Below are 57671 nucleotides of genomic sequence, written 5' to 3'. Positions count from 1 at the left end.
CTAGTTAACTTTAGGTCTTTTTTGCATACTATATAAATACTATATGTAGTGAATTGAAATATCCATTTGACTCATTGTAAATTTCCATTACGGATGACATTTCTGACACGCTTCATATCCCTGGTCTAACAAATCCTGTCTATTTCCGGTATATTTCTTACGATTTTCCGGATTCATTTGTTTTACACTTGGACAGTCCTGCGTATGAAATTTCATTGTATTTTCATTTAAAATGTAAGTCGTTTCATTTGAGGCAGAAGTATTATTAGATGTACTGTCTGTAGATAAATAACTATCTCCCGTGGCATAATCAATAGTAATATCCGGTTGTACATTATAACAATAGACATTAAATAAAATGCCATCACCATTATCTTCAACGGACATAGCTTCCATTTCTACTCCAGATGCAACCAAATTGTTACCCTCGAAAATAGGAGTAACACGGTATAACACATGATAGTCAGTTTCTTTTACATAATCCGCAATCATATTTTCAAATGGGAGCATCCCATCAACGTTCATATATCTGGTACCGGTAATCAAATTCTTTTCATTTGCATTTTCACCAGCTAACTGCCAGCCAATCAAATGACAACGGTTATATAAAGATTTCCCATCTACATTATCATATCTTACAGAGTGCCATCCGGTTGGCTTGACCTGACTGATAGAACCACGTTCCTCGGTTGGCATTAAATCAATACAGATATTTGCATAAGCAACTCCGCATCTTCCTAACTCATCTAAATCACTATAATTTTCAAATGGTTCTTCGGTTAAATCTGCATCTGTAAAAAATGGCTGATTATCATTAATTACAACATAAGGTTTACCGGAATATTCCGGTATAGAATCCAATTGAATATTTTTTTCATCTGAGCTAACACTGATATCTGAAGGACTGCTTTGTACAGTTGTCTGACTGCTTTCAGAAGTAATTCCTAAGTTTCCCTCAACGTCACAACCTGTCATTAAAAACATCAGGCAGAGTAGAAGAGTAAGCCATTTTAATTGTTTTTTCATAGTTTTCCCTCGATTTCTATTCTTCTGCCAGTTCTTCAGCAAGAGATTTCTTAATTTTCTTTCTGGTTACCTCTACAATGTTTAATTTTGTAATATCTACCACATTTCCCTTTACTGGGTCTTCATTTAAATAACGCTGAAGTACATGCATCAGTTCTTTTTTATCTTCTTCTCTTTTTAAATTAATAAAATCAATCAAAATCATGCCGGAAAGATTACGCATACGAAGCTGTCTTGCAATTTCGCCTGCTGCCTCAAGATTAATTTTTCGATAAGTTTCCTGTACTTCTTTCTTTCCGGTATATTTTCCGGTATTTACATCAATCGAAACAAAAGCTTCTGTCTGTTGAATTACCAGAAATCCACCGGATTTTAACCAGACTTTTTCAGAAAGTGCCTCTTTTAATGCTTTTTCAATCGAATAAACTTTACAAAGCGGCAGTAAGTCATCTTGATAAAAACGCAGTTTCTTTGCTTCTGTTCCATAATACTCTAAATAAACCTGGATGGTTTCAAACAGTTCTTTATCATCCGTTACAATCTCTTCCAGCTCATCCACATACAAATTTTGAAGGACCTGAAGGTAGGAGGGCATGGAAACAAAAAGCTTTGAAAAGCAGGTTCTCATTCCTGCTTTTTTTTGAATTTCTTTTAACTGACCATAAAGCTGGTCTAATTCTTCCAAAATTTTAGTATCTTCTGCATGCATACTATTTGTGCGAAGAATGACTCCAGCATCTTCTGGAAGATGAGCTTGTAAAAGTTCTCTTAATTCCTGTTTTCTCTGTGCTTTTAATTTTCCGGAAAAGCCAAGCGGTTCAAATTTTGAAGTCAAAACAACATAACGCCCTGCCAGATTTAAATCACAGGTTACGCAAGGGAGTTTGCCGCGAATCGGCTCTCTGCACACCTGTACTAAAAGTTCGTCTCCAATGCAAACTCGATTGTTTTTTTTCTGATTTACGAAGAATGGCTCTGCTTTTTCCTCTAAGGAATAATAACATACAGTTCCATTTTCAATTTCAATAAAAGCCGCACGAATGTTTTCGGCAATATTTTTTACTTTTCCAATATAAATATTTCCAAGAATAGATGCTTCCTCTTTTTTGTAAAGGTCAAGCTGACAGATTTTATAGCCGATATCAAGTGCTGCGACAATTTTTTCTTTTCCTTTGACATGCATAGGAGTGATAATTAATTTACTCAATTTCTTCTCCTAAATCCTCTAAGGAAACCAGATTTCTTGCTTCGTCACTACCAGTATCTGCATAAAGCTCACAACGATGAATCATAAATTTTAGATTCTCATAAGGAATCTCCATAAATGCCGCAAATGCTTCCATCACAAGTTCTGGTTTTGTATTATTGGAGCTGCCTGCTGCAAGCTGCATAAAAATTTCATCCTTTTCTTCTAAAGAAAGTTTATAAATAAATGGACGAATATCTAATTCTTTTTCACTTTTTTTCGTTTTCTTTAAAATAACAATTTCTTTTTGTGCTTTAAATTCTTCTAATTTTTCTTTCCAGTTCTCTGGAAGTTTTGCAGTTTCACGGAATGTCAGACGATAATCTGCTGCTGCAACCAGCGACATGGCTTTGGAAGCTTTACCATCCTCTACCTGACGGATGCTTAAAATCTTCATCCCTTCTGCCATTGCATCATTTAAGCGTTTTACCATATCAGAAGAAGTCGTTGCACTTTTTAATTCCATATCGAAGTATTCACCGGTACTTGTAATTCCAACTCCGAGAGGTGAGGCAAATGACATAATCATATGTGGACTGAATCCTTCTGAAAATGCGACATCTAAATTGGCACGTTTGACTGCCTTTTGAAAATAGCGCATAATATCCAGATGACCGATAAATTTCATAGCCCCTTCTTTTGCAAATTTTACCCTAACCTTCAACGCATACCCCTCCTTTGTATTTTCCTGCACCACAGCCGGAACATTTCATACGGCAGTTTGGCGTTACTGTTTCTTCCATTGCTGTTTTCCATTCTTTTTGTAAAAATTTCTTTGTTACGCCGGCATTGATGAAGTCCCATGGCAGAAGTTCATCAAGCGGACGCTGTCTTAGAGTATAAAATTCAGGGTCAATATTTAATTCTTCAAATGCTTCCATCCATAAATCATAGCGGAAATATTCGGACCATGCATCAAAGAGAGCACCCTTTCTATAAGCAAGCTCTAACACATCGGCAACTTTACGGTCACCTCTTGCTAAAATTCCTTCTAATACCGTAACATCTGCTTCGTGATAGTTATATTTAATACTCTTTTGATTTAACTGGGCACGAATTTCTGATTTTACGATTTTAGCACGTTCAAGATATTCTTCTTTTTTACACATCGGAGCCCACTGAAATGGGGTAAATGGTTTTGGAACAAAGAAAGACGTACTTACCACAATCTGACATCTTCCATGACGTTGGTCTTTTGGAATTTCATAATATTTTTTTGCAACTTCTTCTGCCAGATGCGCAATTCCTTTCATATCTTCTTCCGTTTCTGTTGGAAGTCCTAACATAAAATAGAGTTTTACACGAGACCAGCCACCCTGAAAGGCTTTAAAAGAGCCATTTAAAATATCTTCCTGAGTCAGACCTTTATTAATTACATTACGCATTCTCTGTGTTCCTGCTTCCGGTGCAAAGGTCAGACTGCTCTTTTTGATATCCTGTACTTTACTCATAACATCCAAAGAAAAAGCGTCAATACGAAGCGATGGAAGCGAAATATTTACATTACGCTCGGAACACTCTTCAATTAAAAAGTCAATTAGCTCTGGAAGCTTGGAATAATCACTGGAGCTTAAAGAACTAAGAGAAATTTCCTCATGTCCCGTACTTTCCAGCATTTCTTTTGCGGTTTCCTTTAAAAATGCTACGTTTTTCTCACGGGTCGGACGATAAATCATACCTGCCTGACAAAAACGGCATCCCCGGATACAACCCCTCTGGATTTCCAGTGTAACACGGTCCTGAGTTGCCTTAATAAATGGCACAACAGGTTTCTTTGGATAACAGACATTGTCAAAATCCATAACGACCTGTTTATCAATCGTTTCTTTTGCATGTTCATTATTTGGATGAAATGCTGCAAGTGTTCCATCCTCGTTGTATTCGGCATCATAAAATGCCGGAACATACAACCCTGGAATTTCTGCTGCCTTTTCCAAAAATTCTTTTCTGCTCTTTCCGGAGTTTTTCCATATTTTATATTCATCTAACAGTTCATCAAATACCGTTTCCCCTTCTCCGATATAGAAAATATCAAAGAATTTTGCCAGCGGTTCTGGATTGTACGCACAAGGTCCGCCACCCATCACGATTGGGTCATCTTCACTTCGCTCGGAAGCATGAAGTGGAATCTGGCTTAAATCTAAAATCTGAAGTATATTAGTATAGCACATCTCATACTGTATAGTAATACCAAGAAAATCAAAATCTTTAATGTTATCTTGAGACTCTAATGCGAAGAGGGGAATATTTTCTTTTCGCATAATGGCATCTAAGTCCGGCCACGGGGAATAAACGCGCTCGCACCAGGTATCCTCGCGTCTATTGAACATATCATATAAAATCTGAATTCCGAGATGGGACATTCCGATTTCGTAGACATCCGGGAAGCACATCGCAAATCGAATGTCTACCTCATTTTTGTTTTTCATTACTGAATTGATTTCATTCCCGATATAGCGGGCTGGCTTCTCGATTTCTAGTAATATTTCATCACTTAATGCTAGTTTTCTCAATTTTTACCTCTTTCTTTTTGTGCAAAGCGTATAAGCTTTAACCCACTCACAATGCGTTGCACGTTTTCTTACCTCTTTTTGTTTTTACTTAAATTTTGAGCATTTTTATAAATTTCTTACACTTTTTTTGAATCCATTTACACTCCTATCTAGTGCCGAAACAAATAGATAACAGGAGTGGTATGTACATCTTTAGTGTAATTTTCCTTACAAGTATATAGTAATACTTGAATTTGTTCAACCAAATAAATTGGAAACTCTCTTTTTTTGCCGGTTTTATGTTCTTTTTTGCCATTTCAAGTCTTTTTATTCTTTATTTTTAAGTAGTGTCATCATTCCCAGAACCGCCGGAATTATCAGAAGCAGGGTTATCCACACACTCTGGAACAATAACCAGGAAAGAATTGAAAAGATAACGAAAATAATTAGTTTCATCCATGCATCTACCTGCAGTTTTCTTTTTTGGAACAGGAGGCAGGAACTAACCAGGGTAACCAGGCAGACTAAGAATAAAATAAAAATCCCTGCTGCTAGAAGAAATGCAATTACTCCAGTCAGACCGCCAAGCATAGTAGTGAAAACTCCCGAAAGGACTAAATGACCGCCGATGTAATCAGACATGGTTTCTGATTCAGAAATTATATGTGCTCCAGCCGTTGTTATATTTTTCGCATAAAACAGAAATATAGCAATTCTTGCTTCTACGATTGCAAGGAATAGGGTATATATTCCAATAAGTAATGTTGAAAGCCAGGCTGTTGGTGGCAGTTTTTCTTTTTCCTGCATAGTGAATCATCCTGTCTGCTTTATATAATCTTATAGCGTTTTAAATACTTTTCATTTTGAACTTGAATGTCTTTGTATTCTGTCAGCAAATTGTAGAAGGTTGCTTTTTTAAGTCCTGACTTTTCAATAAATTGTTTTGATGAGATTTCCCCATTCCTCCATTTTTCATATAGTTCATCCCAGTTATCTGGGAACGGCAATTTATTTCTTCCTGAATTTGCTCTTTTAAAAGAAACAGTAACTACATTTTTATTATCACTTAATATTGATTCCAATATCGTATTTAAAACAGCTTGATTCATTGGCTGTGTTACTCCAAATTCATAAGTAGATGTAACATCACAGATAACAAGTTTTACAGAATTATCAATAAACCATGAAAGCTGGGCAGCAATATCGGCATCATTTAGTCCAAGAGAATTTAGGGAAGAAACAACAAAGATGGTATGGTCGTCAATCTTTTTTATCTCATTGAATGATATAAAAGACCTTTTATTTTCACTTGTAACCAGCAATTCATCCTGCTCTTTTTTGATTGCTTTTATTACATTATCAAAAATAGATAAGGGTTCATGTAATTTTACATATAAATGTATCGTCAATAAAATCATTCCTTTCCAAATAGTGAAAATTTACTAAGTTTATGTCCACATTTTTTTTCAAATACTTTTCTATCGATTGAAATTTTGCAGTATTCACGGGTAAACAATATTTCCGCTTTCATTTCAGCCGGAAGTAAATTTTTCCATGAATTAATTTTTCTCTGACTATCTTTATCTATCCCACATTCAATCAATAATCTGTCTTTTGTAAGTTTATAAGCTTTCTTGTTATTTTTACAAAAAGAAGCAATCTCGTGTACAATTTCACCCGCATTAGAATCCATAGAATAATCATCATTCCAGGTTAACTTTCTTATATATGAAGGCAACGTATAACCATAATCCTCAAAAATAGAAATGATTACTTCAGATGATAGAGCCAAAAGTTTTGGGTAATAATCGTCTGGAAATTCTTTTGAGTAAATAATAAAATCCAATTCCTCTTTTGCCTTATCCATCATCTTGCTTAAATATTCTCGGTAAAACCCAGTGCCTAGTTTTCTTATAATCGATTTTCCTCTGCTTGCATAAGCTGTTTTATCTATTGTACTTGGCAATGCTCCATCCATCGCAAAAAATATCATTCGTTTTCTAAGAGGCTCATCTGGTTTCAGAACATCATTACTTGCAAATAAAATCATAGGCATATCTTCGAGTTGATTTTCTTCACATTTTTCGGGGTTCTTAATAATATCTTTGATTCGAGAGATGTATAGGTTATCTATTTCATCAATAAAAAAAGGGACTCCCTTCACTGCAAGTTGTGTCTCTCTGATATTATCTTTCGAATAGTCACAAGCTTTTGTTCCTTCTAATTCTTTGCCAGTCATTAATTTTAATGCAGCTTTTATCATAAATGTCTTTCCACTATTAGATGTTTCTGATGATATAAGTGCAAACAAAGGCAAGGAGTCTGTCGACACTCCTTTTATTTTGGAGGCACATCTAAATTTTGCATGAAACGGTGAGCAAAAAATTGCATTCATTAATTTATTGTGTATATTTAAGTTTTTCTATGTCAGATGAAACAAACTGTTCAAAATTATGAAATATCCCAATTATTTCATTGATATCGTGCTTTACTTCTTCATCTGTAGGATTCAAATGAAGTTGTTTACCATTAAGAAAAGCTTCTCCATGATATAAATCCAAAGTCAAAGAAGGATATCGCTCTGTTATATTACGTGTTTTCATTTTCTTTTGCAATAATTTCTTTTGATTATATTCCATTTTTTCAAGTGTTTTCGGCACAATTTCAAACAGCCCTGTTTTCGATTTTGGTTTTACATCCCCTAAAAGGGCTTGATATTTTTCTTTGATTGCTCCGTGGTCTATGGTATATTTAATATTGTCGAATGATATGTCACCTTCTGGCTGTTGTAATACAATTGCATGACCTGTTTCTTTAATGCCTTTTAAAATAACATTCTCTTCAACCAAGTTATCTGTTTTCTTTGATGAAATCACATCCATTGTAATTGCTTGTGATATATCCCAAGCTGTTTCAAAATCCTTTACATACGCTTCGTAACATTCTTTCGAATCATCGTATTCATAATGTTCTATATGGTCATTATTCCATGCTTTTTTCGAAAGATTTGCAGATGCTTTAATGACTCGTGTTCTGCCATTATCTGATTTTAATAAATAAATTTTTCTATGGTCTAATACAAAAGATGGAGTTTTAAATTCAATATCACCGTCTGTAAGCATGTTTGCTAATTTATCATACTTCTGGATGGCTTTGCCTGCTTCATAAGCATTTGTTAAAACTTCTGCTAATAAATCATTTAATTTCCCATCTTTTTGAACAAGAAAATTACCACCTAGAATTACTTCTCCATAATCGAAATGTTCCATCAACTCATTGATGAAACTGATATCATAAGAAAACGTAATTGCCTTAATCATATTAAATCCTGAAAATAAATCTTTCAAGGTCATATATTCTACGGATTGTAATTCTGATTTAAAACATTTTAAGAGCTCATCATCTTTCGTACTGATTCCCTCAATTACTGAAAAGGCATCATTTGCAAACAAGTTCATTTGTCCATCCATAATAGGTTCTCCTTGTCTAAAAATAAATTGTATTTTTTAGACTATTATATCTTGCGTCTAAAATTAAATCAATATTTTTGGACAAAAAAATTTCATTTCTTTTATAAGAATAACTTTTCCATGTATAAGCATGTATAAATTTATACTTTTCCCATTCGATTCTTAATTTTTTCTTATAATTTTTCGGAGTATAATATAAAAAACGGGGTATTTTATGTTAGATGTTCTTTGGTAATAATGTGTAAAAATTGACGGTTTTAGGATTGTTTGATATACTATTTACTGTGTCGGTTTATGTGTCTATTTTTATAATAAATTTGACACACATTTTTAAATAATTGAATTTTTATGTTTGTATGTACTTGCTAAAATAAAAATAATAGGAGGATTGGTATGGCAAAAATTCTTTTCCTTATGGATGATACAACGCACATTGATAAAACAGAATTGCTAAACAAGAAATATAACACAAATGGAATTTCAGATTTTCTTAATAAAGAATTTGAAAGGCAAAAAGCAGAGAATAACAGCCTGGTAGAAGTTATAGATGCTGATTTTTTAGAGGTATTACACAACAATTATGAAGCAGACTGTTTCTATTCAGAAAGACTTCCAGAGGGAGTCATTGGTTCTTATGCTGATTTTGCCAAAGATTTTGATGATTTTCATGACTGGCAGAATCAACTTTTGTATGATTTTGCAAAAGCGGATACAGATGTAGTTTTAGCGGGAAATTTTATTTTCTTCCGTTTTTCAAAGGAGCAGAAAGAGAAATGGTTTTCCAATAAATATGAGGAATTTTCTAAAATTGTTGCAACAGTAACTGCTGAGAATTTTCATGAATTTGCGACCATCAACAAATTGCAGGAAACCATTTCTTCCAGTGACTCTATTGTGTCTTATGTCATGGATGGAATGAGTGATATTCATCGATTTGATGATATGATTCGTATGATTGACTCTAATGAGTGGTATGTCATTGAAAATGCAATCAAGCTTTCTTTTGACGAAGAAAAATAAACTATCATTTACAGTTATTATTCAATTACAGAACCCCATCTTTCTATATAAAACAGACAGACGGGGTTCTTATATTTGTTTTATTATTTAGCTATTGTTTTATTCGTTAATTACATCAATCTGACACATTTTCATTGTTTCCAGTGCTGATTTATGAGTTTGTGGTGTGACACCAGCGCAGCAGGATGCATCTACTGTAATCTTTAATTCTGGAAAAACAGCCTTTAAAATCAATGCATTGGATACTACACAGATGTCAGTACAAAGTCCGATTAATTCAATCTCATTGTCAAATTTCTGCTCTTCCCAGTGAGACCAGCCAAATGTTGGCTTATCAATGTATGTAGCTCCTTCTACTTCTAATTCTTTCGCTATCTGCCATCCATGCGTACCATAAATACAATGTTCCACTGGCAATTTCTTACCTTCTGGAGTATTCAGATAGTCGGTTTGGTGGGTATCCCTCGTAAAAATAATGTTATCTCCACGTTTTTGATATTCTTTAATTTTTTCTTTTACTGTCGGAACAATTGTCTGTGCTTCTTTTGTACCGAGGCTTCCATCGATAAAATCATTCTGCATATCTATTACAATTAATACTTTGTTCATTTTTTTATTCCTTTTCTAAATTTTTTTAACATTTATTTAAGTATACAATTCTTTAATAGATTTGACAAGTTACTGCTTTCTATGCAAAAATAAAAAAAACAGAAGGGGGTATTTATTATAGAAGTTATTCTTACTTTAGAAAATAGGAATGGGATGCTTTTTAATCATCGTAGATTAAGTCGTGATAGGAGAGTTTGCGAAAAAATTTTAGATTATTCAAACGAGAAAGAATTATGGATGAATGCTTATTCACGAAAATTATTTACAGATTTAACAGATATCAATAGTATTCAAGTTGACGAAGAATTTTTAGACAAATCACAATCTATTTGTTTTGTAGAAAATCAAGATATTACGCCTTATCTGCCTAAAATCGATACGCTTGTTCTTTTTCAATGGAATCGTGACTATCCGGCGGATTTCTTTTTTACAGTAGATTTATCACAATGGAATTTAATTTCTACAGAAGACTTTGAGGGAACATCTCATGAGAAGATTACAATGGAGGTATACAAAAAAGATTTATGAAATCCATGCTTACAACGCTTTGCTATATTGAAAAAGAAGACCGTTATCTTATGCTTCACCGCATATCCAAGAAAAATGACGTCAATAAAGAAAAATGGATAGGTGTCGGAGGACATTTTGAAAAAGATGAGAGTCCGGAGGACTGTCTGTTAAGGGAAGTAAAAGAAGAAACAGGTCTTGCTCTGACTTCTTATCATTTCCGCGGAATTGTAACATTTATATTAAAGGATAAGGGTTCTGAATTAACGGAATACATGTGCCTGTATACCGCAGATGACTATGAAGGAACACTTTGTGACTGCAATGAGGGAGTCTTAAAATGGGTCGATAAGAACGAAATCTTTAACTTAAATCTTTGGGAAGGAGACCGGATTTTTTTGAGATTATTACAGGAGAATCATCCATTTTTTTCATTAAAGCTGGTTTATGAAGGGAACTGTTTAAAAGAGGCAGTACTTGACGGAAAAAGAATTTAGAAAAAAATGTATTTTTTCAGCAAAAGATATTGACGAATTTAAAAAAGCGTGCTAAGATATTCGAGTATGCCGCACAGAGAGGTTTTAAGCACTGTGAAAAAGTCAGTCACCATATTCTGGCGAGTAATGATAATAGGAGGTGCCATATGTACGCAATTATTGCAACAGGTGGTAAACAGTACAAAGTAGCCGAAGGCGATGTTATCAGAGTAGAAAAACTTGGAGCAGAAGCTGGCGAAACTGTTACATTTGACCAGGTTCTTGCTGTAAACAACGATGGTTTAAAAGTTGGCGAAGATGTTGCTAATGCATCTGTAACTGCATCTGTAGTTGAAAACGGTAAAGCAAAAAAAGTTATCGTTTACAAATATAAGAGAAAAACCGGATACCACAAGAAAAACGGTCATAGACAGCAGTTTACCAAAGTTAAAATCGAAAAAATCAACGCTTAATTATGACAAAAGTTACATTTTATCAAAAAAATGGTGTTGTAATTGGATTTGACGCATGGGATCATGCGGGATATGCAAATGCAGGTGAAGACATTATCTGTGCAGCGGTATCCGCCCTTGTCTTAAATGCAATCAATTCCATCGAAGCTTTTACCTCGGATGCATTTACAGCAGATGTAAAAGAAGAGGATGGACGGATTGAATTTCGACTGGAGCAGGATAACCCCTCTGATGATACAACCCTGCTGCTGAAGTCTCTAATCTTAGGACTTCAGGGAATAGAGAATGAAGAAGAAAATATGCAATATATTGATGTTATATTCGAGGAGGTGTAAGGCATGTTAAGAATGAACCTTCAGTTTTTCGCTCATAAAAAAGGTGTTGGTTCTACTAAGAATGGTAGAGATTCCGAATCCAAGAGACTGGGCGCTAAAAGAGCAGACGGACAGTTTGTAAAAGCCGGAAACATTCTTTACAGACAGCGTGGAACAAAAATTCATCCAGGTGTGAATGTTGGACGCGGTGGAGACGATACATTATTTGCATTAGTAGATGGTGTTGTTCGTTTTGAAAGAAAAGGCAGAGATAAAAAACAGGTTTCTGTTGTTCCAGTAACTGCAGAATAAGTTTTAAAAAAGAGGCTTCAAATCGTTCAGGTTTGAAGCCACTTTTTATATATTGGTAAACGTAGGAAAAGTGGACTTGTCCACTTTATTTTATATAGATTATAAAGAAAGATAGAGGTTATTATGTTTGCAGATAGAGCAAAGATTATTATCCGCTCAGGAAAAGGCGGAGATGGTCATGTAAGCTTCCGTAGAGAACTCTATGTCCCAAATGGCGGACCAGACGGCGGTGACGGAGGACGAGGCGGAGATGTCATTTTTGAAGTGGATAAAGGCCTCAATGCCCTTACGGACTATCGACATAAAAGAAAATATGCCGCAGAAAACGGACAGGAAGGTGGAAAAAAACGCTGTCACGGTGCGGATGGAAAAGATATTGTTTTAAAAGTTCCAGAAGGAACGGTAATCAAAGAAGCAACTTCCGGTAAAGTCATTGCAGATATGTCTGGCGAAAATCAGCGTCAGATTGTATTAAAAGGCGGACGTGGCGGAAAAGGAAATATGCATTATGCGACAGCTACCATGCAGGTTCCGAAATATGCCCAGCCAGGACAGCCGGCACAGGAATTAGAAGTTCAGTTAGAATTAAAAGTAATTGCTGATGTCGGACTTTTAGGATTTCCAAATGTAGGCAAATCTACCTTCCTTTCAAGAGTCAGCAATGCAAGACCACAGATTGCCAATTATCATTTTACGACTTTAAATCCGCACCTTGGAGTGGTTGATTTAGACGATTGCAATGGATTTGTTATCGCAGATATTCCAGGACTGATTGAAGGAGCTTCCGAAGGAGTCGGACTTGGTCATCAGTTTTTACGTCACATTGAACGTTGTCGTGTCTTGATTCATTTAGTAGATGCAGCTTCTACAGAAGGACGTGACCCAATAGACGATATTTACAAAATCAACAAAGAATTAGAAGCTTATGACCAAAAATTAAAAGAAGTTCCACAGGTCATTGCAGCAAATAAAATTGATGCAATTTATTCGGAGGACGAAGACCCTGTAGAAAAAATCCGTCAGGAATTTGAACCACAGGGAATCAAAGTATTTGCAATTTCCGCCGTATCCGGAAAAGGAGTAAAAGAGCTGTTATATTATGTAAAAGGACTGCTTGATACCATTGAGAAAGAGCCGGTTGTCTTTGAACAGGAATTCTTCCCGGAAGATATGTTAATCACAGAAAATCTTCCTTATACTGTTTATCAGGATGAAGAGGACGAGCATTTATTCCATATGGAAGGACCGAAGATTGAAAAAATGCTGGGTTATACCAACTTAGATTCCGAAAAAGGTTTCTCTTTCTTCCAACGTTTCTTAAAAGACAGTGGTATCTTAGAAGACTTAGAAAAAGCCGGAATCCAGGAAGGCGATACCGTCCGTATGTATGGATTTGATTTTGATTATTATAAATAAAAACCAGAAAGGGGAAGATAATATGACAAGTAAACAGCGTGCTTATTTAAAAAGTCTGGCTATGACGATGGACCCGATTTTACAGATTGGGAAAGCAAGCCTGACTCCTGAAAATACAGCATCCGTTGCAGAAGCACTTGAAGCCAGAGAACTGATTAAAATCAATGTTCTTCAAAACTGCATGGATGACCCGAAAGAAATCGCTCAGGTATTAGCAGAACGTACGAAATCACAGGTTGTTCAGGTAATCGGAAAGAAAATTGTCCTTTATAAAGAAGGCAAAAAAGAAAAGAAAAAAATCGTACTTCCAAAATAATTAAAACAGAACACGGTTTTGGTTTTGTATCTGCCAGAATTAGATTAGATAAGAGGCAAATTATGGATAAACGAAAAAAACGAATCGGCATTATGGGTGGAACATTTGACCCGATTCATATCGGTCATCTGATATTAGGAGAGACCGCTTATGAGCAGTTTCAATTAGATGAAGTGCTGTTTATGCCATCTGGAAATCCACCTCATAAACGAAACCGAGCACACCGTGCAACGGATGACCAAAGATGCGAAATGGTAAAACGTGCGATTGCTTCCAATCCTCATTTTTCTCTTTCTTTAGAGGAAATGAACGAAGATGGTTTTACTTATACCTATCGTACTTTGGAACGCTTAAATAAAAAACATCCGAATACGGAATATTATTTTATTTTAGGTGCAGATTCTCTTTTTGATTTTGATGAATGGAAAGAACCTGCACGAATCTGTCAGGCCGGCATTATTGTAGTTGCAACCAGAAATCATACCAAAGAGGAAGCGTTAGATGAGACGATTTCTTATCTGACAAAAAAATACAATGGTAGTTTTAAAAAACTGAAAACCTTAAATATTGACATTTCTTCCGCTTTACTGCGTTCCTGGGTCGCAGGTAAAAGAAATATCCGCTATTATATTCCTGACAGCGTAATTGAGTACATCAAACAAAACCATATCTACGAGGAATGTGATGAACATGCAATATGATTTAAAAGCATTTGCAAAAAAAGTGAAAAAGCATCAAGAAAAAGAGCGTTATGAACATACAAAAGGAGTTATGTATACAGCAGCCGCACTGGCAATGGCTTATGGCTGTGATTTAGAAAAAGCCAGAGTTGCAGGACTGCTACATGACTGTGCAAAGTGTATACCGGACGAAAAAAAAATAAAACTTTGCGAGAAAAATAAGATAGAAATTTCAGAAATTGAAGCTCAGGCTCCTTTTCTTTTACATGCTAAATTAGGAGCGTTTCTTGCAAAAGAAAAATATCAGGTAGAAGAGGAAGAGATTCTTTCTTCTATTCGCTGGCATACAACCGGAAAAGCAGATATGACGATGCTGGAAAAAATTATTTACATTGCGGATTATATTGAGCCAAACAGAGAGAAAGCTCCAAATCTTGCCAAAATCCGCCAAACTGCTTTTTATGATATTGATGAATGTATGTATGAGATTTTGCGGGATACCTTAGAGTATCTTGGAAAAAATCCTAAAACACTCGATCCTGAAACGAAAGATGCATTTGAATTTTATAGACAGTTACATGAAACAAAGCAACAAGAAAAAAAGGAGAGCGCTTTATGACAAGCAAAGAACTTGCAAAATTAGCCTGTGATGCATTAGACGATAAAAAAGCACTTGAAATTAAAGTTATCAACATTGAAAACGTATCTACCCTTGCAGATTATTTCATTATCGCAAGCGGAACAAACCATAATCAGGTTCAGGCGATGGCCGACAACGTGGATGAAACACTCGGAAGAGCCGGATATGAACCGAAACAAATTGAAGGATATCAGAATGCAAACTGGATTCTGATGGATTACAGAGACATCGTGATTCATATCTTCGATGAAGAAAACCGTTTATTTTATGATTTAGAAAGAATCTGGAGAGATGGTACTGTTGTTGAAGTAGAAGATTTAAAATAAAAATTAATCAAAAGCCCTGAGAAATCTATTTTACTTTCTCAAGGCTTTTTTGTTATACTTTATCTAGTTAGCAGCTACTTAATTTACGCTGTACTAGTAGAGTTACATCTCTTAAAAAATAAAAGCCAAAGTATAAGAACAAAGGAGAAACAACGCTATGGAATTTGATAAAAATCTGATTCTGTATGGTCCTCCAGGAACAGGAAAAACATACTATACCATCCTTTATGCCGTTGCAATCTGCGATGAAAAAAATTTAGATGAAATAGAAGCACTTCCTTACGAACAGGTACTAAAACGCTATCAGGAATTAAAGGCGAAAGAAAAAAGGATTGCCTTTACTACCTTTCATCAATCGTATGGTTATGAAGAATTTATCGAAGGAATCCGTCCGAATCTAAATCACGATTCCAATGATGTGGAATATACGATAAAAGATGGGATATTTAAAGCATTTTGTGGGAGGGCAGAACAAAAAAAGGCAGAGACAAAGAAAATAAAAATTAGAAATGAAGCTCGTGTCTGGAATGTCATTCTCGGTGGAACGGAATATCCAGAGTTAAAGAAAAAATGTTTTGAGGAGGGAACGATTCGAATCGGCTGGGATGGAAGTCCGGAAATCATCACCGAAGATACCGGAAATTTAAATGATAAAGAACGTCGAATCTTACTTAATTTTCATCAGGAAATGGAAATCGGTGATATTGTAGTGGCACGTTCCACAGCAAGTGCGGTAGATGGAATTGGTGTGATAACCAGCAATGCAGAATTTGATACTTCTATTGAGAGATATCCAAGAAAACGTATGGTAAACTGGATTTGTAAAGGTAAAGATATCGAAATCATTGATTTAAATGGTGGTGTCAGACTCGACAGAAAATCAGTATACGAGTTAGTAAGGATTCATGTGGGAGATTTATTAAGCAAAATTCCAGCAGATTCTGACATTGAGTTAAAAGAAGAAACACGACCTTATGTATTTATTATGGATGAAATTAATCGTGGAAATATCTCCAAAATTTTTGGTGAACTGATTACTTTGATTGAACCGGTAAAACGAAAAGGAGCAAAAGAAGCAATGGAAGTTATTCTGCCATATTCCAACAAGTCATTTGGCGTGCCCAATAATGTGTATCTGATTGGAACAATGAATACTGCCGACCGTTCGATTGCACTTATGGATACTGCACTTCGCCGCCGATTTCAGTTTATTGAGAGGATGCCTGATGTTACAGTCCTTAGAAAAATGGGCGCAGATAAAATTCGTGTAGAAGGAGTAGAACTTGATGTAGCACTTATGCTGGAATGTATGAACAAACGTATTGAATTTCTATTTGACCGAGAACATACATTTGGACATGCTTTTTTTCTTGGCTTAAAAGACGAACCAACCATAGAAAATCTGGCTGGTATTTTTAAAAAATCAATCATTCCTCTACTCCAGGAATATTTTTACGAAGATTACAGTAAGATTATGCTTGTACTTGGAGACAATGGAAAAACGCAGGATGCACACAAATTTATTCTTGAAACAAGAACAACTGCAACTACTATTTTTAGAGGCGATACAGCCGATTTTGATATTCCTGAATATTCTTATCAGATTCAAGATTCTGCGTTTTTTAATATTAACAGTTATATTGAAATTATGGGTGATAAGAAATTGGAGAATGTATGATGCAGGTTCTAGAAGTACGAGAATTTGAAAAAATCATTGAAGCAAATGAGAAAAATCAAAACTTAAAAAGGTTTGATAAGCAATACCAATGCCTTGATAAAAAGACATTTCATGAGTTTCTTGAATTTATTCATGAGTTTGAGCAAAAAGAAGAAAACTCAGACATTTTAAACTTCATAACCATTGGATATAAGAAAGTACTCGGTCAGACAATCACATTCAAAAACTACGTTGGGCTGATTCAGCTAAAAAAGAATGTTCAGATACAGATTCTTCCTAAAATTGCATTTTTAAAAGAAGAAAAAGATGAAACAAAGAAAGTATTCTTAAAAATGCTTCGCAGTATGAAGGATTTTTCTGGTAAAACAGCTGCAAATGCCAATTTAAATCCAGAAAACATGAATTTATATGAAATATTTATCAACTTATATATTCAAGAAGTCCGAAGGCTTGTGAAAAACGGAATAAAATCATCATATCTCAATCAAGAAGAAAATCTTAATGTTTATAAGGGAAAACTTTTGGTAAATGAACATCTCAAACAAAACATTGTTCATAAAGAACGGTTTTACGTTGTATTTGATGAATATCAGGCAAATTGTCCCCAAAACAGGCTGATAAAGTCAACTCTATTAAAATTGCAACAACTCACAGGCAGTGCACAAAATTCAAAAGAGATACGTCAGTTATTGGTATCATTTGAACTTGTAGAACCGTCAAAAAATTATGAAAAAGATTTTTCAAAAGTCGTGATAGATAGAACAACCAAATGTTATGAAGTGCTTTTGAAATGGTCAAAGGTCTTTCTAAAAAATAAAAGTTTTAGTATGTTTTCCGGAACGGAATCGGCTCGTGCGTTATTATTTCCAATGGAAAAAGTATTTGAAGCTTATGTTGCAAAGAATTTAAAGAAACGATTGAATCAAGCCGGATGGGATGTATCTATTCAAGATAAAGGCTATTATTTATTTGATACATTGAATGGGGAAAAATATCAAAAATTTGCTCTTAGACCCGATTTAGTTATCACAAGACCTGACGAATCAATTATCATTTTAGATACAAAATGGAAAAGTCTGATAAACAATAAAAAAGCGAATTATGGTATTTCTCAGGCTGATATGTATCAGATGTACGCCTATGCAAAGAAATATCAAGCATCAGAAGTATGGCTGTTATATCCAATGAATGAAGAAATGAGAAATACTGAGCCCATTTTATTTGATAGTGGGGATGGTGTCAGAGTTTCTGTGTTTTTAGTTGACGTCGCACAGATAGAGGAGAGTTTAGAAAAGCTTTTTCTGGCATTCGCATCAAAATAAAATGAGAAGAATTCCAAAATATACATTACATCAAAAGCTGTCAGAATGAAGCAACATGCTCGCCCCAAAAAAGCTGACAACTTTTGATGTCGTAAAAAATGAAAATGCCTGCCCAATAAGATAAGAATAACACAAATAGGGCAGCAGGAGTTTCTTTATTTCATAAAACGAAATACTCCTATCACTTTTCCCAGAATCTGAAAAGTCTCTTTGTCTGGATTTACCAGAATCGGATCCATATAATCATTTTCTGGTTGAAGACGAATATGCTCTTCTTCTTTATAAAACGTTTTTACAGTTGCAGAATCTTCAATTAAAGCAACTACTTTTTCTCCATTTTCAACGGTATCCTGCTGCGCAACCATAACATAATCTCCGTCAAAAATTCCGGCATTTACCATACTGTTCCCCTGAACAACAAGCATAAAAGTTGGCTGATTCGGTAAAAACTCTGCTGGTACTGGAAAATATCCTTCTGTATTTTCTACAGCTAAAAGAGGCTGACCTGCTGCAACTTTTCCAATCACAGGAACGTTAATCGTTTCTTTTCGTACCTGATTAAAATTATTATCTAAAATCTCAATTGCACGAGGCTTCGTTGCATCACGCTTTATGTACCCATTCTTTTCAAGCGTTTCTAAATGTGCATGAACCGAAGATGTTGATTTCAAATGAACTGCCTGACAAATTTCACGTACAGACGGTGGGAATCCTCTGTTTAAAATTTCTTTTTTCATATATTCTAAAATCTCAGATTGTTTTTTGCTTATTTTACCATACGTCATCTATTTAAATCCTCCCGAAACTCTGCTTAAAATAAAGGTTCTTTTCCTTCTCATCTTAGTATTATCATATCATATTCATAGTTATAATGCAAACAAATATTCGGAATATGTGTTCGCTTACAAATGAGATTTTTACTTAAAAGTTAAGATAAACAGTATACAACAGTTGACAACAGTATTTATCTGTTATATACTGTTTATTGTAAAGGAGAGATTTTATAAATATGCATATTATACTGAATCATTCATCCATGGTACCGATTTATGAACAGTTGATGGAACAGATTAAATCAGAAATTATTCAGTCAAACCTTATAGAAGGTGAGGGACTTCCATCTGTAAGAAAACTTGCCGGAGAACTCCGTATCAGCGCATTAACTGTAAAAAAAGCTTACGATAAGTTGGAAGAAGAAGGATTTGTAACAACAATTCATGGAAAAGGCACTTTTGTTACAGCCTCTGATAAACAGTTAGCAGTTGAAGCAAGAAAACGTGCAGTCGAAGAAGAATTTGACAAAGCAATTGATAAAGCAGTTTCGGTTGGAATGAATCAAAATGAAATTTTAGAACTTGTTCAGCTGTTGTTAGATGAAAAATAAGAAGAAGGGAGAGTGGCTTATGATAGAGATGCAGGAAGTGGATAAGAATTATAATGATTTTCATTTTCACTTATCTATGAAAATACCCAAAGGACAAATTACAGGATTAATTGGAAAAAATGGAGCTGGAAAAAGTACAGCAATTAAACTGATTTTGGGACTTATAAAACCGGACTCCGGTACGGTTAAAGTTTTTGGAACTCCAATAAAAAAATTAGAACCGGATAAAAAACAAGCTATCGGTGTATCTTTGGCTGAATCTGGATTTAGTACACAACTTACAATATCGGATATTGAACAAATTTTAGAGAAGACCTATATTCATTTTGAAAAAGAAAAATTTGAACAAAAATGTAAACTTTTAAATTTACCAAAAAAGAAAAAACTCCAAGAATTTTCAACAGGCATGAAAGCAAAATTAAAAGTGTTAACTGCGATTACCCACAAAGCACGTCTTTTGATATTGGATGTAAAATGAGGTATAGATGGTAGGCGTGTATAGAGTGTATCCAGTTTACTTTTAGAGGAAAATATGTACATGATACACAGATAATGGAAAAGAATGTGTATCTAGTTGAATATAGAAGCAGATAGTAGGTATGAAAGAATAGGATTCTTCCATGCCGTTTTTTATTATAGAGAAAGAACAGATTGCACAGTATTGACCAGGTCATTTCAGTAGATCTGCTGAATAGCTTTCTTCCAGAAGTGTGGTATAGTCTTGTGCTTGAAACAGGAGAACTACACAGAAGGGAGATACCGATATGACAGCACAGCCAGATATTATCTGGAATGAGCAGTGCTTGGGGATTCGGATAAGCGAACAGATATGCAATTATCTGAAAAAGCATGATGCGGAATACCAGAGACTGCAAAAGGAAATACTGGAACTTATAGAGAAGTATCCAGTGATAGAAACATTTATGGAAGCGGCTCAGTCAATCAGTCTGACAGCAGACGAACATCAGGCACTGCACCAATATTTCCAACTGGAGAACGGAAAGGAAATGATAGAAGAAGAATATCATTTCTATATGGGACAGGCACAGATGATTTCGTATGGTGCCATGCTTGGAAAAATCAAAAAAGCAGTGTCAGGAAAGGACGAAAGTGATACAAAGAAATTACTGGAACTGCTAATGGATACCTGGATTGATGAGGTAGAAAATGAACTGAAAGAAAATGCAGTGTACCAGAAAATGCTCGAAAAAATATCAAAATATGAAGATCAGGTTCAGGCAATGGGACTTGAAAAAGAAAAACGAAAAATGATAGATGCATACGTTACGAAAGTAAATGAGAGATGGATTCTATATGCGGAATCCTTGTATCAGGCTGGTATGCAGAAAATCCTGGAATTACTGAATCTGTAAAAGAGACGGATAAAATGGGGAAGCACGAAAGACACTTCCCCATTTGTCACTTCTATTCATCTTTGCCATCAATGAGAAATATGTATGAAACCTGAAAGATTTCAGCAATGGCTTTTAATTCAAGATCAGTGACATAACGCTTGTTTGTTTCGATTCTGGTGATTACATTTTTATCCATATCGTAACCAGCTAACTGGAGTTTATAGGCAAGATCACGCTGAGACATATTGTGGGTCTTGCGAAGTTCAATCAATCGCTGGCTAATCAGATTCTTCTCACCAGACTGTGTCCTTGGCTTTGGCATCTTAAATCTCTTCCTCTCTGGTAAAAAGATGGTTTGTCTCACTTTTTGCACCATCTGTATTGATTTTAACGATTGGACAAGGTAGAATCGGTTGTAAAAGTGAGACAAGGACAGAAGAGAAGGGAGAAATATATGGAGCAGGCAAAAATAGAACAGCTTGCATTTTTATATTTATGCAGCGAGCATGATAAAAGGCTATTACTTAAGAAAGAAAAAATGCAGTTAGCTGATTTCGACAGGTTGACTTATTTGATTTATCATTTGGGTTTTAAGGAATATCATATAAAAGTCTGGATGGAATTTACAGGAGATTTCAAAAAAGAATGGGAGTGTTTGAATGCACTCAGGGAAACAGGTGGGAGTGTTGGAAATATAGGCAGTACAAAATCAGAAATCAGACTTCATGAAATATGGATTCAAGATTTTTGCAAAAATGTGTCAACAGAAGTCCGAAGATGGATTCAAGATCTAGATTATAAATAAAAAATATACAGTAGAGCATTTTTATGGTATTATTGTCAATAGAAATGAGTTTGTAAAGTAGATTAACAAGTGAAATTGAAAAGGATTACTCCCAGTAGATTTAATAGTTAATTTAGCAACGGTTCTAGTAGATATTGTGCCTGCGTTCCTTAGAAAATTTATATATAAGTTCAGAGGACGCAGTATTTAAAAAATCAGGAGTGGAATAATGAATCTTTTATCGAAACTTAGTTCTAGTGCAAAAGCCAAAACAATAGAGCCTAGAGAAATTTTTATGACATTACCTTCAAAAGCACCAGGTTATGGATATCCTAGAGATGTTCAAAGCGAAGTATGGAAAAAGTGGTTTGATATAAGAAATGAGAAAAATGTAATTTTAAAAATGAATACTGGTAGCGGTAAAACAGTAGTTGGGTTGATTATGCTTCAGAGCTGCTTAAATGAAGAAAAAGGACCAGCTATATATGTTGTGCCTGATAATTATTTGGTTAAGCAGGTTATTGATGAGGCTAAGAGATTGGGAATTTCTGCAACGGAAGATAAAGATGATTATAGCTATTCAAATTCAAAAGCAATTCTTGTTACTTCTATTCAGACTATTGTAAATGGTTATAGTTATTTCGGGATGAGAGAAGGTGGCAATTACCCTATAGGAAGTATTATTATTGATGATGTACATGCGTGTATGGATAAAATCATTAGTCAGTTTATGATAAAAATTGATGCTGAATCAGATGCCTATAAGGAATTAATTGCTATATTTAGTTCTTCGTTAAAAGACTACAATCCAAAAAACTATATTGACATTGTTGAAATGAAAGATTGTCGAAAAAAAATGCTTGTGCCTTATTGGGAATGGCAGAGACAGCAAGATAACATTTATAGAATATTAACGAAATATGATAATAGTAAGAATTCTGCAATATATTTTGGGTTGCCGTTGATAGAGCGAAGCTTGGAAACATGTGATTGTATAATTACTGCTTCTGCAATTGAAATATCACCTAAAGGAATTGATTTAGATAAGATATCGAGTCTTGAAGAAGCAAGTAGACGCATATATATGAGTGCAACATTAGCTGATGACAGTGTGTTTGTTTCTGCGTTAGGATTAAATACAGAAGATATGAAGAACATTATTACGCCAGAGAATGCTAATGATATTGGCGATAGACTCATTATTTTTCCAAAGTACGTAAATAGTGATATATCAGAAATTGAGATAAAGGAAAAAATTGAGGAAATAGCTGAAAAGTATAATGTTGTAATACTTGTCCCTTCTTTTTCCAGAGCAAAATTTTGGGATGAACGTGGAATACGAACAGCGACAAAAGATAACATAGATAAAATAGTTGCAGCATTAAAAAGCGGTAAACATGTAGGAAAAATAATTTTTGTTAATAGATATGACGGAATTGATTTGCCGGGTGATGCTTGTAGAATGTTGGTTATTGACGGGCTTCCTCCTTTAAATAGCATTAAGGATAGATATATTCAAAGTGTAGCTCCTCAGAGCACTGTTTTATTAAGGGAACAAGTCCAAAGAATTGAGCAAGGCATGGGGCGTGGAATTCGTTCTAATGACGATGAGTGTTGTATTGTTCTTATGGGTGATGAGCTTACAGATGTGTTATCACGAAATAGAGGAATAGATTATTTTAGTGTAGCGACAAGATGCCAATATGATCTTTCAAAACAATTATGGGATTTATTGGTTAGTGAAACTGGTTCAAAGCCAACAATTGATCAAATATTTGAACTTGCAAATTATTCATTAGAGAAAAATGCAGAATGGGTTGCAACCTGTAAGGAAAATTTGGCTGCTGTCAAATACTCAAATGAGGCAAAGGTAGATGAAAAAATAGTTGCTCAGAGAAAAGCTTTTGAAAATGCTATAAATATGCAGTGGTCTGATGCTGCAAATACTATTAAGAGTGTTAAAGATAAAGAGAAAGACAAAAAAACTAAGGGATATTTATACCAGATTCAGGCTGAATATATCAATAAAATAGATCCGGCACTTTCTCAAGAAGTGCTAAAAGCGGGCAAAAAATTAAATGCAGCTATTCTGTCGCCTATTGCGGGAATACAATATCAAAGAACAATTAATACAATTCCGCAGGCACAAGCCATCAGTACAAATCTAGATGCTGAAAAACTTGGGTTAAATGAACTGTTAGTATATGTAGATGGAATTTTGGCAAATTTATGTATGGGAAGCGAATACGAAAAGTTTGAGGAGGCATTAAGTCAAATAGGAACAATTCTTGGCTTTGTATGTTCAAGACCTGATAAAGAAACAGGAGGATACGGACCTGATAATTTGTGGGCAATTGACACTGGCAAATATTTGGTTATTGAATGTAAAACAGAGGCCACTACTCAAACAATAAAGAAAGATTATTGTAATCAATTATCGGGATCAGTTAATTGGTTTAAGGAGAATTATGTATACCCAAATGAATGTGTACCAATAATGATTCATCCATCTAAAGTTGTTGATGAGGTTGCATCTCCTGATGAAAATATGAGAGTGATGACCGAGAAAGAACTAACATGTTTTAGAAAAAATCTTCGAGATTTCTATAGTACTCTTTGCCAGAACGGAAATCTTAGTGATGTAAATAAAATTAATGAATTGCTGCGTATATATAAACTTAGAAAAGATGATATTGTCAATAGGTATACAGTTAAGTTTGAACGGAAGGATTAAAAGGAGAAATTATAAAAATAAACAGCAATGGAATTAGTGCAAAGTTATATTATTTTACAGCAATGATTGACAAATAAAAAATGATGGAATACAGCTATGCGTGTTTATTTGCAAATATACATAGCGGTATTTTTTATTACGGGCAGGGCTCTTCGGGGTTCTGCCCTTTTTCTCTTTTTCCAGACCAAAAGACCACCTGCTGGAAAAGAACAAGAAAAACCAGAAAGGATGTGGTGACTTATCATTATAGGAATTGACCATGGATATTATGCCATAAAAACTCCCCATGTATGTTTCCCGACCGGACTGACCGGATACGATTACGAGCCGTATACCATGCAGAATGTCCTGCAGTACAATGGGAAATTTTATGTGTGTGGAACCGGGCGGCAGACGCTGGTGAGAAGTAAGACTTCCAATAACAATTATTATCTTTTGACAATGGCAGCCATTGCCCAGGAAATCCGCTATCGCCGGGGAGAGCGGAAAACAGATGTAGTTCTGGCAGCCGGCCTTCCACTGGCAAGTTTTGGCAGGGAGAAAAAAGGCTTCCGGGAATATCTGTTTCGGAAAGAGCAGCCTCTGCGTTTCCGGTACGAGGATGAGAGCTATGAGATCCGGATTCAGGATGTAAAACTGTTCCCACAGGGATACTCAGCCCTGGCTCTCCACCCGGAATGTGTTCGGGACGAGCCTTCTGTTCTTCTCGCAGATATCGGTGGCTGGACCGTAGACCTGATGCGGCTGGACAACAGTGTTCCAAATGCCGCTACCTGCCGCAGCCTGGAACTTGGTGTGATCCGGTGTGTGGATGAGATCACCGAGCAGGTACGCAGAAATACCGGACTGTCTGTAACGGATATTCAGATCGAACGTGTTCTGAACAGCCAGAGCTGCAGCATGGACCCGGCCGCAAAAGAAATCATTGTCCGGCAGGGAAGGCTCTACACGGAGAAAATACTGTCTGCAATTATGGAAGCTGGGTTCGATCTGAAGGCAATTCCGTCCGTGATCATGGGCGGCGGAGCCAGCATTCTGAAACGGCACGTGACACCGCAGGACGGGCTGTGTCGGCAGATTTACCTGACAGACGTACACGCCAACGCTTCCGGCTATGAGCGGATTGTGGGGCAGATGTGCGCGAAGTAAAGAGACCCGTTTTCTCGTTCCGCCTGAACCTTGATAACCCAGATCACAAAAAGGCATGGGAGATCCTGCAAAGTGTTCCAGATGGACAGAAGAGCAGCTATCTGGTTCAGGTGATCTTAAAAGATCAGGAAAATAACCAGCTGGAGAAAAGCATCCGGCAGGCAATCCGGGAAGAACTGGCAGGTGTTTCCATTTCAGACTCCGGGGAGAGTGTCTCAAAGAAGGAAGAAATCCCGTCCCAGATGCTGGATTTTCTCTCCGGGCTTGAGGATGCATTCTGAAAAAGTCAAGTCTTTCCCGGTGATAAAATAGCCAAATTTCAGGCAGTCAAATTAGTATAAATCACAGATTTTTGAAAGGGGTGATGCCTATTGAATGTTATTAGATCTGCATCCTTTGGGAGCTTTTGAGAGCCTCATATTCGTTGGGTATTGTGAATAGCTTTCTGTCACGTTTTAGGGTATGTTGTGTGTAGAAAAAAGAAAGGAGAACAAACGCAATGGAGATGAAAAACATATGCGGAAAGATCCCGGTAGAGCTGCATGAAAAGCTAAAACTGGAAGTCGAAGAGTTAGGAATCAGCATACCCAAATACCTTGAAATGGTAATCGAAGAACACATGACAAGAAAAGGAGAAAAAACGGACATGGCAAATTCAAGAACAGTAGCAGTACAGGTAACCGAGGATTTATTTTCCAGACTGAAAGCAGTCCTCGCCAAAAACGGCATGAAACAGAAAGATTTCCTGATCGGACTGATCGAAGCGGCACTCGAAAAAGAGGAAGCCAAATGGAAAGCAGAGTCAGAGGAAGCCGAAGAAACAGAAGGAGAACCAGCAGAATCAGAAATGGAAGATCCTGAGACTGCGGAATCAGAACCGGATGAAGAGTCAGCAGAACCTGAAGCAGATGAAGAGCCGACAGAGCCAGAAAACGAAGAGCCAGCGGAAGCAGAGCCAACAGAACTGGAAACCGAAGAAGCAGAAGAATCTGAGCCAGAGGAAGCGGAATCAGAAGAATAGACATCACAAAACAGAAACCAAGAGACGGAAACGGTGCAGAGAAATCTGCACTGTTTTTTTCGCAGCGAAGGGAGGCTGATAGCCGGAACAATTCGATTTTTTGACCTGTTCAGTGGAATCGGAGGATTCCGAGAAGGGCTGCACAGGGCAGGGGGCTTCACCTGTGTCGGACACTGTGAAGCAGATGCATATGCAGACCACAACTACCGGGTGCTGTTTGATACGGAAGGAGAGTGGTTCTGCAATGACGCAAGAAATATTGAAACAGAACGAATGCCGGACTTTGATCTTTTATGTGCGGGATTTCCTTGCCAGGCATTCTCAATCGCTGGACGAAGGGAAGGATTTGCCGATGCAAGAGGAACCCTTTTCTTTGAAGTTGCCAGACTGGTTGCAGACAAACGACCTGCGTATTTTCTCCTTGAAAACGTACCCGGTCTGCTTTCGCATGACAAAGGGCGGACGTTTCACACCATCCTCAGTACGCTATCTGAACTGGGGTATCATGTCGAATGGAAAGTGTTTAACAGCAAGGATTTCGGAGTCCCCCAGTCAAGGAAGCGGGTGTATATTGTCGGATATCTTGATGGAAGATGTGCCGGAAAAATATTACCTTTCCCAAAAGCAAATGGAACAGCTCTTATACAAGTCCATGCTGGCAAACAGGGAGAAAGAGTCTACGCAGAAGAAGGACTGAGCTGCACGCTGACCAGCGGGGCTGGTGGGATGGGCGGCAAGACCGGATTATACGAAGTCGGTATCCCAATCAAGGAAAACACCCGAAAAGGATACAAGATGGCCTACGAGGGGGACAGCATTGATCTCGGATATCCGGGAATCAACAGCCGCAGGGGAAGAGTCGGGCATGAGATCGCCCATACCCTGACGACCGGAAACCAGCAGGGAACACTACATTTTGTAGACATCTCCCCTCCGCCGCTGGTGACAGACGTTGCAAGATGTCTGAATACCAGACAGGATTCCAGCATCCATAACCACAGGGGCGAAAGTTCCGGGGTGCTGGTGGAAGAACCGCCAAGGGCAGTGCTGACACCGGCCAGGGAAAAAGTCCGCCAGAATGGAAGAAGGATGAAAGAACCGGAAGAGCCAATGTTCACCATTACGGCAACTGACCGTCATGGAGTGATTTACCACGGCAGAATCCGCAGGCTGACGCCAAGGGAGTGTCTGCGGCTGCAGGGATACCGGGATGGTCAGATTTCCAAGATGGAAAAAGAAACATCGGATAACCAGCTTTACAAGCAGGCCGGTAATGGTGTCACTGTCAATGTCATTGAAGCAATAGGCAGAAATTTGAAAGCAGTAGATGAAGAGATCCAAAGCGGCTCACCTGTTCCAGAAGCGAAGGGTGGGTGAAGCAGATCGACCTAAAAGACCAGTATTTTGGTACAGAGATTGAGATGACAGGTATCAGCCGCTATGATGCGGCTGTTGCGATTGGAAGAATGTTCGGAACAGAGCCATATCATATCCGTTCTTACGATTCCTGGTGTGTAAAAGATTCAGATGGAAAAACGTGGAAATTTTCAAGGGACAGCAGTATCGACTGTGAAAGGCTGGCAAATGGTACTGTAATAGATGCCGATGGAGATTATTCGACAGAAATGGTATCCCCGAAATTGGAATATTCGGAAATGGGGAAACTCCAGGAAGTGGTGCGGTGTGTCAAAAATGCAGGTGCTTTTGTCAATTCATCCTGTGGCATGCATGTCCATGTGGACGCATCCAATCATACACCAAGGAGTCTGAAAAATGCACTGACGATCATGTACTGCAAAGAGGATATTCTGTTCAAAGCCTTAAATGTACAGACGAGAAGGGAAGATGAGTATTGCCAGAAAGTCCGTCCTATGGTATTGGAGAAGATCCGCCGGATGCCAAACAGCACCATCACGATGGAAAAATTCAAAAGGGCATGGTATGAGGGAAATGACGGAAGCTCCGAGCATTACAACTGGACAAGGTATTATGCCTTAAACCTACATGCTGTTTTTTCCAAGGGAACACTGGAATGGCGTTGTTTTGAAAGCACCCTCCATGCAGGAAAAGTCCGGTCAAACATTACGCTGGCACTTGCCATATCCGCACAGGCGGTCAACCAGTCCTGTACCCATGCCAAAAAGACGGAGATCGGGGATAACCCGGCATTTACGTTCCGTACCTTTTTGCTCCGCCTCGGACTAATCGGGGACGAATACAAAAATGTGCGGAAGCATCTGCTTGCTAACCTGGACGGCGATAAAGCATGGCGGTATGACAAAAGCACCTATGCCTGTCTGCAGAAGCCAGGACGGACAGAGGACGCAAGATAACAGAATAACGAGAACAGACAGGCCGGGTGGGAACATCCGGCTGTTCTTATGAGAAATGAAGAAAAATAAGAAAGAGGTAGAAAACATGAAGAGCAAATATCGATTCAGGCGGATCCTTTCAGGGGTGATGGCGGCAGTCACCATCTTATCCACGGTCATTTCACCGTTGACCGTTTATGCTTCGGAAGAGCCGAAAACGGCAGAACCGCCAGCTTATGAATCCGTAAAGGATCTGCTGGATGAAGAGGAAGTGGTAAAAGCCAACGATCTGGAGCTGGAAGTCGGACAGGAGTTTGATGTTTCCAGTGACCGCACGAATCTGGAAATCAAGGACGAAAGCAAAGTCAAAGTGACATTCCAGAAAGCAGAGAGCGACGCCGGGGAGAGTTTCAGCACCAGCCATGCAGACACTTACCATGCCGTTTATTATGTGGAGCCAGTCAACCAGAACCACCCGGTTTATCAGATTGGGAGAAACCTGATCGTAAAAGAGCCTGTGGCAGCGTCTCAGAGTGAACCACAGACAGAACAGGCAGTTACAGAAGAGGATACAGGTTCTGATGATGAGGAAGCTGCCTCGCAGGAAGAAACTGAGACAGAGCCTGTAGAGACAGAAATTGTTGAGCCGGAGACAGCTGAATCTGAAACAGAAGAACCGGAAGAAACAGAACCCGAATTTCAGGACGGACTTTCCGAATCCGAGTTTGATGCTGCATTAGAGGAATCCGAAACGGAAAATACAACCGATGAAGAATCCGGGCTGACACTCAGCGATGTTCTGGAGCAGGCAGGGGAACAGGATATTGACCTGATGGCAATGGAAGATGGGGAAACCGTTTCATTCACCGCAGTCAATACCAGTACAAGAGCAACACAGGACGTAGATGTGACAAGAGGGGCTGCATACTATTATGCAGACTACGGTCTGGGTTCCTACGTAACTTATAAATATACCGTAAAATTTGGAAACGTGTCTGCAACTGCCTACTGTGTGCAGCCGTCCAAGGCAGGACCTGGGGATGGTGTCTATAAGATCACCAAACTGGGTGACAGCAAAGCACTGGCAAAAGTATGCTACTACGGCACAAAAGCATCCGGCGAAAATGGATTTTTCTCAGAGAAACATCCTGATTTTTCCGCTGGAAAACAGTTTATCATTGTCCATCTGGCTGCGTCTTATGCCAATAACAGTAGTGACGCTTTTTCCGGTACGAATGCAACCGGACAGGCTCTGGCAATGGAACTCTACAATTATTGCATGAGCCAGCCGGAGATACCGGAAGTGGACATGAGTTTCTCCAATGCAGATGTTACCGCATATATCAGCGGCAACAGCCAGAGAACAGAAGAGATCACCTTTAAGGCATCCGAACTGCAGACCATCACCATGAAACTGCCGTCCGGTGTCAAACTGCATAATGTGACAACGGGAAAAACAAGCAGTGCAGGTGCATCCGTGGAGATCTGCGGCGGTACCAAATTCTACTTATCTGCACCGCTGACACAGGCTGTGGATGTCAAAGGGGAATGGTCTTCCACCATGAAAGGAAGCATCATCAAAGACTACTCCGCTTATAAGATCACCACCGGAAGCGAGACACAGGACCTTGCCCTGGTATTTGGCGAGGGCGTGACCGATGAGAAATATGTGGATTTTAAAGTTTCATGGGTAAAACAGGCAACTCTAGAAATCGTAAAAAAGGACCGCAAGAGCAACAAAGCCATCGCAGGTGCAGTCTATGGCGTTTACAGTGACAAGGACGGAAAGAACCTGATCACGAAGATGCCGGCCACAGATGACAACGGAGCTTCCAGCGTTACGATCACAAAAACACAGGATACCGTATACCTGAAAGAGATCTCCGTACCAAACGGATACCTGCTGGACACTAAGGCTTACGATGTGAACCTGGTCATCGGTGGCACTGTAAAACAGACCGTTACTGATGCTGAACAGATGGCAAGCCTGACTGTTTATAAATTAGGAGAAGTTCTGACTGGGGCAAAGGTAACTGATGATGGTGTTTCCTTTGTTTATACCGAGCAGAAACAGAAAGGTGCGGTTTATAACGTTTATGCCGCGTCGGACATTGTATCCGCAGACGGAACAGTAGTCTACAAAAAAGACGCATTAGTCAAAGCCGGACTTACCACCGGAGATGACGGAAGTGCCACACTGGATAATCTATATTTGGGGAAATATGTAGTAAAAGAAATGCAGGCACCACAAAATCTGGTATGCACAGGCGAAAGCCAGGAGATCACCCTTTCCTATGCTGGAAGCAACGTAGAAAAGGTCATGGGAAGCGTGACATTCAAAAATGACCGCCAGAAAGCAAGCGTAAGTGTATACAAGCAGGATAAGGAAACCAGGAAATACCTTCCGGGCGGCACTTATGGTCTGTATGCCGGAAATGACATCAAAGCAGCGGACGGAACCATTGTGGTCAAGAAAGATACTCTCATTGAGAAAGCAGTGACCGGAACAGACGGAAAAGCCGTATATCAGGCAGACCTGCCGATAGCCAACAGCTACTACATGAAAGAGCTGGGTGCACCAGCTGGATATGTGAGAAACGGCGAGGATGTGTACTCCTTTACCTTCCAGTACACAACAGACAAAGAGGCAACGGTTTCTTTCAACCATACGTTCCAGAATGAGCGGATCAATGCGAAGATCAAACTGGTAAAAGAGGATTCCGAAACCGGAAAGACCGCACAGGGAGATGCAACCCTTGAGGGTGCTGTTTACGGATTGTATGCCCGTGAAGATATCGTACATCCAGATGGACAGACAGGTGTTCTTTACCCGGCAGGAACACAGATTGCAACCCTGACTACGGATACAGAGGGAAATGCAGAAGTCGCAGACCTCTATCTCGGAAAGTATTACGTTAAAGAACTGACTCCGCCTGTCGGATATCTGGCAGACCCGGGAGAACATGATCTGGAGTGTAATGACGAGGGAGATCTGGTTCAGACGGTAGAACGTACCGTAACTTCTCTGGAAGATGTGATCAAACAGCCGTTCCAGGTCATCAAAGCCGCCAACAACGGAAAGACCGATGCCGATCTGTTAAAAGGTGTGGGATTCAGTGCATATCTGGAGAGCAGCCTGAAGAAAAATAAGGACGGTTCCTATGATTTTACATCCGCTACTCCGGTCGTGCTGACTGCAGACGGACAGACAGAAATGTTCACGGATGAGCGTGGATATGCATGCTCCATTCCGCTTGCATACGGGACTTACATTGTAAGAGAAACCACCACACCGCACAACTTCAAACCAGTTGATGATTTCAAAGTTGTGATTTCAGAGAACAATCCAGAGAAACCGCAGGTATGGCGTGTGCTTCTGGACGAAGAGTTTGAAGCAAAATTAAAAATCGTCAAAAAAGATGACGAGACAAAGAAATCTGTTCTGGTTCCGAATACTGAATTTAAGGTATACGATCTGGATAACAAGAAATATGTAGAACAAGTGACTACTTATCCATCCACTACGGTACATAAATCCTATTTTACGGATGAAAACGGATACCTGATCCTGCCACAGAATCTGGCTTGTGGAAATTACCGCATCGAAGAAGTGACTGCACCAGATGGATATACCCACAGCACCAATACCGTGGAAATCAAGGTAGACAGTGATACCGCATACCAGAAAGATCCGGTCAGCGGTGACCTGATCATCGAGGTGGATTTTGAGAACCACCCAGCTAAGGGCAGACTGACCATCCGCAAAGAAGGCGAAGTAGTCAAAGGTTTTGATAAAGACTTTACTTATGAGGAAGCCAGCCTTGCAGGAGCCGTGTTTGAAGTTTACGCCTCCGAGGATATCTATACCGCAGACCATCAGACAGATGAGAACGGCAACCGTTATCTGGAATATGCCAAGGACACACTGGTGGCAACGGTAACGACCGATGAAACCGGAAGTGCCGTAATCGAGAATCTTCCGCTCGGAAAATACCGTGTAGAAGAGAAAAAAGCACCGGAAGGATACACCTGGAATGCCAAAGGAGAAGAGGTAACCTTTACCTATGCCGGACAGGATACCCCGGTTGTAGACGAAGAAGTGACATTTACCAATGAACGCCAGAAGGTAAGCATCACCGTGGAAAAACAGGATGCAGAAACCGGAAGCGTAGTAGCTGGAGCCGTCTTTGGTCTTTATAATAAGAATGAGATCAAATCCGGTGACAATGTAATCGTGAAAGCGGACACCTTATTACAGGAGATTACAAGCGATGAAAAGGGACAGACACACTTCACCCTGAACCTGCCGCTTGGAACTTATTATGTAAAAGAAATTTCTGCACCGGACGGTTTTGTATCCTCTGATGAGGTACTGGAATTTGATGCCACCTATCAGGGACAAGACATCCAGACCATTAAACTGAAATCGATTAAGAAGAACCAGCCGACGACCATCGAGGTGACAAAATCCGATCTGACCACAGGCGTGGAGTTGAACGGAGCATCCCTTTCTGTTCTGGATGAGGATGGAAACGTGATCGACAGCTGGACTTCCGTAAAGGATGAGCCTCATGTGATCAAATATCTGACTGTTGGAAAAACCTATATCCTCCGTGAATCCCTTGCACCGCATGGTTATTTAAAGACTACGGATGTGAAATTCACCATCGAGGATACCGCAGAAATACAGAAAGTGGAAATGCAGGACCATGTACCGAAAGCACTGCTGATCGTAAACAAGAAGGGCGAATTCCTCGATAAGATCACCCTGCTGGATAACGTCAAAGGTGTTGTGGAACATTTCTTTGAGTACATTACAGGAAGCCTGACAGACGTTACCTTCGAAATCCGTGCTGCCGAAGATATCAAAGCAGCTGATGGCGTAAGCCCGGACTATTATTCCAAGGACGAACTGGTAGCAACTGTAACTACCGATGCAAACGGTGTTGCAGAAGTATCTGACCTTCCGGTTGGAAAATATTATGTCAAAGAGGTAGGCACAGCATATGGTTATATCCTGGATGAAGAACCACGATATGTAGATCTTTCCTACCGCGATCAGGATACCCCGGTTGTCGTATACGATGAGGACTGGCAGAACAACCGCCAGAAGGTGAAAGTGAACGTCCTGAAGAAAGAAAAGGATACCGACCGTGTATTAAAAGGCGGCATCTTTGGATTGTACACTAGGAACGACATCCTGTCCGCATCTGGAAAGGTGCTGATGGAAGCAGATACCCTGATCGAGTTAAAAACAACAGATGTAGATGGAAAGATTTCCTTTATTGCAGACCTGCCGATTGACGGAACCTATTATGTGAAGGAGCTGTATGCACCGGATGGATTTGTCACCACCGGAGAAGAACAGGAATTTGTTTTTGAGTACCAGGGAAACAAAGAAGCAGAAGTGTCCTATGAGTTCGTATTTGAAGATGAGCCGACAACCGTGGAACTTTCCAAAACCGATCTGACCACAGGCGAGGAACTGCCGGGAGCCAGATTACAGCTGACGGATGAAAACGGGGCTGTTGTTGAGGAATGGACATCCACCAAGGAGCCGCACATCATCAAAGAACTGGTTGTAGGAAAATCGTACACCCTGACAGAAACCAAGCCGGCCGATGGATATGCCACTGCGGAAAGCATCACATTCACCGTGGAGAATACTGTAGAGATCCAGAAACAGGTAATGGAAGATGATGTGACCAAAGTGGAGATCAGCAAAACGGATATTACCGGAGATAATGAGATCGAAGGAGCCAAACTGACCATCACAGATGAAAATGGCAATATCGTAGAAACCTGGACTTCCGGTAAAGAGCCGCATTATATCGAAAAACTTCCAATCGGTAAATACACCCTGAAAGAAGAGCAGGCTCCAAACGGTTATGTCGTTTCGGAAGAGATCACCTTTGAGGTGGCAGACACCGCAGAGATCCAGAAGGTAGCCATGAAAGATGATACCGCAAAGGGGCGTCTGATCATTGAGAAAACGGACAAGGATACCGGAGCTGCACTGAAAGGTGCGGAATTTGAATTGAGGGATGCCGATGGCAAAGTGGTAGAAACCCTGACCACTGATGAAAACGGTTATGCAACCAGCGGACTGCTTGCAATCGGAACTTATAAGGATGGCAAATTTGATAAGGCAGCCATTTATTATCTGGTTGAGACCAAAGCACCGGAAGGATATCAGATGGATGAGACCAAGCATGAAGTGACATTTACTTATGTAGATGACAAAACCCCAGTGATTGAAGTCATCCAGAAAGTGACGAACGAGAAGCTGCCGGAGGACACCCCGTCTGTAAGTAACCCGAAAACAGGCGATGACACCAACCTCTGGTTTCCGGCCCTGTGCCTAATCCTTTCCACAGGCGGTCTGATCGGCATGGGTGTGGCATCCAGAAGAAAGAAGAAAAAAGGGGGCAGATAGGCTGAAACAATTATATTTTGCGTATGGAAGCAACATGGATCTGGACCAGATGGCATATCGGTGCCCAAAGGCGGAGATGGTAGAAACCGTCCGCCTGGAGGGGTATCGGCTGACCTTTGCAGCCGCAGGAAGCGGTCTTGCCACCATCTTCCCGGAAGAGGGAAGCCATGTGGACGGCGTCCTCTGGTCACTGACCGGGGACTGCGAAAAGAGCCTGGATCTTTATGAAGGCTATCCTGATTTTTACGACAAACAGGAAATCACCGTCAAGAATAAAGGCGGAAGAGAGATTAAAGCCATTGTCTATATCATGACAAAAGATTACATGCAGAACTTTAATCCGCCCGGACGGTCGTACCTGACCGGAATCTTAAAGGGCTGCAGACAGAACCAGATTCCGACAGAGCCGATCCTGAAAGCAGCAAGGAAACCGCCTGTGCCGGGACAGACGCAGAAAAGCCAGCCAAAGAAGCAGAGGAAAGCCGGACAGGAACGATGAAAATCGCGAAAAAACTTTTTCAAACGGTATGCCTTGCAGCACTTTTCTTAAGTGCCGGGTTTCTGCTTTACCATATGGTATATCTCCCAATGGAGAACAAAAAGCTGGTGGCAGAGCTGAAAGGGAATTTCCCGGAGCCGGAAGCTCCGGGAGCCTCAGGATCTGAAAAGAAAGACCAACCAGCTGGGAGAAAATGCCCGGTGGCTGCGGTAGACCTTGTTTCTCTCCAGGAACAATACCCGGATGTGCAGGGATGGCTGACCATACCGGATACCGGGATTGATTACCCGGTGCTTCAGTCCGAACAGGAGAATGGGGAGTTTTACCTGAAACGGAATTACAAAAAGGAATATGACATCAACGGAAGCCTGTTTTTACAGGCAGACTGTAAAGTGTCCGAAAGCAGGAATCTCATCATTTACGGTCACAACATGAACAGCGGGGCGATGTTCGGAAACCTGGACTTATATGCAGGGGAAGATTATTATAACGCCCATCGTTTTGCTTATCTTCAGACAGAGGACGGCATTCAGGAGTATAAGATTGTCACGGTACTGAAAGCAGACCGGAATCTGTTCCCGTTCCAGCAGAAACTTCCAGATGTGGTGGCCGTGCAAGAGTACCTAAAAGTAGCCAAGCGGAGGGAAGTGTTCGAAACCGGAGATGATTACCTGAAGTGTATATACGATAAGGTTTTGACGCTCGTCACGTGTTCATATGAATGGAGCGGTGCCAGGAATATCGTCCTGGCGGTGCCGGTTTCCGGGGCAGTGTGGAGTCAGAAGTGTTCGTAAGTACCCGAAAAGTGCAGAAAATGAGACAAATAATGACCGCATGGGCAGGGATGTGTTCAAAACAGGGGAGTATATAAAGGGTGTATGCCAGGTGTATTCAGATGGAAAATGTGTTCAAAAGTGGAAACTTTGGTAAATACTCTACGGAATATCAGCGAATGCTCTAACGAAAAGTGTCTGAAAGCCCCCAAAAAGTGTAGAAAATGAGACAAATGATGACCGCACAGACTGGGAAGTGTTCAAAACAGGGGGATTATGTAAGGGTGTGTGTTGGTAGTATTCAGGTGGAAAAAAGTGTCTGAACGTACTAGAAAAGTGCAGAATGTGAGACAGCTCATAATCCAGATCCGGCAGGAAGTGTTCCAAAAAGGAGTGCTTTCTGCTGGATCTATTTAGTTTATAACGAGCAGCGAGTTTTGACTCGTTGGAAAGGATGGTAATAATTATGAAACGATTTTATACAGCAGAATCCGTAACGGAAGGACATCCGGATAAGCTCTGCGACTTAATTGCAGACAGTATTCTGGATGCGTGTCTGAAAGAGGACGAAAATTCCAAGGTGGCCTGCGAAGTGCTGGCTACTAAAGGGAACATCATTGTGGCAGGAGAGATCACCAGCCGATATGAGCCACAGGTGTTTGAAATCGTCAGAAAGGTGTTGGAGAGTGCAGGCTATGAAGCAGATGGAATCCATATGGATGCCCTCATCCACAAACAGAGTCCGGATATCGCCGGGGCAGTGGAACGTTCCAGAGAACGCAGGACAGGGACTGTTTCTGTTCAGAGCGGACTTGCCAATGGAGCCGGGGATCAGGGAATCATGGTGGGATACGCCTGCGATGATACGCCGCAGCTTATGCCGATGCCAGTGGTTCTGGCGAACCGCATCGTAAGAGAACTGTCTGCAAGCCGTAGAAGCGGATATATCATGGGAATCCTGCCGGACGGAAAAGCACAGGTGACCGTGGAATACGAAGATGACAGACCTGTTCGTCTGGATACGGTCGTTGTGTCCTGTCAGCATGAAAAGGAAAAATCCCTTCGGAAGCTGGAGCATGAGATCCGGGAGAAAGTGCTGCGCCCGGCACTCCGCATGCTGCCGCCGGATGAGGATACCAAGATCCTGATTAATCCATCGGGCAGATTTGTGTGCGGAGGTCTGGATGCAGACACCGGACTGACCGGAAGGAAGCTGATGGTGGATACCTACGGTGGCCTGGTACCGCATGGCGGCGGTGCATTTTCCGGGAAGGACTGTTCCAAAGTTGACCGATCCGGGGCATACATGGCCCGTTACATCGCCAAAAATATGGTAGCTGCCGGACTTGCCAGCCGATGCCAGGTGTCCCTTGCCTATGCCATCGGGGTTGCCCAGCCAGTCATGGTGCAGGTGGATACCTTTGGAACGGGAAAGATCTGTGCGGATGATTGCCTCGCTGCAGCGATCCCTCTGGTGTTCGGGCTTACCCCAAGCCAGATCTGTGATACCCTGCACCTGAAGCGGCCAATCTACCGACAGAGTGCGGTGTTCGGGCATTTTGGAAGAAAGGAATTCCCGTGGGAGAAAACGGATAAGGCAGAGCAGCTCCGGGATACCGTACTGTAATGCCGTGGATTCCGGAAGAAGAGATCAAACGGGCAAGGGAGATCACCGCCATTGAATACCTGAAGAAGTATCAGCCAAACCGCCTGAAAAAATCTTCGGCCAGGAATGAATGGGAGCTGGCGGACCATGACAGTTTTAAGATCAACGAGCAGACCAGTCAGTGGCATTGGAAGTCCAGAGATATCGGGGGCACCAGTGCCTTAAATTTCCTGATCCATGTAGATGGATGTTCATTTCTGGAAGCGGTGCAGATGCTGAAAGATGAGTATCCCACCTACATCCCTCCGCCTGTGGAAGTAAAGCCAAAGAAACAGTTTGTCCTGCCGCCGGCCAGCCCGGACTGCCGCAGGGTGTTCCGATATCTGAAGGAGCGCGGGATCAGCGGCGAGGTCTTACAGCAGTGTGTTCATTTGGGAATCTTATATGAGAGTCTGCCCTGCCACAATGCCGTGTTCGTAGGCCGGGATGAAAACCAGGTGGCACGATATGCTTTCCTGCGTGGGATTTACGATGCCAGCGGAAAGGCTTTTAAGATGGAACAGGCTGGAAGCGAAAAGGCATACGCTTTTTGTGTTCCGGCACAAACAGGATGCAGACGGGTTGCCGTTTATGAAGCCTGTGTGGATGTGCTGGCTCACATGACACTGGAACAGGGAAGCCGGGATAAGTACCGTCTGGAGCTTGGCGGGATCAGTGCACCAAAAGAAGGGCAGAGCCAGCGGAGTATGAAAAAGCCGCAGGCACTGGAACATTTTCTGTCCCAGCACCCGGAGATTACCGAGATTGAAGTATGTACCGACAATGACTTTGCCGGACGGTGGGCGTGTGAACATATCCGAAAAGCCTACGAGGGAAGCTATCGGATCATCGAGAACCTGCCGGAGATCGAAGGGGCAGACTGGGCAGATATGGCAAAGATGACTGCCCGAACACCGGAGAAACGGCAGAGAAAGGAAGTGAGGTGATGCCTATCAAAGAAAAAATAGAAGTGGAAATGCTGTCCCCTCTGATGGCAGAGTTTATCCCGGACTATTCAGATATTGTGGATTTGGATGATGCGGAACCATTGGAAGGACCTGACCTGGTGCAGTATCAGCCATCTATAGCAGAAAAGGTTGACGAGATCAACCGGCTCGGTATGCCTGACAACCAGCCATGCAACCTGATTGATTATTTTAACCGAAATAAGGACATTAAGGAAAAAGTGGAACGCATTACAATGGCGGTAAAAGAACAGGATGGTGTTTTATATGGCTGTGCAAACCTGACACTCCGGGAGAATCTGACACCAGAGGAATACCGTGTGGTGGGGCAGTATCTGAGAGGCCAGTACAGTGATGGCTGGGGAGAAAGTCTGGAACAACGGGAGATCAAGGTAGACGGCGGTGAATTATACTTACATTTCTATGTCGGTGCCGGCTCGGATTTCCAGATACAGGTGAAAGCACCAGAAAACGAGATGCAGGAACAGCAGCCGAAACCAAATCCGTCCCGTCCGAAGCTGAAGCTCTTAGGGCATGACGGAAATATTTTCTCAATCCTTGGGGATGCCTCAAGATTGCTCAGATGTGCCGGGATGTCCGAACAGGCCAACGAGATGGCAGACCGTGTCCACAAGAGTGGCAATTATTATGAAGCACTGGGAATCATCAGCGAATATGTGGAAACCGAACTGTCGGATCACCGTGAACAGCGCAGAACACCGAGAAAAGAAGTACCAAAAAAAGAGGATACCTGCCGATGAGCAGTTCCATAGATAGAAGCACTTCCAGAGAAATCTGGGAAATAAGCAATAGGAAGGATGATGCCTATGGGAAATACCCTGAAACTTGAAGATCTTTTAAAACCGGACTGTCTGCCGGATGAGTCTGCCGGAGGGGAGAACTGGCGTATCTTGCATGGGGATACCTTAAAGCTGGTAAAAGGATTCCAGCCGGGGATTTTTGATGCAGTCGTGACCGATCCGCCCTATGCGTCCGGGGGAACCAAGCAGAATGAACGCAACCGCACCACCAACCAGAAGTACAGCAGCATGAAAGCAGAGAATGCCCTTCCGGACTTTGATGGGGATAACAAGGATCAGCGTTCCTGGACCCACTGGATGGCAGAATGGCTGTACGATGTGCGGAAAGCCTGCAAGAGAGGGGCTCCGATCTGCCTTTTTATTGACTGGAGACAGTACCCGTCTATCACCGATGCCCTTCAGTGGGCAGGCTGGATCTGGAGAGGAACTGCAGTCTGGGACAAAGGAAATTCCCGTCCGCAAAAAGGCAGGTTTCGCCAGCAGGCAGAATACATCGTGTGGGGAAGCAACGGTCCGATGCCAATCAACCGCCCGGTGTCCTGTCTTCCGGGTGTGTTCCGTTATGGGAATCCCCAGAACCGCATCCATGTGACAGAAAAGCCGCTCCAGCTGATGAAGGATGTCATCCAGATCTGCGAGCCGGGCGGCCTGATCTTAGACCCGTTTGCCGGAGCTGGCACGACCATCCTTGCGGCGACAGAGTCGGGCTATCAGGCAGTCGGCATCGAAGTGACGGATGCATATTATAAGCTGGGAAGCGACCGTGTCCGTATCGCACTGGAAGCCGGGGCAGAAGCAGAGAATAAAGAACCACAGTAACCGGATGTCTGCCAGACATCTGAAAAAAGGAAGAAAAGAATCCAGATGTCCACAAGACATCCACAGAGCCGGAATGCTTTGTGGGTGTTTCTTTTTGGAAAAACGCCGGGCAGAGGAAACTTGTCTGGTCAGGAAAGGAGATGGTCGTATTGGAACAGGCACTTGCTTATGTCTGCTGCTCTGCAGAAGAGGGAAAGACCAAAGTACAGCGGTACTGCCGGAAGATCTACGAACTGGGATATGTGCCGATCTGTCCGCAGTACAGCTTTTCCCCATTCCTTGATGATGGGGATGCGGAGGATATGCAGGCTATGCGGAGAATGTCCCATCAGATCTTAAGACGGTGCAGGATGGTGGTCGTCTGCGGAAAAGAGACCACCGGGACGATGAACACGGAGATCAGCATGGCTGACAGACTCCATATCATTTGTACCACGCTGGATGGGTTAAGCAAAATCAAAGAAAACGAATAATTCCGAAAAACGATAGGTTCAGAGGGGACGAAGCAAAATGCGACTGGTTTTGCAAGCATAGCGTTTGGATATCCAAACGCACTTTGGGGAGAACCCCAATCCCCCATATCGAGCCGTAAACAGACGAAAGGAGAACGAAGAAATGTTAGGATTTATACTTGGCACAATGACCGGAGGGGCAATGGGCGTGTTTGCAATGTGTTTACTGATCTCAGGAAAACGGGAGGATGAGGCACTGGAGCGGTGCCGGATGAAACCAAAGGAGATCATTGACCACGGCGTGTGCATCTGTTTTGTAAACAGTCAGGGACAGGAACTGTTCCGGCTTTCAGACGGGGAGAGCCTTGTGCAGAATGCCCCAAATGGAGAGCGGAACGTATCCACCTGCCATTATCTGGATGCAGAATCTGCCATGATCGATGGGAAGAAATGGAACCTTCTGGAATTTGCGAAAGAGATGGAGAAAAGAGGAATCATGCTTGCCCCGATGGAACTGTGCCGGGTACCGGAAAGGGGGTGAGGCCTATATGAAGAAAAAGATTATTGCTGCAGCCGTAGCCATTGGCGTGCTGACAGGATTCCTGATCTGGAAAAACCGTGAAATGTAAGGAAACGATCAATAACCCGTTGGAAAGCAGGTGAAGAGATGAGAAAAAGAAACCATGTGATACCAGTCCGCCTCAATACAAAGGAGCTGCGTTTTCTGGAAGAGCAGGTAGAAAAAAGCGGCCTGTCCCGTGAGGAATACATCCGTTCCATTGTCATGGGCGGCGAAGTCCGGGCAAGACCCTGTGAACATCATACCGAACTTTTAAGGAAAGTATCCGGTCTGTGCAACAATGCCAATCAGCTTGCCCATGTAGCCAATGGATGTGGGATGGCAGGGGAAGAGAATATTCGGGAAATGCTCCGCATGACGAAAGAGACATGGAGGCTGGTCAAAGAGGAATGGTAGCCGATGGCATACACCAGTATCATCCCGGTCAGCCGTCTGGACAATTCCATTACTTACATTCGAAACAAGGATAAGACCACAAAGAAAGGACAAAGTGCCGGCTCTCTGGAAGAAGCTATTCAATATGCAATGAACCGGGACAAGACGGAGCGTTCCATTTTTGAGAATGCCATTGGCTGTGTCTGTGAGACTGCTTATCAAGATATGGTAGATACAAAGAAACGATACAACAAGATGGACGGGGTGCAGGGCTTCCATCTGGTGCAGAGCTTTGCCAAAGGGGAAGTCACCCCGGAACTTGCCCACCAGATTGGCATGGAGCTGGCAGAAAGACTCCTTCAGGGAAAATATGAAGCTGTCATCACCACTCATTTGAACACGGAGCATTACCACAACCATATCGTGTTTAATTCCGTGAGCATGGAAGATGGGAAAAAGTACCATAGTAACAGCAGGAGCTACTACGAGGATGTGCGGAAAACTTCGGATGCCTTATGCCTGAAATACGGCTTATCAGTTATCGAACCGAAAAATGGCAAAGGGAAATCTTATGCCCAGTGGATGGCAGAACAGGACGGAAAGCCAACCTGGAGAACCTCGATCCGTCTGGATATCCGTGATGCGGTGGCAGAAAGCTTCACATGGAAACAATTTCTGGACCAGATGAAGCAGAGAGGATATCAGTGGAAGCTGAATCGGAAGTACATCGCATTGAAAGCACCGGGGATGGAACGGTATATCCGTCTGCGGAGCCTTGGGAAGAATTACTCAGAAGAGAGCATCCGGCAGTGGATCTTACAGCCCAAGAGCAGGACAACTGCTGGAAAAGAAGGAGCTTCCCAGCCCCCGAAAAAGAAGTTAAAAGGGATACAGGCCCTGTACTATTCCTATTTGTATCAGATGGGTGTTCTAAAGCAGAAGCCGAAAAGAATCTCCCCGGTGCTCCGGGCAGATATCCGAAAACTGGATGCCAGGATCGAGCAGATGGAATTTCTTCAGAAGTATCAGATTACCACCCGTGAAGAACTGATGGCATACCGAACCCCGTTGGAAGAACAGGTGCAGGCACTCACAAAAGAACGGAAGCGGCTCTACCGGAGCGAACCGGACAGTGTTAGGATCGGTCAGATCACCGAAAAACTGAGGCCGCTTCGGAAGGATATCCGTCTTTGCATCCGGATCGAACAGCAGTCCAAAGAGATGGAAGAAAAGATGTGTCTGGCAGAGCAGATCCAGAGACAGGCAGAACAGACGGAGAAAAACAGACAACCGAGAACAGAAAGCAGGTGAACAGTATGAATTATGGAGGCGATGCGGCGGATCAGATCGTCCGGTATTCCTTGGACGGCGTGGACCACGGGCTCAGACTTTCGGGTACGCTGGCAAAGCATCTGGCGGTATTTGTTGCCGCCGTATTAAAAGACCAGAAGAAAACGAGGGGCAGAACCCGGATGGTGCGGATGTTAAAGGAGAACAAGCCATTGAAGTTCTTTACTGTGCCGTCTGACCGCTTGCGTGAATTCTGCGGTGAGGGCAGGAAGCGAGGGTTGCTCTATGTGATTATCCGTGATAAAAAGAACCCGGAGATGAGCGAGGTCATGGTCTTTGCGGATGACGCAGCCAAGGTCAACCGGGTTATGGATAAGATGAACCTTGATTTTGTAAGAAGTGAAGTCGGGGAAGCTGTCCATGAGGTAACCGCTGGAATGGAAGCACCGGAAACCGAAACAGTACAGAAAATCGTACAGATGCCAGAGGGCGAGGTGCAGTTTGAGATCAGCGATCTGGACGAAGCATTCCAGGTCGGTGACATGGATTTTTCTCGAGGAGAGAAGAATCAGAATCATCCTGAAAAGGAGTCTTCCGAACCGGAAAATTTTATCCCGGTGCAGGAAGAGGGGGAAGAGAATCTGTCCGGCTCTTCCTTGCACAGCAGAAATATTTCTACCGGGCAGGAAAACGGGACTAAAGGGACAAAACAGAGGGAACAGGAACGTCCCAGTGTCCGCCGGGAGCTGGAGAACATCAAACGGGAGAACGCAGCGGAATCACAGAAACGGAGCCGGGAAAAGAACCGTGGACCAAAGAAAACGCAGAAGAAAGCGAGAAATAAACGAAAGGTGAAAGCGAGGTAGAAGATGGACCTGACAAAATTTTTAGGGCAGGACACGCAGGAACCGTCCGCCCAGCGGTTATCGAAAGAAGAATATGCCGCACAGAAAAAGCAGGAGAGGGAAGAAATCTGGGGTATGATCGATGGAAAGGCACAGGAGGTCTTCCAGAATGGGGACTCCTTAAAAGGATTCCTTGATTTTATGGGACAGTGCAAGCCGCAGAGGACAGACAACCTGTTCCTGCTTTATGCACAGAATCCGGAGATCCGGCAGGTCAAGACCTTTGAAAAATGGAAGGAAGAAGGCAAGGTAGTCAAGACCGGAAGCAAGGGATACAACTTCATTGTCGGACAGGAATATGAAAAGGACGGTGTCATCCAGCAGGGGTACTCCATCCAGAAAGCCTATGACATCAGCCAGATCCGTACCAAGCAGCCGGAAGAGGCAGAGCCAAAGCCGATGGACCAGCTGATGGAAGCACTGCTGACCGACAGCGAGGTACGGATTCAAATCGCAGACAATCTGCCGGATAAGGTACAGGCACAGTACATCCCGAACAAGCGGACGATCTATGTCCGAAATGGCATGAGCGAAAATGCAACGTTCCATTCCATCAGCCGGGAGCTGGCTTGTGCATCCCTTGACCATCACGATGGAAGCTACAGCCGGGCAGGGGTATCGGCACAGGCCTATTGTGCGGCGTATGTGACAGCACAGAAATACGGCGTGGATGTCTCCGGTTTTTCTTTTGACAAGGTATGCCAGATGCAGGCATTCGGACAGAAAGATCCGAAAGAACTCCGCTCCTTTATCCAGGATGTAAAGAGTGCAGCCTATTCCATTGGCAAGCAGGTAGACCGCAACCTTGGCAAAAGCGAGCAGGAATTTATGACCGATGAATTTGCCATCCCGGAGGAAAAAACGGAGAAACCTGCCAAGAGTAAAAAGTCCCCAGAACGCTGATAAAAAGGGGCTTTTCCGGCTCTTTTGCAGTAGCTTTCCGGGAGGAAGTGTGGTATGTTGTGGTTGAGAAAAAAGAGGAAAAAAGGAGGCTCGCCTATGACAAGAATGCGATATGTAAAGATGGACCGGATCATGAACCACATGCTGATCCATGCACTCCGGGAAGTGTTCCGGCAGGAAAAAAAACAGGGGCTTCCGGTGGATACCACACGGGATCTGGTTCTGAAGCTGGCAGAGCAGGAAGAGGGAAAGCTCTACCTGACAGAAGCCGAACACAGCAAATCCGTGGAAGCCTTAAACCAGCTCCGGGACACATACCTGAAAAACGGACGCTATTCCGATGGGATCGACAGCGTCCTGTTAAAGATCATGAAATCCAGATACCGCCCATACCGTGGAAGGGGAAGATAAAGAAAGGATGTGGTACAAATATACAGAAATATGACACAAGAAAGAATAGAAGCCATGCGGAGAAGATATCCGCCGGGAACCGAGGTCACGCTTAATAGCATGGAGGGGGAGAGCCACATGCCACCCGGCTTAAAAGGTAAGGTGGATATGGTAGACGATGCAGGGCAGATCCACGTAAACTGGGAGAATGGAAGCAGCCTTGCCCTCGTTCCGGGAGTGGACAGCTTCCACATTACGGACCTGCCAAGAGCAGAGAGGCCCAAACAGCAGCCATCCCGGTAACAAACAGCCGGAAGTCAGACTGGGTGATTTGGCTTGCCGGACTGCCTGTCATCTGGTTGGTAGCAATCCTGCTTGCGGATGCCATCCAGCCGGGCAGGAATCTTTTCGAGCTGATGGAGGTTCTCACAGAAAAGCTGAACCATCCCTTCCAGTTTCATTATACGGAATATACCATCAAGTCGATGCTGGTCTGCACGTTACTTTACGCAGCCGGGATCGGTATTTTTTATTCCAGTCAGAAGAACTACCGCAGAGGGGAAGAACATGGCTCTGCCAGATGGGGCGATGCCCGGCAGATCTGTAGAGACTGTAAATAATTCTGTGTAAACTCCAAAAAAGAGTTCTATATCCTCTTGGATTGATGTTAAAATAAATATCAATTCAGGAGGATTTTTTTATGGCACGAAGAAGAAAAATGGACCCAGAACGTAAAGCATTTATCAGTAGTTTATTGGAGCACTATCAGCCGAAAGATGCTCAAGATATTCAGGAAATGTTGAAAGATTTATTGGGAGACACTTTACAAAGTATGTTGGAAGCGGAAATGGATGAGCATCTTGGTTACTCTAAGTATGACTACCAAAACAAAGAAACAGATGACAGCAGAAATGGATATAGTCCCAAAACAGTAACATCAACTATGGGAACAATAAATTTAGAGATTCCCAGAGATCGTCAAAGTACGTTTCAGCCAGAGATTGTAAAAAAGAACCAGACCGATATCTCAAATATCGAAGACCAAGTTTTGTCTATGTATGCAAAAGGAATGACAACGAGGGATATTTCTTCCCATTTGAGAGATGTTTACGGTGTAGAAGCATCCGCAGAAATGATTTCACACATGACAGACAGAATTCTGCCGATTGCAAAAGAATGGCAAAACCGTCCATTAGAACGGAAGTATGCGATTGTATTTATGGATGCCGTTCATTTTCATGTTCGAGAAGACAATCGTACGGTAAAAAAAGCCGTATATGTTGCGATTGGTGTAAAATTAAACGGAAAACGAGAAGTTCTTGGTATGTGGATTGGTGGAAATGAAAGTGCAAAGTACTGGCTTTCTGTACTTAACGAGATTAAGAATAGAGGAGTAGAAGACATTATGATTGTATCGGTTGATGGTTTGACCGGTTTTGGAGATGCAATTCAAGCTGTTTTTCCGCAGGCAGAAATTCAAAGATGCATAGTCCATCAAATCCGATACTCTACAAAATTTATCTCTTATAAAGATGTAAGACCTTTTATGACCGACTTAAAACTGGTGTATAAAGCAGATACGGAAGATTTAGCGCTTGTAGCACTAGACGATTTAGAAGAAAAATGGGGAAAGAAATATCCGGCATCCATAGCATCCTGGAGAAATAACTGGCCTCAGTTGTCAACCTATTTCAAATATCCTTGTGAAATCAGAAAGTTGATTTATACTACAAATTCGATTGAAAATTTCAATCGACAGTTACGAAAGGTGACAAAATCAAAAACCATTTTTCCGACAGATGATGCACTGTTTAAGATGCTGTATCTTGCTATGACAGATGCGACTAAAAAATGGACTGGAAAATCATGCGATTGGGGCCTTACCCTTGATCAGTTATGTATCTATTTTGGAGATAGAATCCAGCCGATAGACATTGAATAAGCACAAATACAGAAACCTGTAAAGGGAAAAATACACCCAATTTTATTGGGTGCCCTTGACATGTCTCTGTATTCATGCTAATAAATAGACAAGAGCTGAATAGCAAATGCTGCCATTCAGCCCAGTCACATAATAAATTTAATATCTTAAATCAATGATTTTTTCATCAATTCAAGAGGTTTACACAAAATAATTTACACTACCGATCTGTAAGAAATATAGCCAGAAGCCGTACTCCCAGAACATCCTGCTGACACAGAACTTCCGCATTAGCCTTGACACCCACAAGCACCGCAGATGTCTCAACATTCTCGTAGTGGGAGGCTCCGGTGCAGGAAAATCCAGAGGCTTTGCCCTGCCAAACATCATGCAGTGCTGCTGTTCGATGGTCATCACCGATCCGAAAGCCGAGCTGCTCCGAAAGACAGGCGGTCTGCTGGAAAAGAAAGGATATGAGGTGCGTGTCTTTGACCTCATCAATCCCGACACATCTTTTTGCTACAATCCATTCGAGTATGTCCACGATGACAAAGACGTGCTCCGTCTTATTTCCAATCTGATACAAAACACCACACCCAAAGGTTCCCAGTCCTCTGATCCCTTCTGGGAGAAGAGCGAAACCGCACTGCTTCAGGCACTGATGCTGTATCTGCTCCACGAAGCTCCGCCGGAAGAACAGAACTTCGCCATGATCATGGAGATGTTAGGCTCGGCACAGGTAAAAGAAGAGGACGAGGACTACGAGTCCCCTCTGGACATTTTGTTTGACCGTCTGGAGATGCGGGACCCGGACAGCATTGCCGTCAAGCAGTATCACATTTACAAGCAGGCGGCAGGAAAGACCGCCAAGTCCATCCTGATCAGTGTAGGTGTCCGGCTGGCAGCCTTCAATCTGCCGCAGATCGCCAAGCTGACCAATACTGATGAACTGGATCTTTCCAGCATGGGAGAAAGAAAAGTTGCCCTTTTCTGCTGTATCCCGGATGCAGACACCTCTTTGAATTATCTGGTAGGCATGATCTACAGCCAGCTTTTCCAGACGATTTATTATATGGCAGACCGTGTGCATGGCGGTGCCCTCCCGGTTCCGGTCAACTGCATCATGGATGAGTTTCCAAACGTATCCCTGCCAAATGAGTTTGAGAAGATCCTGGCAACCTGCCGATCCCGTTCCATTTACTGCAGCATCATCATCCAGAACATGAGCCAGCTAAAGGCTCTGTTCAAGGACTCCTGGGAAAGTCTGGTGGGCAATTGCGATGAGTTTTTATACCTGGGCGGCAACGAAAAAGAGACACACAAATATGTATCAGAATTACTGGGGAAAGAAACCATAGACACCAATACCTACGGGCAGACCAAAGGAAAATCCGGCAGCTACTCCACCAACTTCCAGCAGAGCGGAAGGGAGCTGTTACAGCCGGATGAAGTCCGTATGCTGGACAACCAGAATGCCCTTCTGTTTATCCGTGGGGAGCGGCCCATACTGGATGCCAAGTATGACCTGATGAAGCATCCCAACATCCGGTATACCGAGGACGGCGGTGCCGGACCGTTCAACTATGCGAAAGCACCGCTGGCGCATGACGATTTTATGTTTGATGAAACAAGATATGACGATTACGAACTGCTTCTGGATGAGGACATCATCGGGGAGCTTTTTTGATGGGAGGAATGCCAATGAATTTACTGAAAAATAAGAAACACACAGAAACCAGGAAAGAGACCGCACCGCTGAAGATGAAGAGAGGGCAGAAGAAACTGTTTGCTCTGTATGCAGTCATGGTACTGTCGATCTGCATTGGGGCGACCTGCGTTTATGCCGCAGGCGATCCGCTGACCGTAGTCAATAACCTGTCCACGTTTATCTTTTCCCTAATCCGTGCCATTGGCCTGATCCTGCTGGGATTTGGTATCGTGCAGGTCGGCCTGTCCTTAAAGAGCCACGATCCGAGCCAGAGGGCAAACGGATTTCTGACACTGGCAGGCGGTATCATCATTACTTTTGCAAAAGAGATCCTGGACCTGATCATGGGATAGGAGAAGAGACCAGAAGGGGAGCCATGCGAAATGCCGGCTCCCTGCTCACTTTTGCAGGATGGGAGGTGAAACTGTTTGAGTGATAACTGGATCGTACAGAATCTAAATTCTGCCTTGCAGACCTGGAGCGACAAGCTGGCTGAGATCTGGACACTGCTGACGCAAAGCCCGGAGAATTTCAAGGGCGGGGCGATCTGGAGCGTGATGACGAACATCAACGGTGGACTGAAAGCCATCGGGTACGGCCTGCTGGTTCTGTTCTTTGCGGCGGGGCTTGTGAAAACCTGTGGGAGCTTCACGGATATGAAAAAGCCGGAACATGTAGTGAAAGCCTTTATCCGTTTTGCACTGGCACAGGGAGCCGTCATGTCCGGCATGGAGCTTTTGACCGCGATCTTTTCCATTGTGCAGGGCATCGTAACAAATATCATGTCCCACTCCGGGATGGCGGGTGGAACTGTAACGGAGCTGCCCTCGGAGATCGTGGACAAGATCGAAGCGGTGGGGATGCTGGAATCTATCCCTTTGTGGATCGTAACTTTATTAGGAAGCCTGCTGATTACGGTATTGTCATTTGTCATGATTCTGACTGTATACGGGAGAATGTTTAAGCTGTATATGTACACAGCCATCGCACCGATTCCATTGGCAACCTTTGCCGGGGAGCCAACCCAGTCTGTAGGAAAGAACTTTATCCGTTCCTACGCCGGGGTATGTCTGGAAGGAGCCATCATCGCACTGGCCTGCATCATCTTTTCGGTGTTTGCATCAAGTCCGCCGGCCATCGGGGACACCAGCCTGTCCGCCGTGACCATTGTCTGGAATTACGTCGGGGAACTGGTATTTAACCTGCTGGTACTGGTCGGGGCAGTCAAGGCATCCGACCGTATCGTAAAAGAAATCATGGGATTATAGGAGGCGAAAAAAATGGAAGAACCAAAGACACTGAGCTACGACTGGCAGTATGGCCGGGAGGAATTATTTCTCAGGGTAGACAGTTACATGAGCGATGACAATCTCTATATCGGGCTTTACCATATGGAAGATGGATACCCGGAAAGCTTTGCAGACCTTACGGTAAACCTGCCTTTTGCTCCGCTGGGCGGTATCAATGAAGCCTATATCGACCACAATTTCAGCAAAGAAAAGCTTCGTTTTATAAAGCAGCATAAGCTGGGAACGATACAGCCGGATACCGCATCCTCCGGTTACTGCATCTTCCAGAGGGTTGCATTCGACCTGAAAAAACTGGCAGAGCTTGATCCGGAAGGAACAAAAAGATTTATGGAAAGAAATGGCATCCGGCAAAGGGATGTACCAAAACAGAAACAAAAGAAAAAACAGAGATTACAAAGAGAAAGGTAGAAAACAACATGGAAGTGAAAATGAATAAAGAAATCCGAGACTATCAGGAGTCAATGTTCTGGGGCTTAAGCTTCCGGCAGTGCTTATTTTCGGTACTGGCGATCCTGGCAGCCCTTGGAATCTATTTTGTCACCCGGAAATATGCCGGGGAACAGGTAACCGGATGGCTGTGCATCCTTGGGGCGGCTCCCTTTGCAGCCTGCGGCTTTTTTCGTTACCACGGCATGACGGCAGAACAGTTTGCATGGGTAGTCATTAAATCCGAACTGCTGTACCCGAAGCGGCTGGTATTTAAGTCGGAGAACCTGTACTTTTCCTGCATGGAAGAGAGCCTGCGGCTGGGTGAGAAAATGATGGGAAACGGAGCGGAACTTCTGGAAAAGAAGCGGACGAAACAGAAGAAACCAAAGAAGCGAAGAGGAAGGGGTGATGCCTTTGATTAAAACCCTGAGTCAGACACTGAAACAGGACAAGGAAAAATTTAAAGTACCGAAGTCTGTCCAGCAGGCCATCCCGATTCGCAAGATCTGGCCAGATGGTATTTTTCAGGTGGAGAGCAAGTATTCTAGGACATTCCGGTTTACGGATATCAACTATTCCATTGCCGGTAAAGCGGACAAGACGGAAATGTTCCTGGACTACTCTGAACTTTTAAATGCACTGGATTCTGGCTGTACGGCGAAGATCACCCTGAACAATCGTAAGATCAACAAGGAAGAGTTTGAGCAGTCCCTGCTGATCCCGATGAAAGGGGACGGTCTGGACGAGTACCGGAAAGAGTACAATGACATGCTCCTTTCCAAGATCTCCGGTACCAACAACAGTATCTACCAGGAACGCTATCTGACCATCAGCGTCCACAAGAAAAACATCGATGAAGCCAGAACCTATTTCGCACGTGTGGGAACGGACATCATCACCCATCTGGCCAAGCTGTCCTCTATTGGGGAAGAGCTGGATGCAGAGCAGAGGCTACAGATCTTCCGGGACTTTTTCAAGGCAGACGTTCCACAGAGTTTTCCATTTGACATGAAAGCCTTTGCGAAAAAAGGACACAGCTTCAAAGACTGGATCTGCCCGGACACGATGGAATTCCATAACGACCATTTCAAGCTGGGCGAGCAGTACGGCAGAGTCCTTTTTATGGAAGATTACGCCAGCTATGTAAAGGATGAGATGATCTCCGAACTGTGCAGCCTTGGCAGGAACTTGATGCTGTCCATTGATATCATCCCCGTACCGACAGACGAAGCGGTGCGTGAGATCCAGAACCGACTGCTGGGCGTGGAGACAAACGTCACCAACTGGCAGAGACGCCAGAATGCCAACAATAACTTTTCAGCCGTAGTTCCCTATGACATGGAGCTGCAGAGAAAAGAGACCAAGGAAATGCTGGACGATCTGACCACCAGGGATCAGAGGATGATGTTCGGCATCCTGACAATGGTACATATGGCAGACAGCAAGAAACAACTGGACTCCGATACGGAAACCCTGTATTCCATTGCGAGAAAACACCTCTGCCAGATGGCAACTTTGAAGTGGCAACAGGTCGATGGACTGAATACCGTCCTGCCGTATGGCCTGCGGAAAATCGATGCAGTGCGTACCCTTACTACAGAATCCACCGCCGTCCTGATCCCGTTCCATACGCAGGAAATCATGCAGCCGGGAGGCATCTATTATGGGCAGAATGCCGTCAGCAAAAATATGCTGGTGGCAGACCGAAGGAAGCTGTTAAACGGAAATTCGTTCCGACTGGGTGTCAGCGGCTCCGGCAAGAGCTTCTCGGCAAAAGAGGAGATCGTAGACCTTGCCCTTTCCACGGAAGATGACATCCTTATCCTCGATCCAGAGTCCGAGTTTGCTTCTCTGGTGGAAGCCTTAAACGGAGAGGTCATCCGGATCTCGGCAACTTCTGATACCCATTTGAATGCACTGGACATGGACTCCGCCTATGGCAATGAACGCAATCCTCTGATTGAAAAGTCAGAATTTATCCTGTCTCTCTTTGAGCAGCTCGTAGGAGCCGGAAACCTTTCGGCAAAGGAGAAATCCATTCTCGACCGTTGCACGGCAGATGTGTACCGGGATTATATGAGGGGCGGATACCAGGGGCAGGTGCCGACCTTGAAGGACCTGTACCGACAGCTCATGCTCCAGCCGGAGGAAGAGGCCAGAGGGCTGGCATTGTCTTCGGAGCTGTTTATCAACGGAAGCCTGAACACTTTTGCCCAGGAAACTAATGTCAATACGAAGAGCCGTATCATCGACTATGATATCCGGGAGCTGGGCGAACAACTGATGCCCCTTGGAATGCTGGTCACACTGGATTCCATTTTTAACCGTGTGATCCAGAACTGGAAGAAGGGGAAAACGACATGGATTTTTGCGGATGAGTTTTATCTGCTGTTTCGCTACGAATACAGTGCGGACTTTTTCTACCGCCTGTACAAGCGTATCCGTAAGTATTCCGGATTTGTGACCGGCCTTACCCAGAACGTAGAGGAACTTCTAAAATCCGATACCGCCCGCCTGATGCTGGCGAACAGTGAGTTTCTGATCCTTTTGAATCAGGCCACTACCGACCGGGATGAGCTTGCGGCACTTCTGAACATTTCGGATAACCAGTTATCCTACATCACCAATGTAGGTGCCGGCCACGGACTGATCCGCTGCTCCGGAAATCTGGTGCCGTTTGAAAACTCGTTTCCAAGAAATACGAAGCTGTACCGTCTGATGACGACCAAGCCGGGCGAAGCGTAAGAGCAGTACAGATCGGGACTGGAGGTGAGAGATGAAGGATATCAAAACCAAAGAAGTCACAACAAAACCAAAGGTCAAAAATCCTGCCTCCAGAATCCCCAAAGAGCTGATGCGGACGGCCATACTGGAGAGCAAGGAAAAATCCCAGACCATCGCAAATGCCAGGGACAATGATATGGGGGAACAGTCCCCATCGGAATATGCCAGTGGGAAAGTCACATCCGCAGAAGAGTGGGCTGCCAGAAAGACTGGCAGAACCGTTACCAGAGCCGGAAAGATAGCAGCGCAGGCTTCCTACGAGAAGATTAAAACGAGAGTCGGGAGCAAAAAAGAAACCGGGAAAGAAGCTGCAAGAGAAACAGAAGGCACACAGGGCACTGATACGGCCAGCCGGGAAGCACCGAAGCAGAAGAGCTGGGAACAGGCGGCATCCCATGTGAAGGTCAAAGAACGGGAAAATCAGGAAGTCCAGATCCAGAAAGCTCAGCGGCAAAAGGCAATTTCAGATGCCGTCAAGACGAAAGAACAGAAGATCCGGGCAGCCAGGGAGACACCGAGAATCCAGAATGGGCAGGAGATTCCAGAAACGAAGCAGTTCTCCATCCGGGAACAGAGCCGGAAAAAAGCAGCCGCAGATACCGCAAGGCAGAATGCCATTTGCCAGAAACAGCCGGAAATCATCTGGATCAGGGAGAAGCCAAGGATGCAGCTGGAGCCGAAAATCATGCGGAATCGTAACATCAAGACGGCTCCCCAGTCTGCGAAGATCAGCGTCCAGCCAGAGCATAAGCTCCGGGCGGCCAGTTCCAACGCCTTGACAGTCCGAATTCAGAAGCAGATGGAACGAAGGGCAGCGAAACAGGCGGCGAAGAAAGCAGCCTTGCAGACTTCCGATGGAGTCCGCCGGATACAGAAAACGGCAAGGGCAGGGGAGAATACCTTCAAGGTAGCCAAAGCCGCCGTGGAAGCGGCAGCAAAAACCGTGCAGTCCATGATGGCTGCACTGGGAGCCGCCGGAGCAGTGATCGTTCTTCTATTGGTTATCATAGTCGGAATCATAGGAGGTGCGGCATTCTCTGGAAGCTCAGAGAGCAGCGAAGCACTCAGTCAGGAAGTCCTTTCCTACACATCAACCATCCAGAAATATGCCAATCAATATGGAATCCCTGAATACGTCTCGGTGATACAGGCGATTATGATGCAGGAATCCGGCGGCCGGGGGACCGATCCCATGCAGAGCAGTGAGTGTCCATACAACACCCGGTATTCCAACAGCCCGAATGCCATCCCGGATGCCGACTATTCCATACAGGTGGGAATCCAGTATTATGCGGACTGCCTGAAGGAAGCCGGATGCACCAGCCCACAGGATATGGATAAGCTGAAGCTGTCCCTGCAAGGGTATAACTACGGAAACGGGTACATAACGTGGGCGATTCAGAAATATGGCGGCTACAGTGCAGAAAATGCCCTGCAGTTTTCCAATGAGCAGGCTGCTTCGCATGGCTGGAGTGCCTATGGTGATCCAGAATACGTCCCTCACGTTCTGCGGTATTATTCCAGCGGTGGATTGTTTGCCGGCCTGTTTGGAGGCAACGGCCAGATCGTATCCGTGGCACTAACTCAGCTTGGAAATCAGGGAGGCCAGAAGTTCTGGTCGTGGTATGGATTTGACAGCCATGTAGCGTGGTGTGCCTGCTTTGCCAGCTGGTGTGGGAATCAGGCAGGTCTGATCGAAAGCGGCAAGATGCCGAAGTTCTCCCTGTGTGATGACGGAATCGCATGGTTCCAGAGCAAGGGAAAATGGAAGAGCCGGGGATACTCGCCAGCACCCGGAACACTGATCTTTTTTGACTGGAACGGAGATGGAACCTCAGACCATGTGGGAATCGTAGAGAAAACTGAGGGAAGTACCGTGTACACGGTAGAGGGAAACTCCAGCGATGCCGTGAACCAGAGAAGCTATAACATTAATAGTGGAACGATCATGGGATATGGTATAATTTGAAAATTGAAATAAAATATAAGTTACAACCTATGAAGAGAAATATGAAGAGAAATTTGATATGTATAAGTTGACTTTTTTATTTGATTGAAATTTTAATTTTATATGAAATGAAAAGAACCAGTGAGAGAATCGTTAAATTTCACTCACTGGCTCAATTCGTTTCAAATTTCTCGGACAACTCTGTCAGTTCTTTATTCTTTCGGGCTTCCCGTATTTTCTGCACCAAAGCAGTTAAATCATCAATCGGCATAATCATTCGCCTTAAAAATATTGTATCGTTCCGGTTTATGCAAGGAAATAACTTTACTATGCTGGTCAAACGGAACGATTATACTTATATAGCAGAGGGGGATGGAAGATGTTGATATATCAGGTAAATAGGGAAAGGAGTGTAGTGGATTACTCTGTACGGTAAATTGACTTTGGAAAACAAGTATTATATACTTTGGTTAGTTTTTGATAACTTCATCATAGTCTTAGTAATCTGGGAGATGATTTAATAAAAGAGCGAAATGAAATCAATCATGCATTGTTCAGCACAGGGCACATATTCTTGAAAAGTAATAATGGGATAAAATATCAAATTGAATGCGATATGTCCAATGGAACTATGCAATGTGTTCATTTATTTCCTGGAATAGATTTAGCATATACATCCTTTCAGCCGTTTTCTTGTTTTTCAAGAAACAAAGCAATGCCTCATATTTTAGAAATTTCATCTTGTAGCGCAGGAAGGTATGAATGTGAATATAAGCGAGATTTGAGTGAAGATTTAAAAGAAGATGACTTGCATGAGTGATACCGAGAGAGTATTATACTTCCGGAGGGAAAAATAATGAAGACTGTAATTTGCGATGATGAAAAAAGCACATGTTCCGAGCTAGAAGAGATTATACTGAAATATGCGAAAGAGAAGAGCGTTTCACTTGTGACAGAAGTTTTTTATTCTGGAGATACTTTGTTGGATTATTTGAAAAGAGAGAAAATAAACATTCTTTTTCTGGATATAGAATTGCCAGGGAAAGATGGAGTTATGGTAGGCAAATATATAAGAGAGGTTCTTGAAGAAGAGAATATATTTTTGATATATATATCTTCAAAGGAAAATTATGCATTACAGCTTTTTCAAAATCGACCATTTGATTTTTTGGTAAAGCCAATAGAACCGGCGAAGATATATCATGTTTTGGATAATATTTATCGTATATCGGAAAAAAATAGTGTGGGATTTGAGTTCCAAACTCAAAATAGTACATATCGCATTTCGTATAAAGATATTTTGTATTTTCAAAGTACTGGACGAAAAATTAATATTGTAATGAAAAAAGAGATCAGAACATTTTATGGAAAATTGAATGAGGTTGAAAAACGAATTCCAGAAAATGTTTTTTTAAGAATACATAAATCGTATTTAGTAAATAAAAATTATGTAAAGGAATTTACATACGAGTGGGTAAAAATGCTGAATGGAGATGTACTAAATATAAGTAAAATTAATCGTGCAGATGTACGAAGAAAGATTTTGGAGAGTGCTGCAGATGAGTTTAAAAATATTTAATGATATTATAGCGTTACTGGCAAATGCATTACGTTTTTACGCATTGAAGTATTTTGTTGGTATTTTTGTGCAAAAAG

Annotated in this window: 61 protein-coding genes and 1 pseudogene (1 of these 62 cut by a window edge); 50 read left to right on the top strand and 12 right to left on the bottom strand. The window is 42.3% G+C overall.

Annotated features, from left to right (window positions below; all coding sequences use genetic code 11):
- Positions 1 to 87: 87 nt before the first annotated feature.
- From ACYQ2D_RS01490 to ACYQ2D_RS01455, 8 genes are all read right to left on the bottom strand, one after another.
- Positions 88 to 1026: a DNA/RNA non-specific endonuclease gene (locus ACYQ2D_RS01490; protein WP_459784454.1), complete on the bottom strand. Its 939-nt coding sequence runs from the start codon at positions 1024 to 1026 to the stop codon at positions 88 to 90.
- 16 nt (positions 1027 to 1042) lie between these two features.
- The gene (locus ACYQ2D_RS01485; protein ID WP_459784452.1) at positions 1043 to 2233 is read right to left on the bottom strand and encodes a ribonuclease E/G; all 1191 of its coding nucleotides are present in this window, start codon (positions 2231 to 2233) and stop codon (positions 1043 to 1045) included.
- Positions 2226 to 2936 carry a TIGR03936 family radical SAM-associated protein gene (locus tag ACYQ2D_RS01480; protein WP_459784451.1) on the bottom strand — a complete coding sequence of 237 codons (711 nt, stop codon included), beginning with the start codon at positions 2934 to 2936 and terminating at the stop codon, positions 2226 to 2228. The genes ACYQ2D_RS01485 and ACYQ2D_RS01480 overlap by 8 nt, the downstream gene beginning before the upstream one ends.
- A complete protein-coding gene (locus tag ACYQ2D_RS01475) occupies positions 2926 to 4785 on the bottom strand; it encodes a TIGR03960 family B12-binding radical SAM protein (RefSeq protein WP_459784450.1) in 1860 nt (619 codons plus the stop codon). Before ACYQ2D_RS01475 ends, ACYQ2D_RS01480 begins: the two co-directional genes overlap by 11 nt.
- Before the next feature lie 306 nt (positions 4786 to 5091).
- Positions 5092 to 5571, bottom strand: coding sequence for a hypothetical protein (locus ACYQ2D_RS01470; RefSeq protein ID WP_117455699.1), 480 nt, complete (start codon positions 5569 to 5571; stop codon positions 5092 to 5094).
- 20 nt (positions 5572 to 5591) lie between these two features.
- Positions 5592 to 6173, bottom strand: a complete 582-nt coding sequence (locus ACYQ2D_RS01465; RefSeq protein ID WP_459784449.1) for a hypothetical protein — start codon at positions 6171 to 6173, stop codon at positions 5592 to 5594.
- Between the two features lie 5 nt (positions 6174 to 6178).
- On the bottom strand, positions 6179 to 7027 hold the full coding sequence (locus tag ACYQ2D_RS01460) for a hypothetical protein (protein WP_459784448.1): 849 nt from the start codon (positions 7025 to 7027) through the stop codon (positions 6179 to 6181).
- Between the two features lie 136 nt (positions 7028 to 7163).
- A complete protein-coding gene (locus tag ACYQ2D_RS01455) occupies positions 7164 to 8234 on the bottom strand; it encodes a phospholipase D-like domain-containing protein (protein WP_459784447.1) in 1071 nt (356 codons plus the stop codon).
- A gap of 393 nt (positions 8235 to 8627) precedes the next feature.
- Between ACYQ2D_RS01455 and ACYQ2D_RS01450 the strand changes: the two genes are divergently transcribed.
- Entirely contained in the window at positions 8628 to 9254 is a 627-nt protein-coding gene (locus ACYQ2D_RS01450; RefSeq protein ID WP_459784445.1) for a hypothetical protein, read from the top strand.
- A 99-nt stretch (positions 9255 to 9353) separates the two neighbouring features.
- On the opposite strand, the gene ACYQ2D_RS01445 is transcribed toward ACYQ2D_RS01450, so the two are convergent.
- Positions 9354 to 9863, bottom strand: coding sequence for a cysteine hydrolase family protein (locus ACYQ2D_RS01445; protein WP_459784443.1), 510 nt, complete (start codon positions 9861 to 9863; stop codon positions 9354 to 9356).
- A gap of 237 nt (positions 9864 to 10100) precedes the next feature.
- Between ACYQ2D_RS01445 and ACYQ2D_RS01440 the strand changes: the two genes are divergently transcribed.
- The 12 genes from ACYQ2D_RS01440 (at position 10101) to ACYQ2D_RS01385 (ending at position 18323) form a co-directional block, all read left to right on the top strand.
- Complete coding sequence (locus ACYQ2D_RS01440) at positions 10101 to 10391, top strand: hypothetical protein (protein WP_243182686.1); 291 nt, start codon at positions 10101 to 10103, stop codon at positions 10389 to 10391.
- The gene (locus tag ACYQ2D_RS01435) at positions 10388 to 10867 is read left to right on the top strand and encodes an NUDIX hydrolase (RefSeq protein WP_117455711.1); all 480 of its coding nucleotides are present in this window, start codon (positions 10388 to 10390) and stop codon (positions 10865 to 10867) included. The genes ACYQ2D_RS01440 and ACYQ2D_RS01435 overlap by 4 nt, the downstream gene beginning before the upstream one ends.
- A 146-nt stretch (positions 10868 to 11013) precedes the next feature.
- Positions 11014 to 11319: a 50S ribosomal protein L21 gene (gene rplU, locus ACYQ2D_RS01430; RefSeq protein WP_022303445.1), complete on the top strand. Its 306-nt coding sequence runs from the start codon at positions 11014 to 11016 to the stop codon at positions 11317 to 11319.
- Between the two features lie 2 nt (positions 11320 to 11321).
- Positions 11322 to 11654 (top strand): ribosomal-processing cysteine protease Prp, encoded by a 333-nt coding sequence (locus ACYQ2D_RS01425; RefSeq protein ID WP_022303446.1) that lies wholly within the window; start codon positions 11322 to 11324, stop codon positions 11652 to 11654.
- A gap of 3 nt (positions 11655 to 11657) precedes the next feature.
- On the top strand, positions 11658 to 11945 hold the full coding sequence (gene rpmA, locus ACYQ2D_RS01420; RefSeq protein ID WP_022303447.1) for a 50S ribosomal protein L27: 288 nt from the start codon (positions 11658 to 11660) through the stop codon (positions 11943 to 11945).
- Positions 11946 to 12068: 123 nt separating this feature from the next.
- Positions 12069 to 13361 carry a GTPase ObgE gene (gene obgE, locus ACYQ2D_RS01415; RefSeq protein ID WP_022303448.1) on the top strand — a complete coding sequence of 431 codons (1293 nt, stop codon included), beginning with the start codon at positions 12069 to 12071 and terminating at the stop codon, positions 13359 to 13361.
- Positions 13362 to 13383: 22 nt separating this feature from the next.
- Positions 13384 to 13677, top strand: a complete 294-nt coding sequence (gene yhbY / locus ACYQ2D_RS01410; RefSeq protein ID WP_022303449.1) for a ribosome assembly RNA-binding protein YhbY — start codon at positions 13384 to 13386, stop codon at positions 13675 to 13677.
- A gap of 62 nt (positions 13678 to 13739) precedes the next feature.
- Positions 13740 to 14378 carry a nicotinate-nucleotide adenylyltransferase gene (gene nadD / locus ACYQ2D_RS01405; RefSeq protein ID WP_022303450.1) on the top strand — a complete coding sequence of 213 codons (639 nt, stop codon included), beginning with the start codon at positions 13740 to 13742 and terminating at the stop codon, positions 14376 to 14378.
- Entirely contained in the window at positions 14368 to 14976 is a 609-nt protein-coding gene (gene yqeK / locus ACYQ2D_RS01400; protein WP_117455717.1) for a bis(5'-nucleosyl)-tetraphosphatase (symmetrical) YqeK, read from the top strand. The genes nadD and yqeK overlap by 11 nt, the downstream gene beginning before the upstream one ends.
- Positions 14973 to 15323, top strand: a complete 351-nt coding sequence (gene rsfS, locus ACYQ2D_RS01395; RefSeq protein ID WP_022303452.1) for a ribosome silencing factor — start codon at positions 14973 to 14975, stop codon at positions 15321 to 15323. Before yqeK ends, rsfS begins: the two co-directional genes overlap by 4 nt.
- A gap of 157 nt (positions 15324 to 15480) precedes the next feature.
- Positions 15481 to 17001: an McrB family protein gene (locus ACYQ2D_RS01390; protein WP_459784442.1), complete on the top strand. Its 1521-nt coding sequence runs from the start codon at positions 15481 to 15483 to the stop codon at positions 16999 to 17001.
- Positions 16998 to 18323 carry an McrC family protein gene (locus tag ACYQ2D_RS01385; RefSeq protein ID WP_459784440.1) on the top strand — a complete coding sequence of 442 codons (1326 nt, stop codon included), beginning with the start codon at positions 16998 to 17000 and terminating at the stop codon, positions 18321 to 18323. Before ACYQ2D_RS01390 ends, ACYQ2D_RS01385 begins: the two co-directional genes overlap by 4 nt.
- Before the next feature lie 155 nt (positions 18324 to 18478).
- Here the strand turns inward: ACYQ2D_RS01385 and lexA are convergent, their stop codons facing one another.
- On the bottom strand, positions 18479 to 19108 hold the full coding sequence (lexA, locus tag ACYQ2D_RS01380) for a transcriptional repressor LexA (RefSeq protein ID WP_022303455.1): 630 nt from the start codon (positions 19106 to 19108) through the stop codon (positions 18479 to 18481).
- Positions 19109 to 19332: 224 nt separating this feature from the next.
- Between lexA and ACYQ2D_RS01375 the strand changes: the two genes are divergently transcribed.
- The 3 genes from ACYQ2D_RS01375 to ACYQ2D_RS01365 all read left to right on the top strand — a co-directional run bounded on the left by ACYQ2D_RS01375 (position 19333) and on the right by ACYQ2D_RS01365 (position 21080).
- The gene (locus ACYQ2D_RS01375; protein WP_187558477.1) at positions 19333 to 19707 is read left to right on the top strand and encodes a GntR family transcriptional regulator; all 375 of its coding nucleotides are present in this window, start codon (positions 19333 to 19335) and stop codon (positions 19705 to 19707) included.
- Between the two features lie 19 nt (positions 19708 to 19726).
- Entirely contained in the window at positions 19727 to 20185 is a 459-nt protein-coding gene (locus tag ACYQ2D_RS01370; protein ID WP_459784439.1) for an ATP-binding cassette domain-containing protein, read from the top strand.
- Positions 20186 to 20471: 286 nt separating this feature from the next.
- Positions 20472 to 21080, top strand: a complete 609-nt coding sequence (locus ACYQ2D_RS01365; protein ID WP_368199512.1) for a DUF6664 family protein — start codon at positions 20472 to 20474, stop codon at positions 21078 to 21080.
- Between the two features lie 52 nt (positions 21081 to 21132).
- Here the strand turns inward: ACYQ2D_RS01365 and ACYQ2D_RS01360 are convergent, their stop codons facing one another.
- The gene (locus tag ACYQ2D_RS01360; protein ID WP_015513363.1) at positions 21133 to 21384 is read right to left on the bottom strand and encodes a helix-turn-helix domain-containing protein; all 252 of its coding nucleotides are present in this window, start codon (positions 21382 to 21384) and stop codon (positions 21133 to 21135) included.
- Between the two features lie 132 nt (positions 21385 to 21516).
- On the opposite strand from ACYQ2D_RS01360, the gene ACYQ2D_RS01355 reads away from it, so the two are divergent.
- The 31 genes from ACYQ2D_RS01355 to ACYQ2D_RS01205 all read left to right on the top strand — a co-directional run bounded on the left by ACYQ2D_RS01355 (position 21517) and on the right by ACYQ2D_RS01205 (position 56036).
- Positions 21517 to 21867 (top strand): hypothetical protein, encoded by a 351-nt coding sequence (locus tag ACYQ2D_RS01355; protein WP_117808214.1) that lies wholly within the window; start codon positions 21517 to 21519, stop codon positions 21865 to 21867.
- Positions 21868 to 22075: 208 nt separating this feature from the next.
- Positions 22076 to 24580, top strand: a complete 2505-nt coding sequence (locus ACYQ2D_RS01350; protein ID WP_459784437.1) for a DEAD/DEAH box helicase family protein — start codon at positions 22076 to 22078, stop codon at positions 24578 to 24580.
- A 240-nt stretch (positions 24581 to 24820) separates the two neighbouring features.
- On the top strand, positions 24821 to 25729 hold the full coding sequence (locus ACYQ2D_RS01345) for a ParM/StbA family protein (protein ID WP_459785293.1): 909 nt from the start codon (positions 24821 to 24823) through the stop codon (positions 25727 to 25729).
- The gene (locus ACYQ2D_RS01340) at positions 25717 to 26010 is read left to right on the top strand and encodes a plasmid segregation centromere-binding protein ParR (RefSeq protein WP_118035224.1); all 294 of its coding nucleotides are present in this window, start codon (positions 25717 to 25719) and stop codon (positions 26008 to 26010) included. Before ACYQ2D_RS01345 ends, ACYQ2D_RS01340 begins: the two co-directional genes overlap by 13 nt.
- Positions 26011 to 26228: 218 nt before the next feature.
- Positions 26229 to 26750, top strand: a complete 522-nt coding sequence (locus tag ACYQ2D_RS01335; protein ID WP_278592357.1) for a hypothetical protein — start codon at positions 26229 to 26231, stop codon at positions 26748 to 26750.
- Positions 26751 to 26825: 75 nt separating this feature from the next.
- Positions 26826 to 28127 (top strand): DNA (cytosine-5-)-methyltransferase, encoded by a 1302-nt coding sequence (gene dcm / locus ACYQ2D_RS01330; RefSeq protein ID WP_302467624.1) that lies wholly within the window; start codon positions 26826 to 26828, stop codon positions 28125 to 28127.
- A 5-nt stretch (positions 28128 to 28132) separates the two neighbouring features.
- Positions 28133 to 29083, top strand: a complete 951-nt coding sequence (locus ACYQ2D_RS01325; protein ID WP_334297929.1) for an amidoligase family protein — start codon at positions 28133 to 28135, stop codon at positions 29081 to 29083.
- Between the two features lie 85 nt (positions 29084 to 29168).
- Positions 29169 to 35498, top strand: a complete 6330-nt coding sequence (locus tag ACYQ2D_RS01320; RefSeq protein ID WP_459784435.1) for a SpaA isopeptide-forming pilin-related protein — start codon at positions 29169 to 29171, stop codon at positions 35496 to 35498.
- A 1-nt stretch (position 35499) separates the two neighbouring features.
- Positions 35500 to 35997: a gamma-glutamylcyclotransferase family protein gene (locus ACYQ2D_RS01315; protein WP_082426267.1), complete on the top strand. Its 498-nt coding sequence runs from the start codon at positions 35500 to 35502 to the stop codon at positions 35995 to 35997.
- On the top strand, positions 35994 to 36791 hold the full coding sequence (locus ACYQ2D_RS01310; protein ID WP_055155767.1) for a class B sortase: 798 nt from the start codon (positions 35994 to 35996) through the stop codon (positions 36789 to 36791). Before ACYQ2D_RS01315 ends, ACYQ2D_RS01310 begins: the two co-directional genes overlap by 4 nt.
- Positions 36792 to 37236: 445 nt before the next feature.
- Complete coding sequence (gene metK / locus ACYQ2D_RS01305; protein ID WP_270497793.1) at positions 37237 to 38397, top strand: methionine adenosyltransferase; 1161 nt, start codon at positions 37237 to 37239, stop codon at positions 38395 to 38397.
- Positions 38397 to 39362 carry a DUF3991 domain-containing protein gene (locus ACYQ2D_RS01300; RefSeq protein ID WP_459784432.1) on the top strand — a complete coding sequence of 322 codons (966 nt, stop codon included), beginning with the start codon at positions 38397 to 38399 and terminating at the stop codon, positions 39360 to 39362. Before metK ends, ACYQ2D_RS01300 begins: the two co-directional genes overlap by 1 nt.
- Positions 39362 to 40141, top strand: coding sequence for a hypothetical protein (locus tag ACYQ2D_RS01295; RefSeq protein ID WP_227211275.1), 780 nt, complete (start codon positions 39362 to 39364; stop codon positions 40139 to 40141). The genes ACYQ2D_RS01300 and ACYQ2D_RS01295 overlap by 1 nt, the downstream gene beginning before the upstream one ends.
- A gap of 66 nt (positions 40142 to 40207) precedes the next feature.
- Positions 40208 to 41020, top strand: a complete 813-nt coding sequence (locus tag ACYQ2D_RS01290) for a DNA-methyltransferase (protein WP_227211274.1) — start codon at positions 40208 to 40210, stop codon at positions 41018 to 41020.
- Between the two features lie 140 nt (positions 41021 to 41160).
- Complete coding sequence (locus ACYQ2D_RS01285; RefSeq protein ID WP_044920437.1) at positions 41161 to 41493, top strand: DUF7768 domain-containing protein; 333 nt, start codon at positions 41161 to 41163, stop codon at positions 41491 to 41493.
- Positions 41494 to 41635: 142 nt separating this feature from the next.
- A complete protein-coding gene (locus ACYQ2D_RS01280) occupies positions 41636 to 42013 on the top strand; it encodes a DUF3789 domain-containing protein (protein WP_055155772.1) in 378 nt (125 codons plus the stop codon).
- 126 nt (positions 42014 to 42139) lie between these two features.
- A complete protein-coding gene (locus tag ACYQ2D_RS01275; RefSeq protein ID WP_015533354.1) occupies positions 42140 to 42448 on the top strand; it encodes a plasmid mobilization protein in 309 nt (102 codons plus the stop codon).
- Between the two features lie 3 nt (positions 42449 to 42451).
- Complete coding sequence (locus ACYQ2D_RS01270) at positions 42452 to 43738, top strand: relaxase/mobilization nuclease domain-containing protein (protein WP_459784431.1); 1287 nt, start codon at positions 42452 to 42454, stop codon at positions 43736 to 43738.
- Positions 43739 to 43743: 5 nt separating this feature from the next.
- Positions 43744 to 44583 carry a PcfB family protein gene (locus tag ACYQ2D_RS01265; RefSeq protein WP_459784430.1) on the top strand — a complete coding sequence of 280 codons (840 nt, stop codon included), beginning with the start codon at positions 43744 to 43746 and terminating at the stop codon, positions 44581 to 44583.
- 3 nt (positions 44584 to 44586) lie between these two features.
- Positions 44587 to 45525: an ArdC-like ssDNA-binding domain-containing protein gene (locus ACYQ2D_RS01260; protein ID WP_459784429.1), complete on the top strand. Its 939-nt coding sequence runs from the start codon at positions 44587 to 44589 to the stop codon at positions 45523 to 45525.
- A gap of 96 nt (positions 45526 to 45621) precedes the next feature.
- A complete protein-coding gene (locus tag ACYQ2D_RS01255; RefSeq protein WP_301909782.1) occupies positions 45622 to 45936 on the top strand; it encodes a hypothetical protein in 315 nt (104 codons plus the stop codon).
- 30 nt (positions 45937 to 45966) lie between these two features.
- The gene (locus ACYQ2D_RS01250) at positions 45967 to 46218 is read left to right on the top strand and encodes a DUF4314 domain-containing protein (protein ID WP_015513377.1); all 252 of its coding nucleotides are present in this window, start codon (positions 45967 to 45969) and stop codon (positions 46216 to 46218) included.
- Positions 46219 to 46241: 23 nt separating this feature from the next.
- Positions 46242 to 46535, top strand: a complete 294-nt coding sequence (locus ACYQ2D_RS01245; protein ID WP_459784427.1) for a hypothetical protein — start codon at positions 46242 to 46244, stop codon at positions 46533 to 46535.
- 98 nt (positions 46536 to 46633) lie between these two features.
- Positions 46634 to 47857: an IS256 family transposase gene (locus tag ACYQ2D_RS01240; RefSeq protein ID WP_459785290.1), complete on the top strand. Its 1224-nt coding sequence runs from the start codon at positions 46634 to 46636 to the stop codon at positions 47855 to 47857.
- Between the two features lie 205 nt (positions 47858 to 48062).
- Positions 48063 to 49523, top strand: a complete 1461-nt coding sequence (locus ACYQ2D_RS01235; protein WP_487247153.1) for a VirD4-like conjugal transfer protein, CD1115 family — start codon at positions 48063 to 48065, stop codon at positions 49521 to 49523.
- On the top strand, positions 49523 to 49897 hold the full coding sequence (locus tag ACYQ2D_RS01230; RefSeq protein ID WP_015533374.1) for a hypothetical protein: 375 nt from the start codon (positions 49523 to 49525) through the stop codon (positions 49895 to 49897). The genes ACYQ2D_RS01235 and ACYQ2D_RS01230 overlap by 1 nt, the downstream gene beginning before the upstream one ends.
- A gap of 75 nt (positions 49898 to 49972) precedes the next feature.
- Complete coding sequence (locus tag ACYQ2D_RS01225; RefSeq protein WP_008400038.1) at positions 49973 to 50812, top strand: VirB6/TrbL-like conjugal transfer protein, CD1112 family; 840 nt, start codon at positions 49973 to 49975, stop codon at positions 50810 to 50812.
- Between the two features lie 12 nt (positions 50813 to 50824).
- Positions 50825 to 51262, top strand: a complete 438-nt coding sequence (locus ACYQ2D_RS01220; protein ID WP_015513380.1) for a DUF4313 domain-containing protein — start codon at positions 50825 to 50827, stop codon at positions 51260 to 51262.
- Positions 51263 to 51270: 8 nt separating this feature from the next.
- Positions 51271 to 51705 carry a PrgI family protein gene (locus ACYQ2D_RS01215; protein ID WP_015535752.1) on the top strand — a complete coding sequence of 145 codons (435 nt, stop codon included), beginning with the start codon at positions 51271 to 51273 and terminating at the stop codon, positions 51703 to 51705.
- The gene (locus tag ACYQ2D_RS01210; protein WP_487247152.1) at positions 51692 to 54028 is read left to right on the top strand and encodes a VirB4-like conjugal transfer ATPase, CD1110 family; all 2337 of its coding nucleotides are present in this window, start codon (positions 51692 to 51694) and stop codon (positions 54026 to 54028) included. The genes ACYQ2D_RS01215 and ACYQ2D_RS01210 overlap by 14 nt, the downstream gene beginning before the upstream one ends.
- A gap of 31 nt (positions 54029 to 54059) precedes the next feature.
- Positions 54060 to 56036: a lysozyme family protein gene (locus tag ACYQ2D_RS01205; protein WP_459784424.1), complete on the top strand. Its 1977-nt coding sequence runs from the start codon at positions 54060 to 54062 to the stop codon at positions 56034 to 56036.
- 178 nt (positions 56037 to 56214) lie between these two features.
- On the opposite strand, the pseudogene ACYQ2D_RS01200 reads toward ACYQ2D_RS01205, so the two are convergent.
- Positions 56215 to 56286, bottom strand: a pseudogene (locus ACYQ2D_RS01200) (XRE family transcriptional regulator); the annotation flags it as partial.
- A 303-nt stretch (positions 56287 to 56589) separates the two neighbouring features.
- Between ACYQ2D_RS01200 and ACYQ2D_RS01195 the strand changes: the two are divergent.
- The 3 genes in view from ACYQ2D_RS01195 to ACYQ2D_RS01185 are tightly spaced (at most 36 nt apart) and all read left to right on the top strand, a layout consistent with a single transcriptional unit that may run on beyond the window.
- Positions 56590 to 56835: a hypothetical protein gene (locus ACYQ2D_RS01195; protein WP_459784423.1), complete on the top strand. Its 246-nt coding sequence runs from the start codon at positions 56590 to 56592 to the stop codon at positions 56833 to 56835.
- A gap of 36 nt (positions 56836 to 56871) precedes the next feature.
- On the top strand, positions 56872 to 57594 hold the full coding sequence (locus ACYQ2D_RS01190) for a LytR/AlgR family response regulator transcription factor (protein WP_459784421.1): 723 nt from the start codon (positions 56872 to 56874) through the stop codon (positions 57592 to 57594).
- Positions 57575 to 57671, top strand: partial view of a GHKL domain-containing protein gene (locus ACYQ2D_RS01185; protein ID WP_459784419.1) — the start only. 1181 nt of this gene lie beyond the right edge of the window; the window shows 97 of its 1278 coding nt (coding positions 1-97); the start codon lies at positions 57575 to 57577; the stop codon falls past the right edge of the window. Before ACYQ2D_RS01190 ends, ACYQ2D_RS01185 begins: the two co-directional genes overlap by 20 nt.

The organism is Blautia stercoris, from assembly GCF_054657695.1.
This window is presented reverse-complemented; position numbering and strand designations above follow the sequence as displayed.

Bases quoted from the DNA above. Each gene is read 5' to 3' on its own strand.
- ACYQ2D_RS01490 (WP_459784454.1), bottom strand. From the start codon at position 1,026: ATGAAAAAACAATTAAAATGGCTTACTCTTCTACTCTGCCTGATGTTT.
- ACYQ2D_RS01470 (WP_117455699.1), bottom strand. From the start codon at position 5,571: ATGCAGGAAAAAGAAAAACTGCCACCAACAGCCTGGCTTTCAACATTA.
- ACYQ2D_RS01460 (WP_459784448.1), bottom strand. From the start codon at position 7,027: ATGATAAAAGCTGCATTAAAATTAATGACTGGCAAAGAATTAGAAGGA.
- ACYQ2D_RS01455 (WP_459784447.1), bottom strand. From the start codon at position 8,234: ATGGATGGACAAATGAACTTGTTTGCAAATGATGCCTTTTCAGTAATT.
- ACYQ2D_RS01450 (WP_459784445.1), top strand. From the start codon at position 8,628: ATGGCAAAAATTCTTTTCCTTATGGATGATACAACGCACATTGATAAA.
- ACYQ2D_RS01445 (WP_459784443.1), bottom strand. From the start codon at position 9,863: ATGAACAAAGTATTAATTGTAATAGATATGCAGAATGATTTTATCGAT.
- ACYQ2D_RS01440 (WP_243182686.1), top strand. From the start codon at position 10,101: ATGAATGCTTATTCACGAAAATTATTTACAGATTTAACAGATATCAAT.
- ACYQ2D_RS01435 (WP_117455711.1), top strand. From the start codon at position 10,388: ATGAAATCCATGCTTACAACGCTTTGCTATATTGAAAAAGAAGACCGT.
- rplU (WP_022303445.1), top strand. From the start codon at position 11,014: ATGTACGCAATTATTGCAACAGGTGGTAAACAGTACAAAGTAGCCGAA.
- ACYQ2D_RS01425 (WP_022303446.1), top strand. From the start codon at position 11,322: ATGACAAAAGTTACATTTTATCAAAAAAATGGTGTTGTAATTGGATTT.
- rpmA (WP_022303447.1), top strand. From the start codon at position 11,658: ATGTTAAGAATGAACCTTCAGTTTTTCGCTCATAAAAAAGGTGTTGGT.
- obgE (WP_022303448.1), top strand. From the start codon at position 12,069: ATGTTTGCAGATAGAGCAAAGATTATTATCCGCTCAGGAAAAGGCGGA.
- yhbY (WP_022303449.1), top strand. From the start codon at position 13,384: ATGACAAGTAAACAGCGTGCTTATTTAAAAAGTCTGGCTATGACGATG.
- nadD (WP_022303450.1), top strand. From the start codon at position 13,740: ATGGATAAACGAAAAAAACGAATCGGCATTATGGGTGGAACATTTGAC.
- yqeK (WP_117455717.1), top strand. From the start codon at position 14,368: ATGCAATATGATTTAAAAGCATTTGCAAAAAAAGTGAAAAAGCATCAA.
- rsfS (WP_022303452.1), top strand. From the start codon at position 14,973: ATGACAAGCAAAGAACTTGCAAAATTAGCCTGTGATGCATTAGACGAT.
- ACYQ2D_RS01390 (WP_459784442.1), top strand. From the start codon at position 15,481: ATGGAATTTGATAAAAATCTGATTCTGTATGGTCCTCCAGGAACAGGA.
- ACYQ2D_RS01385 (WP_459784440.1), top strand. From the start codon at position 16,998: ATGATGCAGGTTCTAGAAGTACGAGAATTTGAAAAAATCATTGAAGCA.
- lexA (WP_022303455.1), bottom strand. From the start codon at position 19,108: ATGACGTATGGTAAAATAAGCAAAAAACAATCTGAGATTTTAGAATAT.
- ACYQ2D_RS01375 (WP_187558477.1), top strand. From the start codon at position 19,333: ATGCATATTATACTGAATCATTCATCCATGGTACCGATTTATGAACAG.
- ACYQ2D_RS01370 (WP_459784439.1), top strand. From the start codon at position 19,727: ATGATAGAGATGCAGGAAGTGGATAAGAATTATAATGATTTTCATTTT.
- ACYQ2D_RS01365 (WP_368199512.1), top strand. From the start codon at position 20,472: ATGACAGCACAGCCAGATATTATCTGGAATGAGCAGTGCTTGGGGATT.
- ACYQ2D_RS01360 (WP_015513363.1), bottom strand. From the start codon at position 21,384: ATGCCAAAGCCAAGGACACAGTCTGGTGAGAAGAATCTGATTAGCCAG.
- ACYQ2D_RS01355 (WP_117808214.1), top strand. From the start codon at position 21,517: ATGGAGCAGGCAAAAATAGAACAGCTTGCATTTTTATATTTATGCAGC.
- ACYQ2D_RS01350 (WP_459784437.1), top strand. From the start codon at position 22,076: ATGAATCTTTTATCGAAACTTAGTTCTAGTGCAAAAGCCAAAACAATA.
- ACYQ2D_RS01335 (WP_278592357.1), top strand. From the start codon at position 26,229: ATGGAGATGAAAAACATATGCGGAAAGATCCCGGTAGAGCTGCATGAA.
- ACYQ2D_RS01320 (WP_459784435.1), top strand. From the start codon at position 29,169: ATGAAGAGCAAATATCGATTCAGGCGGATCCTTTCAGGGGTGATGGCG.
- ACYQ2D_RS01310 (WP_055155767.1), top strand. From the start codon at position 35,994: ATGAAAATCGCGAAAAAACTTTTTCAAACGGTATGCCTTGCAGCACTT.
- metK (WP_270497793.1), top strand. From the start codon at position 37,237: ATGAAACGATTTTATACAGCAGAATCCGTAACGGAAGGACATCCGGAT.
- ACYQ2D_RS01300 (WP_459784432.1), top strand. From the start codon at position 38,397: ATGCCGTGGATTCCGGAAGAAGAGATCAAACGGGCAAGGGAGATCACC.
- ACYQ2D_RS01295 (WP_227211275.1), top strand. From the start codon at position 39,362: ATGCCTATCAAAGAAAAAATAGAAGTGGAAATGCTGTCCCCTCTGATG.
- ACYQ2D_RS01290 (WP_227211274.1), top strand. From the start codon at position 40,208: ATGGGAAATACCCTGAAACTTGAAGATCTTTTAAAACCGGACTGTCTG.
- ACYQ2D_RS01285 (WP_044920437.1), top strand. From the start codon at position 41,161: ATGGTCGTATTGGAACAGGCACTTGCTTATGTCTGCTGCTCTGCAGAA.
- ACYQ2D_RS01280 (WP_055155772.1), top strand. From the start codon at position 41,636: ATGTTAGGATTTATACTTGGCACAATGACCGGAGGGGCAATGGGCGTG.
- ACYQ2D_RS01275 (WP_015533354.1), top strand. From the start codon at position 42,140: ATGAGAAAAAGAAACCATGTGATACCAGTCCGCCTCAATACAAAGGAG.
- ACYQ2D_RS01270 (WP_459784431.1), top strand. From the start codon at position 42,452: ATGGCATACACCAGTATCATCCCGGTCAGCCGTCTGGACAATTCCATT.
- ACYQ2D_RS01265 (WP_459784430.1), top strand. From the start codon at position 43,744: ATGAATTATGGAGGCGATGCGGCGGATCAGATCGTCCGGTATTCCTTG.
- ACYQ2D_RS01260 (WP_459784429.1), top strand. From the start codon at position 44,587: ATGGACCTGACAAAATTTTTAGGGCAGGACACGCAGGAACCGTCCGCC.
- ACYQ2D_RS01255 (WP_301909782.1), top strand. From the start codon at position 45,622: ATGACAAGAATGCGATATGTAAAGATGGACCGGATCATGAACCACATG.
- ACYQ2D_RS01250 (WP_015513377.1), top strand. From the start codon at position 45,967: ATGACACAAGAAAGAATAGAAGCCATGCGGAGAAGATATCCGCCGGGA.
- ACYQ2D_RS01240 (WP_459785290.1), top strand. From the start codon at position 46,634: ATGGACCCAGAACGTAAAGCATTTATCAGTAGTTTATTGGAGCACTAT.
- ACYQ2D_RS01230 (WP_015533374.1), top strand. From the start codon at position 49,523: ATGGGAGGAATGCCAATGAATTTACTGAAAAATAAGAAACACACAGAA.
- ACYQ2D_RS01220 (WP_015513380.1), top strand. From the start codon at position 50,825: ATGGAAGAACCAAAGACACTGAGCTACGACTGGCAGTATGGCCGGGAG.
- ACYQ2D_RS01215 (WP_015535752.1), top strand. From the start codon at position 51,271: ATGGAAGTGAAAATGAATAAAGAAATCCGAGACTATCAGGAGTCAATG.
- ACYQ2D_RS01210 (WP_487247152.1), top strand. From the start codon at position 51,692: ATGCCTTTGATTAAAACCCTGAGTCAGACACTGAAACAGGACAAGGAA.
- ACYQ2D_RS01205 (WP_459784424.1), top strand. From the start codon at position 54,060: ATGAAGGATATCAAAACCAAAGAAGTCACAACAAAACCAAAGGTCAAA.
- ACYQ2D_RS01190 (WP_459784421.1), top strand. From the start codon at position 56,872: ATGAAGACTGTAATTTGCGATGATGAAAAAAGCACATGTTCCGAGCTA.